The sequence below is a fragment of the Gemella bergeri ATCC 700627 genome (genome assembly GCF_000469465.1).
GTDB lineage: Bacteria > Bacillota > Bacilli > Staphylococcales > Gemellaceae > Gemella > Gemella bergeri.
The window spans coordinates 1-41,194 of sequence record NZ_KI271820.1 but is presented as its reverse complement, the minus strand read 5'-3'; the positions used below and the strand labels follow the sequence as shown (position 1 = coordinate 41,194).

Here is a 41,194-nt window from a genome sequence, read left to right as displayed (position 1 = left end):
TATTTTACAACTTATCTTTTTAAAAAATATGGAGAATTTGCAGAAATACTTGAAAATGAATTTAAAATGGAAGCAACTGGAGTTGTTGATTTACAGGTTCAGATTATGGAGCTTTTTGTATTTCATTCAAGTACATTATTTCTTATGGAAACGTTAGAGAAAAAATGTCCTGTATACGGATATAGAATGAATTATGTTCCTAATCTATATAATGGACTTCGCGGTTCCTATCATGGAGCAGAACTTGCATTTTTCTTTGGAACTATAGATAAGATGAATATACAAATTACCGATGAGAATAGAAGAGCAGTTATTTCAATTCAAAAGGATTGGATAGAATTTATAAAATCAGGAAAAATAGAGGGGCGTCCGCTTTTTAATGAAACGGATAAAATTATACTGTACGATAAAGAGATTAAAGCTGTACCATTTCCACATGCAGATCTTATCCATCGTACTCAAAATAGCGGTATTGCTGATAAACTGAGAAAAGAATATATAAGTAATCGCAGATAGTAAAAGGTGGTTATAAATAAGTAAATAACCGAATAAAAGTTTTAAAGTGTAATTTCAACGGATAATGAGAAAGGCTTAAAAATCACGACTTCGTAAGAAAGTGGTTTTATCAAATTTTTCTTGTACAGTTTATTAATTTTAAAATTTATTGATGTGATAAATTGAATAAAAGCTGACTACATAAATTCATAAATGTAGTCAGCAAATTTTTCATAATTTTCTCATACTGATTTTTAGTGAAGTGTTTTAAAACATCTATAGTGCAATTTTTTAGTAGGTACATTGCTGATATTATATAATCTTCATAAAATTATATTATTCTAGCTTTTATTTTAATTAGTACATTGTAAAATAATTTAACTTAAAGTTAACTTCAAGCAGTATAATGAACTATGATAATATATAGTTGATAAAATTTAGCGAAATTTAGTTTATAAGATTATAATGTGTATGTAAACAAAAAATGGTGTTAAGTGCAGTTTATTTAATATTTTTATAATTGAAGAAATTAATTACTAAATTATAATTAAGAAAGATATTATTATTATTATTATTCTGCAATATAAAAGTAAATTTATATACAGGAAAATATAGGTATTTTTATAGAGCTATTTAAAATAATATGTAAAGCATTATCTGTATAAAATTAGTAATAGTAGTTTTATTATTTTAACATAATTTTTAAGTATAAAAGGAGGTTGTATATGAGATTATCAGTATTAAATTTAGTACCATTACGTCAAGATGAAAGTTTTAAAGATGCTATGGATGCAATGGTCAGATTGGCAAAAAAAGTAGAAAAATTAGGATATACACGTTATTGGATAGCCGAACATCATAATATGAAAAATGTTGCAAGCAGTGCAACACAACTTTTAATTCAACATACATTAGCTAATACTGATAAAATTCGTGTTGGATCCGGTGGTGTTATGTTACCGAACCATAGCCCGTACATTGTTGCTGAACAATATGGAACTATTGATACACTATATCCTAAACGGGTAGATTTAGGGCTAGGTAGAGCTCCGGGAACGGATTATAATACGTCACGTGCTATCCGAAGGGTAAAAAGTGAAGAATTGGATTTCAAAAAGGAAGTAAATGAGTTGGCGGAATATTTTAAAGATGAACGACCTGTTCATGCTTATCCGGCGGCTGGACGTAATGTACCACTATATATATTAGGCTCAAGTACAGATAGTGCTTATTTAGCAGCAGAGTTAGGTTTACCATATTCATTTGCAGCACATTTTGCACCTAGTATGATGGAAAATGCGATAGCTATATATCGTCATTATTTTAAGCCGTCAAGTAATTTGAAACAACCATATGTAATTCTCGGCGCTAATGCGGTTGTAGCTGATACTGATGAAGAAGCCAAGAAATTATCAACAACTCAATTACAAGCGTTTGTTAACATAGTAACTAATAATCCCCAAGGGTTACAGCCACCTTTAAATTCAGAAGAATCTGTATGGAAAAATTATGCAATTGCAACAAAGGTACCGCATTTCGGTCCGATAGAATTTGATTACAATGAGATTGTAGATCACGAAAAGAGTATTGTTGAACACATGACAAAAATTTCTTTTATCGGCAGTAAAGATACTGTAAGAAAACAAATAGAAAATTTGAAACGTAGAGTGAACTTTGATGAATTGTTGATTAACTCATATATTTACGATGAACAGGCTCAACATTATTCATATCAACTGTTGGCAGAAGTTGTAAAAGAGATGTAATACAGCTTGGTTAGTATAATTCTAATTTGGAGAGATTAGTAAAGTTCGGGTATGTTAAAACAAAAGTATACTTATAAAAAATGATGTTGTTTGATAGATATGATAAGTTTATAATGTATTTAATAGTATAACTTAGTGAAAAATAGACTGGTACAATTAAACAAGGAGATATTGATTAATTACGAAATATTAAATAAGAAATATATATTATTTTATAATTTAATAAAATTGATTAAGAAAGAATTTCTACGATTTTCTCTTTACAATATATGTAACACATGTTATACTAGTAAAAAAATGAATGATTATTCATTTTAGAACTAAATTTTTTTGAATTAGTTAAAATGGTAGGTGAATTTAATGGAGAAAAATGATAAGCGTGAGCGAATACTTCGAGCTGCATTGGAAATGTTTTTACATAGAGGTTACGACGGGACAGCTATTCCACCGATAGCAAAAGCGGCAGGAGTTAGCGTTGGGACAATTTATCGTTATTTTGAAAGTAAGGAGAGTTTGGTAAATGAACTCTTTCAGGAAACGGTAAATAAATTAAGTCGTTTTATAATGAAAGACTATCCTGCGGGATATACAGCAAAAGAAAAATTTTATTATATTTTTGATAAATTATACGAATTTTGTAAAGAGAACAACAGAGCATTTTTGTTTATTAATGATAACTCGTATTCATATTATTTAACGAAAGAAAGTAATAATTGTTTGACAAATTTTTTTGAGTTTATTTTTAAAGATTTGGAAAATTTTAAACAGCAAGGAATTGTTAAAAATTTACCTAACAATGCATATATTGCACTTGTTTATGCGCCGATAGAGATGGCAATTTGTTTGCAACATAATAATATGCTTGATTTATCGGAAGATATATTGTTGGAATTAAGGGAAAGTTGTTGGCATGCGGTTAGAAATTAAATAACCGCAAAAAATTTTCCAACAAAATGAACGATTGTTCATTGTAGGCGAAAATTTTTAATTTCTAACAAAAATAAATTATTTATTAATAAAAAAAATGTAGAAATTATTTTGAAAGGATAATAAAGATAAATAGTAATGAGAAAAATATTAAAAAATAAATATACATCAATATTAATAGTGTGGTTAGGTATACTGATTATTTCTTTACTGACAATGCCAAGTATTTCAAAAGTTGTCGGAGAAAAAGGACAGATTAAATTACCTGAAAACTTACAAAGTCAGATAGCTAATAAATTGTCAATTGAATATAATAACAATGAAAATACCAGTCAAGTAATTGCCGTCTTTAATCGTAACGACGGATTAACGGATGATAATCGTAAAAATATTGTTGAAATTTTAAATCGTTTAAAAGATAAAAAGGATTATTATTCTATTAAAGGTATAACAAGTGCCTCAGATAGTAAAGAAGCCGAAAAACAACTTTTAAGTGAAGATAAAACGACAGAATTAGCACTTATTTCGGTTGATAAAGATAAAGTAAGAGAAATGAGTGAAAATATTAATACGGAATTAAAAACAGAAGGGTTAAATACCTATGTAACAGGTAGTGATGTTTTAACGCATGAATTTGCTAATGAAACGCAAAAAGGTATAAAAAAAACAGAAATTATTTCAATCGTGTTTATTTTAGCAGTGTTAATTATTGTTTTTCGTTCATGGGTTGCACCGCTTCTATCATTGATTACAGTTGGAATTTCGTTGATTGTATCGCTAAATATTACTATGAATTTAGCATGGCATTATGAGTTGCCGTTGTCTAATTTTACACAAGTATTTTTAGTTGTTGTATTACTCGGTATTGGAACGGATTATAACATCTTATTATATACAAAATTTAAAGAAGAGTTAACAAGCGGTATAGGAAAAATACAAGCGGCTAAGATAGCACTAAGAACAGCAGGGAAAACAATTATATACAGTGGTTCATCCGTATTCATAGGTTTTGCCGTATTGGGATTAGCAGATTTTATTATTTATCAATCTGCGGTTAGTGTAGCGATTGGGATAGCGGTGTTATTGCTTAATTTATTAACACTTAATATGTTTTTTATGACCGTACTTGGTGAAAAAATGTTTCTTCCAAATCGAAAAGCCGCCGGTCATAAGGAGAGTAAATTGTGGTCATTATTATCGGGTATAACATTAAAAAAACCCGTAGTAATGTTAGGGCTAATGCTAGTGTTAATAATACCGTTTTTAATGCAGTTATCAAGTCGTACATTAAATTATAATGATGCGGACGAATTACCGGAAACTAACTTTGCCAAACAAGGATATACAGTTGTAGAAAAACATTTTTCCAAAGGAATGATTGCTCCGGTATCAATATATATAGGAACAGATAGAGAACTTACTAATAAAGAAGATTTAAGTGAAATAAATAAAATTACGACATATTTAAAAAATAAAAATGAAGTAGATAAAGTGCGTTCTGTAACGGAGCCTACAGGTGAAAAAATTGACGCTTTATATTTAAAAAATCAATTTAATACATTGGTGCAAAGGGTTGGTGAGGCTCAAAATGGTATTAAAAAAATTAATAGTGGGTTGAGCACAGCTAAAACTAAAATAGAAGATCAAGATGTTGCTGGTAAATTAGGACAGGTAAATAAATTAGCAGATGGAGCTAATACATTGGCAGACGGAACAGACAAGTTTAATTCAGGATTAGGTACATATGTTAATGGGGTTGATACATTTAATAGTAATATAGAAAGTATAATGACCAATCCAAAAATAGCAATGCTGGGGGAACAAATGCAGCATTTATCAGATTTATCAAAAAAAATAGACAGTTTGGGAATTAAAGGTGAGGTAATTAGCAATAAATTAGCTAAATTGTCATTATTGATTGATAAAATCAATGCTAATATAAATGATCCGAGATTAACAAAATTAGAGGAAAAAGTAACAACTTTATCACAAATAACAGAGCAGTTGACCACATTGAAAGCTCAGAGTCGGGAATTAACCGGTGAAGTAACAGCACTTGTTCAACAAACAAAAACTTTAAATGAACCGATAACTAAAATAAGAGTGGGAGGGGATACCCTTCTTAGTGAAATGAATAAAATTCAAACAGGAAGTAAGCAACTAAGTGACGGAACAAACCAATTAAATAACGCATTGCAACAAATGGGTGGTAGTGTGGACCAACTGACAAACGGATTATCTAAAGCTAATACAGGATTATCAACAATTGACACAGGTATAACAGATGCTAACAGTTATTTAAAAGAATTAGGAGAATCATTTGTCGGAAATACATTCTATGTTCCTAATTCAGTATTAAATTCAGGACAACTTAATCGTAGTTTTGATCAATATTTATCAAAAGATAAAAAAGTAACAAAATTAACCGTAGTGTTGAAAGATAAGCCAAGTACCTTGGATTCAGCTAAGGTAATTAACAGTTTAGATGATGAGTTAAAAACTATTACGGCAGGAACATCATTGAAAGATGCTAAAATAGCTATTGGAGGGCAAACATCACAAATAAATGATTTGGAAAATTTAACCAATAAAGATTTTACCCGTTCGGCAACAATTATGTTAATTGGTATTGCCGTTATGCTTATAGCTATTACTCGTTCAATCGTTCAACCTATTGCCATAGTAGGAACATTAATCGGAACTTATTTTGCTTCATTAAGTGTAGCGGAGTGGTTATCTAAATTAATATTAGGCAAAGAACATTTAGCATGGAATGCACCATTCTTTATCTTTATTATGCTAATAGCACTAGGAGTGGACTATAGTATATTTTTAGCAATGCGTTATAAAGAAAATATAAATTTAGCTCATCTAACACCTAAGGACGCTATTTACCACGCTTCAGGAACAATCGGAGGTGTTGTTATTTCGGCTGCTATTATTCTTGGCGGAACATTCGCAGCACTTTATCCATCAGGCATTACTACACTTATTCACGTGGCACTTGGTGTAATAGTGGGTCTAGCTATACTTGCAGTTGTGTTGCCAATTATTATGTCGGCAGTTGTTAAATTGAGTTATGGTGAAAATATTGTAACTAAAAAATAATATAATATTTAAAAAGGAGTGACTGAAAAAATCATGATTTTATTGGAAATTGATTTTATTAAGTCGCTCCTATACAATTTATTTTAAATACAGCCCCTTTTTTCTTAATTGATAGTAATTATTATTGCCAATTAATAGCTGTAGTGATACAATAGTAATATAAATTTTTTATAAAATTGGTTAATATATAAAAAAATAAAATAGTGGTAGTTTTACCATAAAAAAATAAGGAGGAAATTTATGCTAAACGTTTATAAAAAAATATTATATTATGTACCAAAAGAACGTTATTTAGTTTATCTAGGGATATTGTTTTCTATATTTTCTGTTATTTCAACTATAAGTGCATATTATTATTTTAATGAATTTCTAAATAAATTGGTCATTGATAATAATATATCCGATTCTAAATACTATGCGTTTGTAATAGTAGGTTTCTTGGTTGGTAGTTCTATATTATATGGAATTTCAGGTATAATAACTCATGTTTTAGGATTTAGATTAGAAACAAATCTTAGAAAATATGGAATAAATGGATTATCAAATGCAAGTTTCAGTTTTTTTGATACCCATACTTCAGGGAAAACAAGAAAAATTATTGATGATAATGCAGAACAAACTCACATGATAGTGGCACATTTAATTCCGGATAATGCACGTGCGATATTAACGCCGATTTTAATTTTAATATTAGGGTTTGTAGTGAACTGGAAAGTAGGAGTATCACTGGTGGTTTTATGCTTAGTTAGCGGTTTGGCATTATCACTTATGATGGGTAAAAAGAACTTTATGGATATTTACCAAAAATCTTTAGAAAGACTTAGTAGTGAAACTGTTGAGTACGTAAGAGGTATACAGGTAATAAAAATTTTCGGTATTAACGTTTTATCATTTAAAGCCTTACACAATGCCATAAAAGATTATTCAAAATATGCTCTTGATTATTCTATGAGTTGTAAGAGAGGATATGTCGGTTTTCAACTGTTCTTTTACGGTTTTATAGCTATAATAATACCAATTGTTGTATTTTTTATTGATATGAGTAATCCACGACAATTAACCGTTGAATTAATAATGATACTGTTTTTAAGTGGAGTTTTATTTGTATCTATTATGGGAATAATGTATGTTTCGATGTACGCATACTTAGGAACTTCTGTGGTAGAAAAATTAGAAAATATTTTTGGTGAAATGCAGAGCAATAAATTAAGTTTTGGAGATAAAGAAGAATTTAAAAACTTTGATATAGAATTTGAAAATGTTAATTTTGGTTATAATGAAAAACTTATTTTAAACAATTTAAGTTTTAAACTTGAAGAAAATAAAAGTTATGCTTTTGTAGGTTCTTCAGGAAGTGGTAAATCAACTATAGCTAAACTTATTTCCGGTTTTTACAAAATCAGTTCAGGAGCTGTAAAAATTGGTGGTGAAAATATAGAATCATATAAAGAAGAAGCACTTATTAAAAATATTTCTTTTGTATTTCAAAGTGTAAAATTATTTAAAAATAGTATTTATGAAAATGTAAAATTAGGAAGAGATGATGCAACATATGAAGAAGTTATGGAGGCTCTTCATCTTGCAGGGTGTGATAGTATTTTAGATAAATTTAAAGATAGAGAAAATACCGTAATCGGAACTAAAGGAGTATATCTATCAGGCGGAGAAAAACAAAGAATAGCAATTGCCAGAGCTATTTTAAAAGATGCAAAAATAATAATTATGGACGAGGCAAGTGCAGCGGTGGATCCTGATAATGAGTATGAACTACAAAGAGCTTTTGCAAATCTTATTAAAGATAAAACGGTGATAATGATCGCCCATCGTTTATCAAGTATAAGAAATGTAGATGAGATACTTGTAGTTGATAATGGAAAAATTATCGAACGAGGTTCTGATGAAGAATTAATGTCTATAGATAGTTCATATAAAGAGTTTCAAAGGGTTTATGGACAGGCAAATGAATGGAGGGTTAGTCATGAAAAATAAGATTAAAAATTTATTTGCATTAACCGATCAAGGAGCCGAGGATTTAATGAGAGCCAGTACATACTCATTTTTAGTGTATTTTATAAATATGTTCCCGGCAATATTATTAATGTATTTTATAGATGGATTGTTGTTAGACCATATAAAAAATAAATATGAATATTTAGGTATATCTATAGTAGTTTTAATAGTTATGTATATATTATTAGACAAAGAGTATGATTCTCTGTTTAATTCTACGTATAGAGAAAGTGCAAATTTACGAATAGATATAGCAACAACAATTAGTAAGTTACCTCTGTCATATTTTTCAAAACACGATTTATCTGATATAAGTCAAACTGTAATGAAAGACGTCGAAGCAATAGAGCATGCTATGAGTCACGCTATGGCTAAAGTGATAGGATTTTTCATATTTTTCCCTATTATATCTATATTGTTATTACTCGGAAATGTTTGGCTTGGGCTTACCGTTATTGTATCGGTTGCTGTAAGTTATATGTTTATAGTAATCTCAAAAAAACTACAACTTTCTGCCAATAAGAAGCATTATGAAAAATTAAGAGCAAACTCAGAAAGTTTTCAAGAAGCAATTGAGTTACAACAAGATATAAAAAGTTTTGGATTATCTGAGAAAATTAGAAAAAGTTTAGATAAAAAAATGGAAGAAAGTGAGAAAATACATTTAAAAGCAGAAGTAGTTTTATTTGTACCTATGCTTTTCTCGTGGATAGTATCTCAATTATCTTTAGCGGGGGTAATAGTTGTAGGAACTATATTATACGCAAATGGAAGTATAAATCTTTTATACCTACTAGGTTATATTTTTGCTGCTACAAAAATAAAAGAAGCAGTAGATGGTTTAAGTGCTAATACTACAGAAATATTTTATCTTGACTCAAGAATAAAAAGAATAAAAGAAATAAAAGAATTTCCTTTACAAGAAGGGAAAAATGTAGAATTTAATAATTTTGATATAGAATTAAAAAATGTAGAGTTTGCATATGATAAAAATAGTAAGGTTCTAAAAGATGTAAGTTTTGTAGCTAAACAAAACGAAGTTACAGCTTTAGTGGGTGTATCCGGCTGTGGAAAAACCAGTGTTTTAAAATTAGTATCACGATTATATGATTACGATAAGGGGAGCATAACAATAGATAACCATGATATTAAAGGTATAGCGACAGATTCACTATTCAAATATATTTCAATAGTCTTTCAAGATGTTGTATTATTTAACACTTCAATATTAGAAAATATTCGTATTGGACGTAAGGATGCAACGGATGAAGAAGTAAAAGAGGCTGCCAAATTGGCATATTGTGATTTTATAGATAAATTGCCGGACGGTTACGATACCATTATCGGAGAAAACGGCGCTACCCTATCAGGTGGGGAACGTCAACGTTTATCAATAGCACGTGCATTTTTGAAAAATGCTCCAATAATTATTTTAGATGAAATTACAGCGGCTCTTGATGTAGAAACTGAGAAAAAAATTCAAGAAAGTTTAAATAAACTAACTGTTAATAAAACAGTGTTGGTTATTTCTCATAGATTAAAATCAATAGAAAATGCTGATAAAATAGTTGTTCTTAATGATGGTGTTGTAGAATGTCAAGGAACACATAAATATTTATTGGACAACTCAACTATTTATAAAAAATTAGTTGATAAAGCACATGCAGTAGAAAAATTTACTTATTAAAAGATTAAATAAAAATGAAGTCTAAAAATAATATTAGGCTTCATTTTTATAATATTTGAGGGTTATAAAATTTATAAATCAGTTGGACGCAGAGTTTTTAAAATATATTTTTAGATAAATAAAAATTAGTAATGGTTATTATTCGATTTTTATGTTAAACTGTTTTTAATATATACAGGAGGTTTAGAGAATGTTAAAAACTAATTTTTTAGGAGTAGAATTAGCCAGCCCGTTGATGAATGCTTCCGGTGTTCATTGTATGTCTATTGAAGAATTAGAAGAACTTGCAAATAGTCAAGCGGGAGCTTTTATTACAAAAACGGCGACACAACTTGAGCGAGAAGGTAATTCAAAACCTCGCTATTATGATACAAAATTAGGTAGTATTAATTCGATGGGATTACCAAATAAGGGACTTGATTATTATTTGAATTATGTGATTGAACGCCAACAACAAGGTACTCAGTTGCAATTTTTATCAGTAACAGAAATGAGTTATGAAGAGAATATAAATTTGCTTAGTAAAATTCAAAGAAGCGGTTATCAAGGAGTTACAGAATTTAATTTATCATGTCCGAATGTACCCGGTAAACCTCAAATTGCGTATGATTTTGAGCTAACAAAAAAACTTCTCAGTGAAGTTTTCACATTCTTTACAAAGCCGCTTGGTGTGAAACTGCCACCGTATTTTGATATAGCACATTTTGATGAAATGGCAACTATTTTAAATAAATTTCCTTTAACTTATGTAAATAGTGTCAATAGCATCGGAAATGGATTATGTATTAATATTGATAAAGAACAAGTTGTAATTAAGCCAAAAGGTGGTTTTGGCGGACTTGGCGGTGAGTATATTAAACCGACAGCATTGGCTAATGTGAGAGCATTTAGAGAAAGATTAAACCCTAATATTAAAATTATTGGGACCGGTGGAGTAATTAACGGTAAAGATGTCTTTGAACATATATTGTGCGGAGCGGACTTAGTTCAGGTCGGAACAACTTTGCATAAAGAAGGTGTAGATGTCTTTACCAGATTAAATGAAGAACTTAAAGTTATAATGAAAGAAAAAGGATATACAAGTTTAGAACAATTCAGAGGTAGGTTAAAAATAATAGAATAATGTTGTTAGAAAATTAAATAAATATTTTAATAATAAAATGATTAGATATAACTTAAAATTTATATTAAAGAGGTAATAGATGACAGGAAAGATATATATATTGCTACCGGTATGCAGTTTAACAGTTTTTATTATAGTAGTGTTGGGTTTTAATAATATGTTAATTCCATTAGATATGACAATTATAAAAATAGTGCAAAGTTTAGAAACACCAATTCTCACAAAAATATTGGCATTATTAACGAATGTATCAGATACAATTCAAAATATTATAATTACGATAATAATAGTTATCGTATTATATTTGAAAAAATATAAACAAGAAGCGTTGTATTTAACAATGAGTATGTTGACATGTAGTTTGTTGGTAACGGGTATTAAAAATTTTATCCAGCGTCCCAGACCACAAATTCATAGATTGGCGGAGATTTCGGGATATAGTTTTCCAAGCGGTCATACAGTGTCGGCGACAATACTATATTTTTCAATGGCATTAATTATTGTAAAAATATATCAACAATTAACGAAACAAGTTACATTAACTATAGCAACAGTTGGAATAGTGTTTATAATATTTACAAGAATATACTTAGGTGTACATTATCCTACTGATACGATAGCTGGAGCAGCACTTGGGATAACGGTAGTGGTGTTTTATTATTGGGTATTTTATAAAAGTCCATTATACAAGTACGGTAAAAAATAATGAAAAAAAGAATATTATTAATTACGGGTTCTTTCGGTAATGGTCATTTACAAGTCTCAGGCAATTTAAAAGAAATGTTTGAAAAAAAATATAAAGATAGGGTTATAGTAGATGAATGTGATCTGTTTTTACAAGCTCATCCATGCTTAACTTCAGTATTGAGAAAATTATATTTATATAGTTTTTCATATTTTAAAGATGTTTATGGCTACTTGTACTACATGGGTAAAAATAATAAACAAACATCTGTCTATAGATATTTCAGTTACCATTATTTATACAGTAAAATAGAGAAATTCAAACCTGATATAATAGTATCAACATTTCCAACGCCGGCATTAACACTTTTAAAAAATAGAAAAATACCTGTAGTTAATGTAGTGACAGATTATCATTTTCACAAAAGTTGGTTGACTGAAGATGCCTTAAAATATTTTGTTCCATGCGAAAATACAAAAATACAGTTTACAGAAGCAGGTGTAGAGGGAAAAAATATAAAGGTTTTGGGGTTACCGATTTCAGAAAAATTTGATATACAAATATCCCAAAAACAATGGTTAGCTAAAAACAATTTAGATATTAAGAAAGAAACCTTACTTTTGGTGGCAGGAGCATTTGGAGTATTAAAAAATTTTAATAAAATAGTAAATGCTATACTGATGAGAAATAAAAATGTACAGTTGGTGATAATCTGCGGAAAAAATATAAAATTGAAAAATTTATTGCAAAGATTATATAAAGAAAACTCTCATGTTAAAGTTTTAGGATACACTACTAATATGAGAGAGTGGATGCAAGTATCAACAATAATTGTGACGAAAGCTGGAGGCGTAACTATTACAGAAAGTTTAGCCAGTAATATTCCACTAGTTTTATTAAAACCTGTTCCGGGACAAGAAAAAGAGAATGCCTTATATTTTGAAAAAAATAATATGGCAAAAATAGCAGATAAAAATAGAAAACTAGTCGATATAATAAGTGAATTATTGGAAAATAAACAACAGTTAATCGAAATAAAAAATAATATGGCGCAAAATTATCTGACAAATGCAACGGAAAAAATCTGTGAAGATATAGTAAAAATAATTAAAGTATAAATTTTAAATTATTATTATAGATGAATAGGAAGATTATTTTTGCTCACCATATTATTTGACAATAAGAATATTATGGTATATACTAACGATAATTTGAATAACAATCTTTAATGTGATCCGGAGAGGTCAGCAAAGATACGTGATTAAAATAACCACATTTAATTAATCTAGGTGTATAGTATATTGTTGTCCTGCTCATACGAGTAGGATATTTTTTATGAGGTGAGAGATGAAAAAGAGGGTACTATTTGACGAAACGATGATAGCACGGATGATAACGCGTATAGCAAACGAAATTTTAGAGCGTAACGATATCAATGATGTTGTTCTTGTCGGCATAAAAACACGTGGTGTCTATTTGGCTAAACGTTTAAAAGAAAAAATTAAGATAATAGAAAACTTCAATGTTCCGGTAGAGGTATTGGACATTAAATTTTATCGTGACGATTTGGAAAAACAATCACAAGATCCGGAAATAAAGACGCCTAAGTTTAAAATGAATTTGAATAAAAAAACTGTAATTATAGTTGATGATGTATTGTATACCGGACGAACAGTTCGTGCAGCGATTGATGCAATTATGGACGTTAGTCGACCGCAAGCGATAAGACTTGCGATATTAGTAGATCGTGGGCATAGAGAATTACCGATACGTGCAGATTATATCGGAAAAAATATTCCAACTTCAAAAAAAGAAAATGTTAAAGTGCTTTTAAATGAAGTGGACAACAGTGAAGAAATATTACTAATATAGATAAAAAATCTTTTTAAGATAGTCCGGAGAGGCTAGCAAGGGATTGGTAAGAATATATATTTTTTATTGATAGAAATATATATTTATAAAATTAAGAAATATTATAACCAAAATACCTTGAAGCCTGTACTTCAAGGTATTTTATTCATAAACATTAAACTGGAGGTAGTAATGAAAAATATAGTATCAATGTTAGATTTAACAAATGAGGAGGTATATTCTCTTGTTAAACGTGCATTAGAATTGAAAAGAGGTAAAAAAGTAACACCGCGTGAAGATTTATATGTTGCAAATTTATTTTTTGAAAATTCAACAAGAACAAAACATAGTTTTGAAGTAGCTGAGCATAAACATAGACTTAATGTTATTAATTTTGATATAGCGACATCATCAGTTAATAAAGGCGAAACTTTCTATGATACATGTAAAACTCTTGAGATGATAGGTTGTAATATGTTGGTGATAAGACATAACCAAGAGAAATATTATAAAGAACTAAGAAGTTTAAATATACCGATACTTAATGCAGGAGATGGGAGTGGTGAACATCCAAGTCAGTGTTTACTCGATTTAATGACTATATACGAAAGATTTGGTAAATTTAATGATTTAAATATTGTTATTGTCGGAGATATTAAAAATTCTCGTGTTGCACGTAGTAATTATAATATGTTGACACGCCTTGGTGCAAAGGTTAGTTTTGTTTGTCCGGAGTGTTTTAAAGATGAATCACTTGGGAAAGTCGTAGATTTTGATGAAATAATTGAAAAAGTGGATATTTGTATGCTATTACGTGTACAGCACGAAAGACATAGTGAACATATGAGTTTAACAAAAGAGGAATATCACAAAAATTACGGTCTAACTCTTGAGCGGTATAAATACCTGAAAGATACGGCAATTGTTATGCATCCGGCACCGGTGAACCGTGGTATGGAGATTGCTGATGAGTTAGTTGAATCCTCAAAATCAGTTATTTTTGAACAGATGAAAAATGGTATGTTTATGCGTCAGGCAATGATAGAAAAAATAATTAAAGATAATAATTTATAATAAAAAGGAGTACAGTATGTTACTACTAAAAAATGGTCAAATATTAGAAAATGGAATATTGGTGAAAAAAGATATTTTAGTTGACGGTAAGAAAATCTTAAAGATAGCTGAAAACATTGAGGAAAAGGTGGACAGGGTGCTTGATTTAGCAGGAAAATTTGTTTCCCCCGGATTTATAGATGTTCATGTACATTGGAGAGAACCGGGCTTTGAATATAAAGAAAATATTTATCATGCTTCTCGTGCAGCGGCTCGTGGTGGTTTTACAACGGTTATGCCAATGCCTAATTTGAATCCTGTGCCGGATAATTACGAAAATTTAAAATTGCAATTAGATATTATTGAAAGAGATTCAGTTATTCGTGCTATTCCTTACGGTGCAATAACTAAGGGAGAGCAAGGTAGGGAATATGCAGAATTTAAAGAGTTGGCAAAATATGTTTTTGCATTCAGTGATGATGGTCGTGGGGTACAGAATGCAAATATGATGTATGAATCGATGAAAGTAGCAGCTAAATTAGGGAAGGCAATCGTAGCACATTGCGAAGATAATTCGTTAATACGAGGAGGTTGTATGCACTGTGGTCGTCGTAGTCGTGAACTTGGTTTGCCGGGGATACCGTCAATATGTGAATCAGTTCAAATAGCTCGTGATGTATTGTTGGCAGAAGCGAGCGGTTGTCACTATCACGTGTGTCACGTATCAACAAAAGAATCTGTGAGAATAGTAAAAGAGGCGAAAAAAGACGGTATAAAAGTAACGTGCGAAGTATGCCCGCATCATTTGATTAGTGATGAAATGGATATTCCGGATAATAACGGTATGTGGAAGATGAATCCACCATTACGTTCACGTGAGGACAGAAAAGCGTTAATAGCCGGGCTGTTAGATGGTACTATTGATATAATAGCAACAGATCATGCACCACATGCAACTTATGAAAAAGAGTTACCAATGCAAAAAGCAGCATTTGGTATTGTCGGCAGTGAAACAGCATTTAGTCAGCTATATACAAAATTTGTAAAAACAGGAATTTTCTCATTGGATTTTTTAGTAGAAGTTATGACAAAGCGTGTTGCAGATATTTTCGACTTACCTTTCGGTACATTGGAAGAAAATGGGTATGCTGATTTGGTAGTAATTGATTTAGAAAAAAGTTTAACAATTAATCCGGATAATTTTTTATCAAAAGGACGCAATACCCCTTATGTAGATGAAGAGATTTATGGGATACCTGTATTAACATTAAGTGAAGGCAAAATAGCATATAAAGATGAAGAAGTGTTTGATATAAAATATTTATAATGGTGAAAATATAATAGAAATGACAATATACAGGGAAATTTTTAAATTAAGATATGGTATTTGTACGCCATATATGAGTTAGGTAAGATACTTTATCATTATTAAATGTTGAAATAAATTTTGCAAAAAAATTAATGAAAGAGAGAAAAGTTATGTATAGTTATAATAAGCAGTTAATTTTGGAAGACGGTACGGTATATAAAGGTTACGGCTTTGGTGCCGATGTAGAAACAATAGGAGAAGTCGTCTTTAACACCGGAATGACAGGATACCAAGAAACATTGTCAGATCCCTCATATAATGGACAAATAGTAACATTTACCTACCCTTTAATAGGAAATTACGGAATTAACAGAGATGATTTTGAAACAATAACACCAAGTATTAAAGGGTTAATAGTAAGAGAAGTTTGTAAAAAACCATCAAATTTTAGAACAGAGTATACTCTTCATGATGTATTAAAAGATTTGAAAATTCCGGGAATTTCAGGGATTGATACTCGTAGTTTAACGAGAAAAATAAGGGAACATGGAACAATAAAGGGTGTAATTACCGATCTTCGTGCAGATAGTGATAAAGTGCTTAAAAAATTACAAATTTCAAATCTTCCAACGGATCAAATTTCTCAAGTATCAATCCAACGTGCTTATCAATCGTCTGGGAAAGGATATAGAGTAGTCTTAGTTGATTTAGGTATGAAATCAGGGATTTTACGCGAATTAAATGCACGTGGGTGTGATATTGTAGTTGTACCGTATAATATCACAGCTAAAGAACTGCTACACTTAAATCCGGATGGAGTTATGTTGAGTAATGGACCGGGAGATCCTGAAGACGTACCGGAAACAATCGCAATGATAAACGAGATAATGGATAAATTACCGATATTTGGAATATGTATGGGACATCAGTTAATCTCTCTTGCGGGCGGTGCAAAAACTTATAAATTAAAATTTGGTCATCGTGGAGCTAATCACCCAGTAAAAAATTTACTAACCGGAAAAGTTGATATAACATCGCAAAATCATGGATATAGTGTTGATATAAAATCTTTGGAGAATACCGACTTGGAATTAACGCATCTGTCAGTTAATGATAAAACTTGTGAAGGTGTAAGACATAGATATTATCCGGTATTCTCGGTACAATATCACCCGGAGGCATCACCGGGGCCACATGATCCAAACTATCTATTTGATCAATTTATAGAAAATATGAGTGAATATAAAGCGATTAAAAAGAAATAGCAAGAGAAAAGATGATACAAGGAGAACGACAATAATGCCAAAACGTAAAGATATTAAAACAATATTAGTAATCGGGTCAGGACCAATTATTATTGGACAAGCAGCAGAATTTGATTATGCGGGGACTCAAGCTTGCCTTTCACTAAAAGAAGAAGGATATGAAGTTATTTTAGTAAACTCGAATCCTGCAACGATTATGACAGATAAAGAAATTGCAGATAAAGTGTATATGGAACCATTAACGTTAGAGTTTGTCAGTAAAATAATTCGTAAAGAGCGTCCTGATGCTCTACTACCGACATTAGGAGGACAAGTGGGGTTAAATCTTGCTGTTGAATTACATAAGAGCGGCATATTAGAACGCTATGGAGTAGAGTTATTAGGTACGAAATTAAGTTCAATAGAACGAGCGGAAGATAGGGAGTTATTTAGAGATTTAATGAATAAATTAGACGAGCCCGTACCGGAGTCGGAAATTGTCACAACGTTAGATGAGGCATATATTTTTGTTGAGAAAATAGGGTTTCCTGTTATTGTTCGTCCGGCATTTACCATGGGTGGTACCGGAGGTGGAATTTGTTATAATGAAAATGATTTAAATGAAATTGTAAGTAGCGGATTACATTATTCACCGGTTACACAGTGTTTGTTGGAAAAATCAATTGCAGGATTTAAAGAAATAGAATATGAAGTGATGCGTGATAGTAATGATACGGCAATTGTAGTTTGTAATATGGAAAATATAGATCCGGTTGGTATTCATACCGGAGATTCTGTAGTGGTAGCACCGTCACAAACATTAACAGATAGAGAATATCATATGTTACGTGATGTATCATTGAAAATTATTAGAGCTTTAAAAATTGAGGGTGGGTGTAATGTGCAACTGGCATTAGATCCAAAATCATTTGAATACTATATTATAGAGGTAAATCCTCGGGTATCGCGTTCATCAGCACTTGCCTCAAAGGCGACCGGTTATCCGATAGCAAAAATAGCCGCAAAAATAGCCGTTGGATTAACATTAGATGAAATTATTAACCCTGTAACTAAAAATTCGTATGCTTGCTTTGAGCCAACGCTTGATTATGTTGTAAGTAAAATACCACGTTTTCCGTTTGATAAATTCGAAAATGCTGATAGAAAACTTGGAACACAGATGAAAGCAACCGGTGAGGTTATGGCAATAGGAAGAACGTATGAAGAAAGTTTATTAAAAGCAATACGCTCATTAGAATATGGAGTTCACCACTTAGGGTTACCGAATGGTGGAGATTTTACATTAGAAGAAATATTAGAAAAAGTAAGACAAGCAGGTGATGAGCGATTATTTTTTATTGGTGAGGCATTACGTCGTGGGCAAAGTACCCAAGATATACATGAAATTACCAAAATTGATATATTTTTCTTGGAAAAAATGAAAAATATAATTGATATTGAGCATGAATTAAAAGAAAATATCGGTAACTTAGCGTTATTAGAATATGCTAAAAAATATGGATTTTCCGATAGAGTAATTGCACATCGTTGGAATATGACAGAAAGTGATATATATAAATTACGTCAAAAAAATAATATTATTCCGGTGTTTAAAATGGTTGATACATGTGCAGCGGAATTTGTATCAGAAACACCGTATTTTTATTCAAGTTATGAGCAGGAACAGGAGTCAATCGTCAGTGATAAAGAAAAAATTATAGTTCTCGGTTCCGGTCCAATAAGAATAGGACAAGGTGTTGAGTTTGACTATGCGACGGTGCATGCTGTAATGGCGATAAAAGAAGCGGGATATGAAGCTATTATTATTAATAATAATCCGGAAACCGTATCAACGGATTTTACCATTTCAGATAAACTTTATTTTGAACCGCTAACTGAAGAAGATGTAATGGCAATTATTAATCACGAGAAACCGCTGGGAGTGGTAGTACAATTTGGTGGTCAAACGGCAATTAATTTAGCGGATAAATTAGAAAAACATGGGGTGAACATTTTAGGTACGGCACTTGAGGAAATAGATAATGCGGAAGATCGAGATAAGTTTGAAGCCTTACTTCATAAGTTAGCTATTCCACAACCGTTAGGAAAAACAGCATTTGATGTTGAAACGGCACTTAAAAATGCAAAAGAAATAGGATATCCGGTATTAGTAAGACCATCGTACGTATTAGGTGGTCGTGCTATGGAAATAGTTTATGAAGAATCAGAATTACGCCGTTATATGAAAACAGCGGTTAAATTAACGCCGGAACATCCGGTGTTAACGGATCGTTACCTAGTAGGGCGTGAAATAGAAGTTGATGCAATTAGTGACGGGGAAACTGTTGTAATACCGGGAATAATGGAACATATTGAACGTGCGGGTGTACATTCAGGTGATTCGATTTCGGTATATCCACCACAAACACTGTCATATTTTGAAAAAGAGAAATTGATAGAATATACAATAAAATTAGCGAAAGGTTTAAACATAGTAGGATTGTTAAATATCCAATATGTAATAAGCAAAGGAGAAGTATTTGTTCTTGAAGTAAATCCTCGTAGTTCACGTACAGTACCATTTTTAAGCAAAATTACAGGCGTACCTATGGCGAAACTTGCAGCTGGTACGATAATAGGAAAAACATTAAAATCACAAGGGTATGAAACAGGATTATTACCTGAAAGCAATAATTTTTATACAAAAGTACCGGTATTTAGTTTTCAAAAATTAAAAGACGTAGATACTACCCTTGGTCCGGAGATGAAATCAACAGGTGAAGTATTAGGTAGTGATACAACTTTGGAAAAATCATTATATAAAGGGTTGGTAGCTGCAGGAATTAGAGTTAGCGACCAAGGTAATATATTATTTACAATAAGCGATGATGATAAAGAAGAAGCACTGATGCTTGCAAAACGTTTCTCAGCTTTAGGATACAACTTATTAGCAACAGAAGGGACGGCAAAATTTTTACAACAACATGATTTGAGAGTAACAGCTGTCGGAAAAATTAATCAAAGTGAATACAGTGTGTTAGATGCAATATATAATGGAGATGTTGATATAGTTATTAATACAACATCAAAAGATAAAGATGTAACAAAAGACGGCTTTAAAATTCGTCGGGTAGCGAGTGAACAAGAGATTGTATGTATGACGTCACTTGATACGGCGAATGCTTTATTAAAAGTTCTTGAATCAATTTCATTTAGTATATTACCATCATAAGTAGGAGGATTTTAATGCAAGTACAATTAGTTAAAGTAGTAGAAAATAAGAAAATAGCAGATAAAATATATAAGTTAACCTTAGAAGGAAGTATAGTAAATGAGATGGACACAGCAGGGCAGTTTGTAAATATAAAAGTTGGTAAAGGAAGAGAGTTTTTATTACGTCGCCCAATATCAATTTGTGAAATAAATAAAGAAGAACAAACTTTTGTTATAGTATATCGGGTAAATGGAGAGGGGACAAAGTGTATTTCAAAACTTAATGTAGGGGACATGGTTGATGTCCTAGGTCCGTTAGGTAAGGGATATGACATTACTACTTTAATTAAAGGAGAAACAGCACTTTTAGTAGGAGGTGGAATAGGTGTTCCACCATTATACGAACTGGCAAAAAAATTCAATGAAAAAGGGGTAAACACTATTCATGTTTTAGGTTTTAATAATAAAAAAGATGTTTTTTACAAAGACAAATTTGAAAAATTAGGAACTACTTACGTCGCAACGGCAGATGGAACATATGGTGAAAAAGGATTCGTTACCGATATAATAAAAAAATACAATATTCAGTATGATAAATATTACAGCTGTGGTCCTTTAGCAATGTTAAAGGCATTAAAAAATATGGACAGTGAGCATATAGGTTATATTTCATTGGAAGAGAGAATGGCATGTGGTGTGGGAGCGTGTTACGCCTGTGTTTGTAATAAAATAGACGGTATGGTATCCCGAGTATGCTATGACGGTCCAGTGTATAAAGCGGATGAGATAGCGGTATAGGTGATTAACTATGAATGAGAGATTAAAAGTACAACTACCCGGTTTAAATTTAAAAAATCCTATAATGCCGGCTTCAGGATGTTTTGCGTTCGGATTGGAATATGCTCAGTTTTATGATTTATCAAAACTTGGTGCAATTATGATAAAAGCTGCAACAAAAGAGGAAAGGTTTGGGAATCCGACACCGAGAGTAGCAGAAACTTCTAGCGGAATGCTTAATGCAATAGGATTACAAAATCCGGGTGTACATACTATTATTAATACTAAGCTAAAAGAGCTTGAACAGTATGATGTGCCGATTATAGCCAATATCGCCGGCAGCACGGTAGATGATTATGTTTATGTTGCAGAACATATAAGTAAAGCACCCAATGTACATGCGTTAGAATTAAATATATCATGTCCTAATGTAAAAAGCGGCGGTATTCAATTCGGCACAGATCCAAGTACGGCACGTTATTTGACAGAACGGGTAAAAACAGTATCAAAAGTACCGGTTTATGTAAAATTATCACCTAACGTAACTGATATTGTAACAATGGCAAAAGCTGTTGAAAGTGGAGGTGCTGACGGTATAACAATGATTAATACATTGGTGGGAATAAGATTAGATAAAAAAACAGGAAAACCGATAATAGCAAATGTAACGGGAGGGTTATCAGGACCTGCAATAAAACCGGTAGCAATTCGTATGATTTATCAAACATCACAAGTTGTTGATATTCCGATAATTGGTATGGGTGGAATTATGGACGAATGGGATGTAATTGATTTTATTTCAGCCGGAGCAAGTGCCGTGGCAGTAGGAACGGCAAATTTTACAGATCCTTATGTTTGCCCAAAAATCATTGATAAACTAGAAAGTGTCTTAGATGAATTAGGAGTAAATCATATATTGGATTTAAAAGGACGTGCTTATAAAAATTAGAGATTGTTGTCTGTTAATAAATTATTATTAAGTATAACAAAAGGAGAAATATGTAATGCAAAAAGATGTTATTATAGCTTTAGATTTTCCGACAGTAGAAGAGACACTGGAATTTTTAGAAAAGTTTGGAGAAGAAAAACTATTCGTAAAAATTGGTATGGAATTATATTTACAAAATGGACCGATAATAATAGAAAAAATAAAAAATTTAGGGCATAAAATATTTTTAGATTTAAAACTTCATGATATACCCAACACAGTCTATGGTGCAACAAAAGGGTTAGCTAAATTTAATGTAGATATATTGACTGTACATGCGGCAGGTGGATTTGAAATGTTAAAAGCTGCTAAACAAGGTATGATAGATGGCGGTGGGAAAAATACAAAAGTAATAGCTATTACTCAACTTACATCAACGTCGGAAGAAAATATGAAAAAAGAGCAACTTGTGTCTGTGTCATTAGAAGAAAATGTGAGAAATTATGCACGTTTGACAAAAAAAGCGGGGCTTGACGGAGTTGTATCATCAGTATGGGAAGTTGGGTTGATTAATGAAGAGTGTGGAGAAAATTTTTTAAAAATAACTCCGGGGATAAGATTGAAAAACGATAGAACGGAAGATCAAAAACGTGTAGCTACACCTCGAATAGCAAACGAAAAAGGCAGTAACTATATTGTAGTCGGTCGTTCAATAACTAAAGTGAGTAATCCCCAAAAAATATATAAATTTATTAAAGAGCAATTTGCAAATAATAATGAGTAAAAAGGAGTAAACTATGAATACAGAAAACCAAATAGCAAAGCATTTACTGGATATCGGAGCGGTAACATTAAGACCCAACGATTATTTTACGTGGACGTCAGGAATTAAATCTCCTATATATTGTGATAATAGAATAACAATGTCATATCCAACAACAAGAAGAGAAATAGCTAACGGATTGTCAAAATTGATTGAAAAATTTTTCTCAGATGTAGAAGTAGTAGCAGGTACAGCTACAGCAGGTATTCCACATGCTGCATGGGTGAGTGAGATACTGGATTTACCTATGGTTTATGTGAGAGATTCAAAGAAAAAACACGGTAAGACCAATCAGATAGAAGGACATTTAGTAGCCGGACAAAAGGTTGTTGTTATCGAAGATTTAATTTCAACAGGATTGTCATCGTTAAAGGTAGTAAAAGCTCTGGAAGAAGCAGGGGCAGTAGTTTTGGGAGTTGTAGCAATATTTAGTTATGATTTATTAAAAGCAAAAGAAGCATTTGCTAAAGATAATGTGGTGTACCACACGCTGACAGATTATAATTATTTAATAGAAGAAGCCCTTAATAGCGGTTATATAAAAAAAGGAGATGTAGAAAAACTTCTTAAATGGAGAAATGATTTGTAATATATCTTTATAATTTCTCAAATGTAATGATATAAGTATATAGAAATCATCAAAATATATTGTTTCTTTAAAGTTAACTTAATGTTTAGAAACTATAATAGTACGACAAGACATTTTTGATTTTTGCCGAGAAGTGTGATAAAATTAGAAATCATAATAATATAAAAAAGAGGGATTGTGACAGTGAGATTTTTGAGAGAAATTTTGGAATGGATAGTTGTCGTTGTCGTATCTATATTTATTTATTTAGTATTGAGTACGTACGTAATTGCTCCGTTTACCGTAAAAGGTCATTCAATGGACTATACATTTGCAGATAATGATAAGGTGTTCGTTAATAAATTAAGTAAAAATTACAAACGTGGAGATGAAGTGGTTTTCCATGCTAATGAAACAGACGATTACATTAAGCGTATTATTGGTGTTCCGGGAGATACGATTGAATATAAAAATGATGTACTATATGTAAATGGTCAAAAAGTGGATGAACCATATCTTGAGCAGAAGATAAAAGAAGCGAAAACACAAGGCAATTCACCATTAACACCGGATTTTAATATAGAATATTTAAGCAGTACAAAATCAAAAACCGTTCCGGAAGGAACATATTTCGTAATGGGAGATAATAGACAGCATAGTACAGATAGTCGTGTTTTTGGTTTTGTAAAAAAAGAAGCTATGATAGGAAAAGTAAGTTTAAGATACTATCCGCTTAAGTCGTTTAAATTCTTTTAATTAGAAAAATATTAAAGGTTTTTAATTGCTTAAACTACTACATTGTGTTAGAATAATAGACGGGCACTCTGAAAGAGTGAATTAAGGAACAGTCCCCCTACTTAAAAATAGTAGGGGGCTTTATTATTTTTAAAGGAGAATACAATGACAAAATATATTTTCGTAACAGGTGGAGTAGTATCATCATTAGGAAAAGGTATAGTAGCTGCCTCAGTAGGTAGAGTATTAAAAAATAGAGGATTAAAAGTAACTTTGCAAAAATTTGATCCATATTTAAATGTTGATCCGGGAACAATGAGTCCATATCAACACGGAGAAGTATTTGTAACGGAAGACGGAGCGGAAACGGATTTAGATTTAGGACATTATGAACGTTTTATTGATGTAAATTTAGGACAATATTCAAACGTGACTGCGGGTCGTGTTTATTCATCAATTATTGAAAAAGAACGTCGTGGAGATTATTTAGGGGGAACAGTGCAGGTAATTCCTCATGTAACTAACGAAATAAAATCACGTGTTTTATTGGCAGGTGAATCAAGTGATGCTGATGTTGTTATTACAGAAATCGGCGGTACAACAGGGGATATAGAATCATTACCGTTTGTAGAAGCTATTCGTCAAATTCGAAGTGACTTAGGGCGTGAAAATGTTTGTTATATTCATTGTACTTTGTTACCGTATATTAAAGCCGCAGGAGAAATGAAAACAAAACCAACTCAACAATCAGTTAAAGAACTGCGTGGGTTAGGAATCCAACCAGACATTATTGTTGTTCGTAATGAACTTGCATTAACAGATGAGTTGCGTGCTAAAATCTCATTATTCTGTGATATTCCAAAACAACATGTTATAGAAAGTAGAGATGTTAGTAATTTATATGAACTACCGGTTAATTTAAAAAATCAAAAAATTGATGATATTGTTTTAAAACATTTCAATTTGACAGCACCGGAAGCGGATATGACAGAATGGTTATCATTAGTAAAACGTGTTGATAATTTAAAAGATACTGTTAAAATTGCTTTAGTCGGGAAATATGTTGAGTTACATGACGCATATATTTCAGTTGTAGAATCATTAAAACACGCAGGATATAAATATAATGCAAAAGTGGAAATTGATTGGATTCAATCAGAAGATATTACAGAAGAAAATGTATATGATTATTTAAAAGATGCAGACGGGATTTTGGTACCGGGGGGCTTTGGAGATAGAGGTGTTGAAGGGAAAATCACAACGATTAAATATGCACGTGAAAATAAAGTACCTTATTTCGGTATTTGTCTAGGAATGCAGCTTGCAGCGGTAGAATTTGCACGTAATGTTTGTGGACTTACCGGAGCACATTCATCAGAACTTGATCCGAATACTCCGTATCCAATTATTAACTTACTACCGGATCAAGAAAATGTGGTAGAAATGGGGGGGACTTTACGTTTAGGAAGTTATCCGTGCATTTTAACAGAGGGAACTAAAGCACATAAAGAATATAATACTCTGGAGATTACTGAACGTCATCGTCATCGTTATGAATTTAATAACTTTTATCGTGAACGTTTAATGGAAAAAGGATTAGTTTTATCAGGCGTAAGTCCTGACGGTCGTTTAGTAGAGGTTATTGAGTTACCGGAACATCCATGGTTTATCGCAGGGCAATTTCATCCGGAATTCAAATCACGCCCTGAAAAAGCACATCCATTATTTGCCGGTTTTATTAAAGCTAGTTTAGACAATAGAAGATAAAATTATGAATTTAGAAAATTTGATAAAAGAATTTGAACAAAATGCTAATCCAACCCAAGCAAAATTTATGGAAAAGTATATGAAAAATAAGTTTTTGTTTTTTGGTATCCAGGCTCCGAAAAGAAAAGAATTATGGGCACCGTATTTTAAAGAAGCGAAAAAAACTAAAAATATTGATTGGAATTTTATAAAATATTGTTGGGAACATGATAAACGAGAGTGCCAATATATAGCAGGATATTATTTAAAAACAATGCAGAAGTTTTTGGTAAAAGAAGATTTACCTAAATTAAAATCCCTTGTTGTTACAAAATCATGGTGGGATAGCGTTGATATTCTTGATAGGGTTATTGGTAGCCTGATTAGTCGGTATTCAGAATTGGAAAATGTAATTTTAGAGTGGAGTATGGATGATAATATTTGGCTTAGACGAGTCGCAATTGATCATCAATTATTAAGAAAAGAAAACACCAACGTAGATTTATTAGAGAAAATACTAATTAATAATTTAAACCATACGGAATTTTTTGTAAATAAAGCAATAGGATGGGCATTAAGGGATTACTCAAAAACAAATCCTAAGTGGGTAAAAAGTTTTATAGAAAAATATTATAAACAGATGTCTAATCTTAGTATAAAAGAAGCAGGTAAATATTTATAGATTGAAATAAAAAGTATATTATTAGAGATTTCTAAAATATACTTTTTATTGTATAATAAGTAAGAAAATTATTTTAGGAGGGACAATATGAGTAAAAAGATTTTATATTTTGTATATAGTGTTGTAGCATTGCTGCTGTTATTCTTAATAACCTCTTTAAATAATAAAACCAATACAGAATATATAGATTTTAAAGATACGGTGAATATTAATGAAAATTATTCAATACCTGAGGATATAGTAACAATAGGAATTATATCTGTAACCGGAGGAAATAAAGGTTACGTATCTGAAAAAGAATTGGTAAGTTATATCGGTAAAAAGTTAAACAAAAAAGTTAAATTGGTTCAGAAAAAAAGTTATAAAGAAATAAATACTTTATTAAAAAATAATCAAATAGATATAGCCTTTTTATCGACGGGTGCTTATTCTTTATATGAAGATAAAAAAGATTTAGAATTAATAGCCAGACCGAACAGAGGAAAAGCATATTATCATCCGATAATTATTACCAGAAAAGATTCCGAAATAGAAGATTTTGAAGAATTAAAAGATAAAAATTTTGCTTTTGTAGATAATTATAGTTATTCAGGTTATTTGGCAGTGAATAATTACTTTAAACAACAAAATACAACCATTAATAAATTTTTTAATAATAAATATTATTTTACATACAGTCATGAAGATTCTATAAAACAGGTGCTTAGCGGAGCGGTTTACGCAGCAAGTATAGATGACTGGGCATTGCAAAATTTAGCAAATGAAGATTCTAACATAAAAGATAATATAAAAGTAATAAAAATATTTCCGGAAGTTGCAACTGGACCGGTAGTAACGCACAAAAATTATAAGGATAAAGAAAAATTAAAGAATATTTTATTTAATATAGATAAAGATAGCACCATAAAAGCCGTATTAGAAAGATTGCAAATTAAAAATTTTGAAGATACAAAAATAGAAGACTATCCGACTCTATTAGAAGAGGTTAAAGATGTTAGGTAAATTAAAAATAAAAAATAAAATTATAATTTTTTTTATTGTTATCTATACTATATATACCAGTATAATTTTGTCCTATACATATAAAAATAATAAAATTATTTTAGAAGACGCTATGAAAAACAGGATAAACCAAGTATATTATCAATTATCAAGTATGCTGTCTGAAGATATACGAACGAATAATACATATGAAATTCATCAAAAAATTCAAAATCTCAGTTCTAATAAGGAGGTTTCCTATATTATTATTTATGACAATGAAAAAAATGTTTTAGGAAAAACCTTAAAAGAACTACCTAAGAAGCTATCAGAAGTGAAAGTGGAGAATGATAAATTTAAAATATATCGAAGTAATAATGGAGAAATTATGGACTTTACTTCCGGTATAGATGAAGTGAATATAGGGTATATAAGAATAGGGTTTTACACAAAAGAAATATACAATTTAACTTATCTTGAGTTTATAAAAATAATAGCATTAAACATTATAGTCTTTGTATTTTTGTTAATAATAGCGTATCGTATATCAAAAATGATAGAAAGACCGGTCGAAGATTTAACAAAAGTAACAAATGAAATAATAAATAAAGGTGATTATAAAAATAAAGTTAATAAATACAGCTATAGTAAAGACTTTTATGAGTTAGTAGACTCCATAAATGAAATGGTAGAGAGTAATAGAAGTAATAAAAAAATAAATAATCATTTATTAAATAAAGTTTTTAAAGTTCAAGAAAAAGAAAGAGCAATGCTTTCACGAGAGCTTCATGATGAAGTAAGTCAATCTTTAGCCAGTTTATTGTTTCTATTGAGTAATTTAATTGAAAAAGAAAAAGATGAAACAAAGAAAGAAAGGTTAAATTTGATAAAAAATGAGATAGAACAAAGTTTAACAAATATAAGAAATATTGCGGTGAATTTAAGACCTGCAAGCTTGGAAGAACATGGTCTAAAAGAAACAATTTTAAAATATATAGAAGATTACAAAGAACTCTACAATTTAGATGTTGCATTTGATACGAATTATATTGATTTAAAAAATAGCAATTTTGATATAACTATTTATAGAATTATTCAAGAAACCTTAACAAATATAAGAAAACATTCACAGGCTACAAAAGTTGATATAAAATTTTATATTAATTCGGACTATATATCGCTAGCGATTTCGGATAATGGAGTAGGATTAACTTTAGATAGAGTAGAAAAGGCAAGAAAAGAAGGTAGATTAGGAATTTATGGAATTCGAGAAAGAGTATTGGATTTTGACGGTCAATTTGAATTAGCTAATAATTTAGAATATACAACCATTTTAAAATGTAAATTTAGAAGAAATATGGTGGAGGGAAAAACTGATGAAAATATTACTTATAGATGATCATAAATTGATAAAAATAGGAATTAAAGTGTTATTGGAAGATCATTATAGTAAGGAAGTAGTAGAAGATTGTTCAACAGTAGAAGAATCAATAGAAAAGATAAAAAATATGAATTATGACTTAATAATTTGTGATATATCATTACCGGACGGAACAGGATATGACATATTAAAAAAAGTAACTGAATTGAATATTAATTCAAAAGTTTTGATTTTAAGTATGTATGAAGATAAGAACTATGTAAAAAAAGCTTTAAGATTAGGTGCTAGAGGCTATATAACAAAAAGTAATGCACATGAGGAAATATTAACAGCAATAGATAGGGTTATGAATAATGGTGAAATATATATAAATAAGAAATATGGCGGTATTTTTTATGAATTATATCAAGAAAAAGCAATATCTGAACTTAGTGAAAGGGAAAAAGAAGTGGCAAAATATATTTTAATGGGATATACTTTAACAGAAATAGGAGAGAAATTATTTTTAAGTGTAAAAACGATAGATACTTATAAAAAGCGTCTTATGGAAAAAACCAATACAAAGAAACGAAGTGAATTAGTGGAATATTTAAAACATAATATAATATTATAAATTATTTATAGATAAAATGGTTACTTTTACTAATAAAAAGAAAATTACAAAGTTTATTTAACAGTATAAAAAGATACAAAAGCTATAGATAATCGGACAAATACCGAACCTATAGCTTTTGTAATATTATTTTGTTTTAGTTTCTAACTGTTTAGAAGTTTTTTTGAATAGTGTTAAACCGATGAAGATAAATGCCAAAATACAAGAAAGAATTAACGCATAAAAACCACCGTTCCATCCGAACAGGTCAACAAGTTTACCCATTACATAGCCTGCACTGGCAGAACCCAGTAGATACCCAAATAGTCCGGTAAGCCCTGTTGCCGTTCCTGTAGCGACACGTGGGACAAGATCGGCAGCTTGTAAGCCGATCATCATAACAGGTCCGTAGATTAAAAATCCAATAGCTACAAGACAAGCATTGTCAATAAGCGGATTACCCGGAGGATTTTTCCAGTAAATAAACACAGCAATAAGTACACCAACTAAGAATAATAACATAGGTGGAGCACGGTGTCCTTTAAACACTTTATCGCTCAAATAACCGCTGGCTAACATTCCGAAAATACCGGCATATTCATATAAGAAATAAGCCCAACTTTGTTTATCAACTGAGAAGTGTTTAACTTCTTTTAAATATGTAGGTGCCCAGTCAATGATACCATAGCGTACAAAGTATACGAACACATTAGCGATAGCTATAGCCCATAAAAATTTATTATTAATAATGTATTTAAAGAAAATATCTTTAGCTGATAATGTGTGAGCAGATTCGATTTTTTCTATAATTTTTTCACCTTTCCATTCATCAACAGGAGGTAAACCTTCTGATTCCGGAGTATCTTTCATTAAATAGAACATAATAATTGCCAGAATGATTGCAATTATTGCAGGTAAGTAAAATAATGATTGCCAAGCACCGAATATAGATAATCCTAATAGTGCAAGAGGTCCGATTAGTCCTCCACCAAGATTATGAGAAATATTCCACCAACTCCACCAAGCTCCACGTTCTGAAGTTGAGAACCAGTTTGTCATTGTTTTAGCTCCCGGAGGATACCCCATACCTTGGAACCAACCGTTAAGTGCAGATAAAACAATCATAAATGTAAGCGATGAAAGTACAGCCGGCACCAGCCCGAATATTAAACTAACAAGTGCAGAAGCAACTAATCCGATAGTAATAAAATACTTGGGATTACTTCTATCCGATACGTTCCCCATAATAAATTTACTAAATCCGTATGCAAGAGATAAAGCAAGAGAAACTTTACCTAAATCAGCTTTAGTATAACCATATTGATCAATTAAATATGGAATAGCAAGAGAAAAATTCTTTCTTATTAAATAGTATGCTGCATAGCCTATAAATACACCGGAAAATACTTGCCATCGAAGTTTTTTATATTCAGCGTCCGTCCTAGAATTTTCAATTCTGGGTTTAGGGGCAGATGCTTTAAGAAATGAAAACATATTTTTGTTTCCTCCTTGGTTAAAATATTTTTAATTTGTAATTACAATTATAGAAAACTAGAAAACGATTGTAAAGTCTATAAATCAAAGTTTTTGAGAATTAGAAAAAGCCTTACATTGAATGTAAGAAAATTTCTTACATTAAAATTATTGACAAGTCAATAATTATGGATTATACTTATTAGAAGAACTATTGACTTATCAATAATCAAAAGGAGTAATTATGAAAGTAGAAGAATTTAGTGACTTACTATATAACTTAAAGATAATCGATCAACAACTGACGTATTTATTTGAAAATGAAATTGGTGTTAGCCTAACACGTTATCAAATCCTTATGTATTTAAGGAAAAATTCAGCGTGTATCCAACGAAAATTATGTGATGTATTGCAAATAGATGGTGCAGCTATAACAAGACATTTAAAAATTTTAGAACAAGGAGGGTACATTAAACGGTGTAGAAATGAACAAAATAATAGAGAAATGAATGTGGAGATAACAGAGTATGCTAAAGTGAAAATTGATAACTGTGAGAAAGAATATGATTTAAAAAATATATTAAATTCAGAGTTTACACATGATGATTTAAAGAATTTAGTATCATTATTAAATAAATTTAAAAAAATATGAAGTAAAGAGGTATTAAAAATGAATATTATATCAACGATTTTAACGGTATTGGTAGCACTATTGTTTTTTTATATTATGTATTTAGAAACATTTGCGACAGATTCTCAAAGTACAAGCAGGGTATTTAATATAAGTCAAGAAGAATTAAGAAAACCAGCTTTAAATGTATTATTTAAAAATCAAGGAATTTATAATGGTTTGCTGGGTATTGCTTTATTGTATGGAGCATTTATTTCAAATAATTCTAAAGAAGTTGTGGCTATGCTATTAATATATATTATTTTAGTGGCAATCTACGGTAGTTTAACAAGTGACAAAAAAATTATTTTAAAACAAGGCGGATTACCCATTTTAGCATTAATTTCACTGCTTTTTTAAAAGATAATAAGTAAAAAAATTAGTACATATTAGGTATTAATTTTTTTATTTTGTAGTAATAAACTTACTAATCGGGAATAATTATAATTCAAATAAGTAATAACATTAAGATATTTTATAAATGTTTTTAAACGGGCTGTTAGAGTTAATTATTACGAGATAAAAATATTAAAGGGAGTTTAACAATATTTACATAGGTGATACTACTATATATATTATTTATTACATCTAATTTTTTGTAAAACGCTATAAAAAACTGGCTTTATAAATTGATATGTTATAAAATAAAGGGTGATGATAATAATTTAATTAGGAGGTAAGTATTATGAAAAAAGAGCAAGGTCATCAGTTTTTAAAAAAACTCGGTAAAAGAAGACTAAGGCCCGGAGGAGTAACAGGAACAAATTTTTTATTAGCACATACTAATTTCAAACCGGGAGATAGTGTTCTTGAGGTAGCTTGCAATAGGGGAGTAAATCTCTTGGAATTAGCCGGTAAATACCCGGCAACTGCATTTATAGGGATAGATGTTGATAAAGCATCAATACAAGAAGCAACAGAACTGGCGGTTAAAAAAGGGTTTAAAAATATTAAATTTTTACGTGCAGATGCTTTTCATTTAGAATTTCCTGATAATAGTTTTGACTATGTAATTAATGAAGCGATGCTAACAATGTGCAGTAATAAAAGTAAAGAAAGAGCACTTAAACAATATTTTAGAGTATTAAAACCGGGAGGATTATTATTAACACACGATATAATATTGATAAATAATTATGAAGAAACGAGAAAAATATTATCAGATTCAATAAATATCAATGTTTTTCCACTTCCAAAAGATGAATGGAAGGAACTATTTGAAGAACACGGTTTTAAAATTGTAAATTCTCTTCAAGGTGAACTTACTTTAATGACTCCGGAAGGAATGATTAAAGATGAGGGCATAGTTAACGCATTACGAATTGTAAAAAATGGGCTAAAACCTGAGAACAGAGAACAATTTATTAAAATGAAAACGACATTTGGTAAGTTAAAAAACGACATGAACTACGTTTGTTTTATCAATAAAAAAACTAAAAATAACTAAAATAAAGGAGTATTTAAAATGCAAATAGGAACAGTTTTTAATGAAGCAGGATTATTAAAAACACATGATAGATTTAAATTAGTAAAAAAAGTTGGGAATAAGGGTGATAAAATACCTAAACATAATCATCCGGAAGCATTAGTAATATTTACAGTTGTTAAGGGAAAAGTTGAAGTGCATCTTAATGAAACTGAAATTCACATAGTAGAACCGGGAAAAGTTTTGCATTTTGATGGAGATAATTATATTAATGCAGAATTTTTAGAAGCGGGCGAAGTATTTGTTACATTAATTCATAAATAGTGATAAAAAATCTAATAAGAATTTTAATAATAAATAAAGGGAGAGTAATAATATGTTGAATCAAGTAATATTGATTGGAAGATTAGTGAAAAAACCGGAATTAAGAGAAAGTGAAAGCGGGAAAAATTATTTAAAAGCAACATTAGCAGTACAGTCTGATTATAAAAACAAAGATGGTGAATATGAAACAGAATTTCTAGAATTTACCACCTTTGGGAAAAATGCAGAAAATACGGTTAAGTATTGTGATAAAGGTAGTTTGTTGAATATAGTAGGCAGCCTTAGCAACAATGTTTATAAAGATAAGAATGGAGTAAATCATTATCAATTATCTATAATTGCTAATAAAGTTTCATTTTTAAGTAGGGGAAATAAAAAAGAAGAACAAGCTAGTGATGTTTTTGTGTTAGGGCAATAAAAAATTAAATTAATAAAAATCTTTGGTGTTATAATTGATAAAATACTAAAGATTTTTATTTGGTTTAACAATACAAAAAAGGAAAATATATAATTTATTGCATATAAAGTATGTTGTTAATATTCTGTATAAAGATGGCGGATATGGGTGGTTATGTATAGCAATATGAGTTCTAGCTTAGTGAACATTATTATTAAAAATAAATTTTCTCTATTGACAACCCCAAAAAACTATACTATAATTAGAACCATAAAATTAAATATATGCCTCACGAAATGAGTGAGGTAGAGGTCGCGATTTTTAATAGTATGATAATTGAAAGTATAGGGCTTTATGACATTATCAGAAAGGAAACGTCGCCGAAATGGTATTAATCCTATATTAATATTGTTGGGACTATACTTAATAGGTATAGGACTGTCATAGCCATGTTGTGCTATGTTGAGCTACTAGTATCTTGTTTTGGAGAGATAATTGTTGAAGTATGACTCCGTACAAATATGGTAGATGTTGTGCTTTTTTATTTTTATCTAAGGAGGTTTTATAATGACAAATAATAATAGCAATGCAACAGAAGTAAAAAGAAATCTTAGATCACGTCACATAAGTATGATCGCTATTGGTGGTTGTATCGGTAGTGGATTATTTATGACAAGTGGTCAAGCAATTCACAGTGCCGGGCCGGGAGGTGCGATTGTCGCATACCTTTGTATCGGTCTTATGGTATATTTTTTAATGACATCTTTGGGTGAGATGGCTACGTATTTACCGACTTCAGGGTCGTTTAGTACATATGCTTCACGATATGTGGATCCGTCATTGGGATTTGCCCTTGGGTGGAACTACTGGTTTAATTGGGTTATTACAGTAGCGGCGGACGTAGAATTATCGGCATTGGCAGTCAGTTATTGGGAACCGATGCGTATTTTACCAAGTTGGGCTTGGAGTTTAATTTTTCTAGCATTAATTATCTTGTTAAATTCTCTGAGTGTTAAAGTCTATGGTGAAAGTGAATATTGGTTTGCATTAATTAAAGTAGTAGTAGTTATAATATTTTTAGTAGTAGGTTGCTTAACAATTTTTGGAATCTTGGGCGGACCTTATATCGGATTTAAAAATTTGACTGTAGGAGATGCTCCGTTTATTGGAGAAAATAATTCATTATCAGGACAGATATTAGCAACACTCGGTGTATTTTTAATTGCCGGATATTCTTTCCAAGGTACAGAATTAATCGGTATTACAGCAGGAGAAAGTGAAAATCCGGAAAAAAGTATTCCAAAAGCTGTAAAACAAGTTTTTTGGAGAATATTAATTTTTTACGTGCTGGCTATTTTGGTAATAGGATTACTTATCCCATACACTTCACCGGACTTATTAGGTGCCGGCAGTACAGAAGAAATAGCAAAATCGCCATTTACTATAGTGTTTAAAAACGCCGGTTTTGCTTTGGCTGCCAGTGTAATGAATGCGGTTATACTAACCTCTATTTTATCAGCAGGTAATTCAGGATTGTATGCTTCAACAAGAATGCTTTATGCCATGAGTAAAGAGAAATTAGCTTATCCGATATTTAGTAGAGTAACTAAATACGGGACACCGGTTATTTCTTTGCTTACTACCGCTACAGTAGTGTTTGTAATTTTTCTAGTTCAACTTACTAATCAAAATGCGTATACTTACATTGTGGCAGCCAGTGGGCTTACTGGATTTATTGCTTGGTTAGGAATAGCAATTAGTCATTATCGTTTCAGAAAAGCATATACAGCCCAAGGTAAAAATTTAGAAGATCTGAAATATCGTGCAAAATGGTTTCCGATTGGTCCGATTATTGCTCTAGTACTTTGTATTATTGTAATTGTTGGACAGGATACAGAATTAATAACAAAAGGTATAGTAAATTGGAGTGGTATGCTAACCACATATATGGGAATTCCGATATTTTTATTCTTCTATATATATCATAAAGTAAAATATAAAACTAAAATTATTCCACTAAACGAGGTTGACTTATCTCAAGATGTGGAAACTAAATAATAAATAATAGACATCTTTGATTTTATATCAACCCCAAAAAGTTAAACAAAAATAATCTAATTTTTTGGGGTTAAATCATTTAATTCAAAGGTGTTTTAACTTAAAATTTAATAAAATACAACAAATTTGTTAGTTTTTGTGGTATGATAATAGGGATAAAGAAAATTTTAAAGAAGGAGGAATTTCTGTGAATCTTGAATACCCTTATGACTACAAAAATGTTGAAGATATGGCAAGAAAATATTTATCGCAAGAGCAGATAAATATTATAAAAAAATCATATGAATTTGCGAAAATTGCACATGAGAATCAATTTAGAAAATCAGGAGAACCTTATATCTTGCATCCTATTCAAGTTGCAGGGATTTTGACGGAACTTAAATTAGATTATGCCACTATATGTGCAGGTTTTTTACATGATGTAGTAGAAGATACTAAATTTACATTAGAAGATATTCAAAATGAGTTTGGTGAAGATATTTCCGTAATAGTGGACGGTGTTACAAAATTAGATAAGGTAAAATTTCGTTCTAAAAAACAATCTCAAGCGGAGAATCATCGTAAACTTTTTGTAGCAATTGCTAAAGATTTAAGAGTAATATTTGTAAAATTAGCTGATAGACTTCATAATATGAGAACTCTTAAATATATGAGAGAAGAAAAACAACGTGAAATAGCTAGTGAGACATTAGAAATTTATGCACCGCTTGCTCATAGATTAGGGATAAGTTCTATAAAATGGGAACTTGAGGATACATCATTAAGATACATGTATCCGGCGCAATATTTTTCTATTGTCGGTATGATGAAACAAAAACGTAGTGCAAGAGAAGAGAGCATAAGAGAGGCATGTTTTAGTATTACCGAATTACTAAGGGAGAATAATATTAAAGCTCAAGTAAATGGAAGACCGAAACATATTTACAGTATTTATAAAAAAATGATAAAACAAAATAAAACGTTTGATCAAATTTATGATTTATTAGCTGTACGTGTATTGGTAGATAGCATCGCTGATTGTTATGCAACTTTGGGGCTTGTAAATAACTTGTGGGTTCCTATCCCGGGGCGGATTAAAGATTATATAGCAATGCCTAAACCAAATATGTATCAGTCGTTACATACGACAGTAATAGCACCTGACGGACAAACACTTGAAGTGCAAATTAGAACCTACGAAATGCACGAAATAGCTGAAAAAGGTATTGCTGCTCACTGGGCGTATAAAGAAGGTAAAAAAGTCAATAAAAAAAATAATTTTTATGAAAAATTAAACTGGTTTCAACAAATGGCTGCTAACGATGAAACTGAAACTACAGCCGAAAGTTTTATGGAATCTCTAAAAGTAGATTTATTAAGTGATAAAATATATGTTTTTACACCGAATAGCGATATTATAGAATTACCTAAAGGTTCGTGTATTGTTGACTTTGCTTATGCTATTCATTCAGAAGTCGGAAATAAAATGATCGGAGCAACGGTAAATGATAAGATAGAACCGTTTGATTATAAATTATCTACAGGAGAAATTTGTGATATTAGAACGAGTAAAAATTCTACCGGTCCGAAACGTTCATGGCTTGATATAGCAACATCTTCTCAGACAAAATCAAAAATAAAATCGTTCTTTAAAAAGGCAGCTAGAGAAGAAAATCTAATAAAAGGTGAAATACTTCTTAAAGATGAAATTAAGGCGAATAATTTTGATATTGATGAAGTGTTAACACAAGAAAATATAGAAATTGCCTTATCACGTTATAAGTTTTCCAGTATAGAAGAACTTTATGCTGCGATTGGATATGGTGGTCTTACTGCCAATAAAGTTGTAACTCGTTTAACTGAAAAACTTCGAAAAGAAAGAATGGCACAAGCTAAACTGGAGAAATTGGTAAATGCTGAAGATGATAATAAAAATATTATTACGGAAACAGGTGTTTATGTAAAAGGTGTTGATAATATTTTAGTAAGACTATCTAAATGTTGTCAGCCAATTCCGGGGGATGAAATAGTCGGTTTCATAACAAAAGGACGTGGTGTTACAGTTCACAGAAGTAATTGTCCGAATCTTAGTGAAGAAGATAAGGATAGATTTTTAGATGTGGAATGGGTACAAAGTCTTAATCATAGACGTTATAGCGTTACATTACAAATTCATGCTTTTGACAGAGATTTATTATTACAGCAAGTATTGTTAACTTTAAATGAGAGCAGAGTAGAAATAAAAAAACTTAATTCGGAATCTAAACTTAATAAAACATGTGTGATTAATTTGGGAATCTACGTAAAAAATGTTGATGAATGTGATTTTATTATAAAAAAACTAAGACAATTAGCAGACGTTTATAATGTGGAAAGAATAGTAAAATAGGTGAAATATGAAAATAGTATTACAAAAAGTAAAAAAAGCAAGTGTCAGTGTTGATGAGAAAATTGTCGGTACCATAGGTAAAGGGTATTGTCTTTTAGTTGGAGTTCATAAAAGTTCAACGAAAGAAGATGCAAAGTATCTTGCGAAAAAAATAGCGGAAGCACGATTATTTGAAGATGAAAATGAAAAATTAAATTTGGGATTAAAAGATGTTGGAGGAAGCATCTTGTCGGTATCTCAATTTACCCTTTATGCTGATACTAAAAAAGGTAAAAGACCTAGTTTTACGAATGCAGCAACGGCAGAAAAAGCAAAAGAATTGTATGAAGTCTTTAATGGATATTTAAGGGAAGAAGGTATTGATGTAGAAACCGGGATATTTCAAACTATGATGGAAGTAAATATAGTAAATGACGGTCCGGTTACTATTATTTATGAAAAATTATCGGCAGGAAATTAATGTATGAAAATAAGAAAAACAAATAATTCAATTTTATTATTAATGTTAGGGTTAATTACCTTATTTTGTTTAGTTGGAGGAATGTATTATTTTTCAAAAAAAACAAATCCGCAAAACATGAATGAAGAAAACAATCTGGCTATATCTAAAGAAATAGAAGTTAGAACAGGACCGGATGACTCCTATCCATCGCTTAAAAAGATTTTTGCCGGTGATAATGTAAAAATGCTAAGCAAAATGGATGTTTGGTATGAAGTGGAAACTAACGATAAGTATGTAGGCTGGATACCGGGGTGGGCAATATTAGGAAGTGATATAAAAAGCCCGGAAGATAAAAATAAAGAAAAACTTGCTACATATACCGTAGTAATAAATCCGATAATAAAAAAAGAAGAACAGCCTGACTATAAAAATATTTATCCAAAAAATTATAATTTAGAAATAGCAAAAAATTTACAAAAAAAATTATCTAATGACGGTGTAAAGGTAATATTAACAAGAGAAAATAACGACGTTATTCCGACAAAAGATGAAATTAAGAAAATTTCAGTAGATAATAAAGCGGATGTATTACTTGAATTTGATGTAAATAATGCAACAAATAAAAACAGTGAAGGACTTAAAATACATTATTTAACAACAGAATCATCAAGGATAGCCCGTGCATTAGAAAAAAACTTAAAAACAAGATATATTTCTAAAATATCTTCAGCGGAAAAACAAAATAACTTTGATCAATTAAGCGAAAATTTACCACAAGTAAAAATTATGTCAGGTAATTTAGCTGATAAGGTTGATGTAGATATACTAAATGATAAAATATTTAATGAACAGTATATTACAGCATTAAAAGAAGGTGTTGAATCTTATTTATATTATCTTATTAATATTGATAATTACAACACCAAGAGAAAAGAACAGCTCCTAAATCTTCCACAAAAAGGGTTAAATATACCAATGTATTATACTAAACAGGATAATTATAGAAATATTTCATATGGTTTAGACGGTAAGAAAACAATAGAAGAAAATGGAGATGCGATTGTTTCTTTGGTAATGATAGCTAATTATTTAATTGGAGATAATTCGCCAAGTGTTGATGATATTGTGAATTGGGCAGGCAATAAGTATTATATTAAAAATCAAGGAACATATGGAAGTATTGTTTCGGCGTTTGCAGACAAGTATAATCTAAAAGCGGAAAAAGTCGATATTGGTAAAATAGAAGATATTGAGCAGGCATTAAAAGATAATAAACCTGTTTTAGTACGAATGAAGAGTGGATTGTTTGGAGATAAGGCAACATATAAAGTTATTCGTGGTTATGAAGATGAAAAATTTTATATTAACGATCCAAATGATGATGATGTTAAGCTGAATAGTTATAACGGATTTACTAAAAATGATGTGGAAAATAATTTATTACAAGCGTGGGCATTCAGCAAATAAAAAATAGTTGGAGCGGAAGTTTTTCTGTTCCAACTATTTTTTAAAAATTTTAAATATATTTAATAGATATGATGAATTGCAAATAAAAGTGTTTGATATATATATGGTGTATTTGTGGTGCAGGTGGGAGATAAACAACATTAAGGAGAAATTAAATATGAGTAAAATAATAAAGAAAATTTTAGTAATAGCAGTTTTGTTTGGAATGGCAGGAGCAACTCATTTACCAAATACTCAAGTGAGAAATATAGGAGAATAACATGAGCAAATATATTAAAATAAAAGAAATAATTTTTTATTCTATTTTTTTCTTGATATTGTATTTTGTACTAAGAGATTTAAAAGAATTAGTTGAATTTTATCAATTTGATACAAATGCACTGGATTTAACGGCTGATGGGGTGGCGCTGAGAAATAGATTTTTCTCCTCAAGTTATGATCCGGCTGTAATGTATAGAGCGATAATTGATTATACGATTTTATTATTACCTTTGATGATAGTAGTTGCTTTATATAAATATAATAAAATAAAAAATAAGAGTTTTAAATATTTAATTGGAAAAAGTAAGAGTATAAATAAATATCTGCTTACTTTAAAAATAAGAGTTTCATTGTTACCTGTTGTATTTTTTTATATTGTACTATTGATATACACCGTAGTAAGCTATATTCTAACAGGATTTAAAGTAAGGAAAGGTGCTAATTTTGATGATTTTGTACCGGAAAATAATATCTTTAGTTTTGTTAATGGTTCATTTTTTGGATATATTGTTCTATTGGTAGTATTTACCGGAATGTATATATTTTTTACAACAATGCTTTTAATAACATTGATAGATTATGGCTATAATTATATTTATTTGACGAATTGCAAATAAAAGTGCA

Annotated in this window: 35 protein-coding genes and 1 riboswitch; of the genes, 34 read left to right on the top strand and 1 reads right to left on the bottom strand. The window is 30.4% G+C overall.

Annotated features, from left to right (window positions below; genetic code table 11):
• The 24 genes from HMPREF1983_RS02615 to HMPREF1983_RS02500 all read left to right on the top strand — a co-directional run.
• Window positions 1-516: carboxylesterase family protein (locus HMPREF1983_RS02615; protein ID WP_021752737.1), on the top strand; the 516-nt coding region annotated here is incomplete at its 5' end.
• Between the two features lie 704 nt (window positions 517-1,220).
• Complete coding sequence (locus tag HMPREF1983_RS02610; RefSeq protein ID WP_021752736.1) at window positions 1,221-2,261, top strand: LLM class flavin-dependent oxidoreductase; 1,041 nt, start codon at window positions 1,221-1,223, stop codon at window positions 2,259-2,261.
• A gap of 360 nt (window positions 2,262-2,621) precedes the next feature.
• On the top strand, window positions 2,622-3,188 hold the full coding sequence (locus tag HMPREF1983_RS02605; RefSeq protein ID WP_021752735.1) for a TetR/AcrR family transcriptional regulator: 567 nt from the start codon (window positions 2,622-2,624) through the stop codon (window positions 3,186-3,188).
• Between the two features lie 138 nt (window positions 3,189-3,326).
• Window positions 3,327-6,296, top strand: coding sequence for an MMPL family transporter (locus HMPREF1983_RS02600; protein WP_021752734.1), 2,970 nt, complete (start codon window positions 3,327-3,329; stop codon window positions 6,294-6,296).
• 240 nt (window positions 6,297-6,536) lie between these two features.
• Entirely contained in the window at window positions 6,537-8,285 is a 1,749-nt protein-coding gene (locus HMPREF1983_RS02595; RefSeq protein WP_021752733.1) for an ABC transporter ATP-binding protein, read from the top strand.
• The gene (locus HMPREF1983_RS02590) at window positions 8,275-9,993 is read left to right on the top strand and encodes an ABC transporter ATP-binding protein (protein WP_021752732.1); all 1,719 of its coding nucleotides are present in this window, start codon (window positions 8,275-8,277) and stop codon (window positions 9,991-9,993) included. The genes HMPREF1983_RS02595 and HMPREF1983_RS02590 overlap by 11 nt, the downstream gene beginning before the upstream one ends.
• A 190-nt stretch (window positions 9,994-10,183) precedes the next feature.
• On the top strand, window positions 10,184-11,116 hold the full coding sequence (locus HMPREF1983_RS02585) for a dihydroorotate oxidase (protein WP_021752731.1): 933 nt from the start codon (window positions 10,184-10,186) through the stop codon (window positions 11,114-11,116).
• 79 nt (window positions 11,117-11,195) lie between these two features.
• Window positions 11,196-11,822: a phosphatase PAP2 family protein gene (locus HMPREF1983_RS02580; protein WP_021752730.1), complete on the top strand. Its 627-nt coding sequence runs from the start codon at window positions 11,196-11,198 to the stop codon at window positions 11,820-11,822.
• On the top strand, window positions 11,822-12,919 hold the full coding sequence (locus HMPREF1983_RS02575) for an MGDG synthase family glycosyltransferase (RefSeq protein ID WP_021752729.1): 1,098 nt from the start codon (window positions 11,822-11,824) through the stop codon (window positions 12,917-12,919). The genes HMPREF1983_RS02580 and HMPREF1983_RS02575 overlap by 1 nt, the downstream gene beginning before the upstream one ends.
• A gap of 229 nt (window positions 12,920-13,148) precedes the next feature.
• Window positions 13,149-13,673 (top strand): bifunctional pyr operon transcriptional regulator/uracil phosphoribosyltransferase PyrR, encoded by a 525-nt coding sequence (gene pyrR, locus HMPREF1983_RS02570; protein WP_021752728.1) that lies wholly within the window; start codon window positions 13,149-13,151, stop codon window positions 13,671-13,673.
• 171 nt (window positions 13,674-13,844) lie between these two features.
• Complete coding sequence (locus HMPREF1983_RS02565; RefSeq protein ID WP_040460861.1) at window positions 13,845-14,726, top strand: aspartate carbamoyltransferase catalytic subunit; 882 nt, start codon at window positions 13,845-13,847, stop codon at window positions 14,724-14,726.
• Between the two features lie 16 nt (window positions 14,727-14,742).
• Window positions 14,743-16,032 carry a dihydroorotase gene (locus tag HMPREF1983_RS02560; RefSeq protein WP_021752727.1) on the top strand — a complete coding sequence of 430 codons (1,290 nt, stop codon included), beginning with the start codon at window positions 14,743-14,745 and terminating at the stop codon, window positions 16,030-16,032.
• A 152-nt stretch (window positions 16,033-16,184) separates the two neighbouring features.
• Complete coding sequence (gene carA, locus HMPREF1983_RS02555; RefSeq protein WP_040460860.1) at window positions 16,185-17,279, top strand: glutamine-hydrolyzing carbamoyl-phosphate synthase small subunit; 1,095 nt, start codon at window positions 16,185-16,187, stop codon at window positions 17,277-17,279.
• 34 nt (window positions 17,280-17,313) lie between these two features.
• A complete protein-coding gene (gene carB, locus HMPREF1983_RS02550; protein WP_040460859.1) occupies window positions 17,314-20,490 on the top strand; it encodes a carbamoyl-phosphate synthase large subunit in 3,177 nt (1,058 codons plus the stop codon).
• 14 nt (window positions 20,491-20,504) lie between these two features.
• Window positions 20,505-21,269, top strand: coding sequence for a dihydroorotate dehydrogenase electron transfer subunit (locus HMPREF1983_RS02545; protein WP_021752724.1), 765 nt, complete (start codon window positions 20,505-20,507; stop codon window positions 21,267-21,269).
• Between the two features lie 10 nt (window positions 21,270-21,279).
• Complete coding sequence (locus HMPREF1983_RS02540; RefSeq protein ID WP_021752723.1) at window positions 21,280-22,197, top strand: dihydroorotate dehydrogenase; 918 nt, start codon at window positions 21,280-21,282, stop codon at window positions 22,195-22,197.
• A 55-nt stretch (window positions 22,198-22,252) separates the two neighbouring features.
• A complete protein-coding gene (gene pyrF, locus HMPREF1983_RS02535) occupies window positions 22,253-22,960 on the top strand; it encodes an orotidine-5'-phosphate decarboxylase (RefSeq protein ID WP_021752722.1) in 708 nt (235 codons plus the stop codon).
• A 13-nt stretch (window positions 22,961-22,973) separates the two neighbouring features.
• Entirely contained in the window at window positions 22,974-23,588 is a 615-nt protein-coding gene (pyrE, locus tag HMPREF1983_RS02530) for an orotate phosphoribosyltransferase (protein WP_021752721.1), read from the top strand.
• 183 nt (window positions 23,589-23,771) lie between these two features.
• On the top strand, window positions 23,772-24,323 hold the full coding sequence (gene lepB, locus HMPREF1983_RS02525; RefSeq protein ID WP_040460864.1) for a signal peptidase I: 552 nt from the start codon (window positions 23,772-23,774) through the stop codon (window positions 24,321-24,323).
• A 144-nt stretch (window positions 24,324-24,467) separates the two neighbouring features.
• The gene (locus HMPREF1983_RS02520) at window positions 24,468-26,069 is read left to right on the top strand and encodes a CTP synthase (RefSeq protein WP_021752719.1); all 1,602 of its coding nucleotides are present in this window, start codon (window positions 24,468-24,470) and stop codon (window positions 26,067-26,069) included.
• Window positions 26,070-26,073: 4 nt separating this feature from the next.
• Complete coding sequence (locus HMPREF1983_RS02515; protein WP_021752718.1) at window positions 26,074-26,730, top strand: DNA alkylation repair protein; 657 nt, start codon at window positions 26,074-26,076, stop codon at window positions 26,728-26,730.
• 87 nt (window positions 26,731-26,817) lie between these two features.
• Entirely contained in the window at window positions 26,818-27,732 is a 915-nt protein-coding gene (gene phnD, locus HMPREF1983_RS02510; protein WP_021752717.1) for a phosphate/phosphite/phosphonate ABC transporter substrate-binding protein, read from the top strand.
• A 112-nt stretch (window positions 27,733-27,844) separates the two neighbouring features.
• The gene (locus tag HMPREF1983_RS02505) at window positions 27,845-29,110 is read left to right on the top strand and encodes a sensor histidine kinase (RefSeq protein WP_245576420.1); all 1,266 of its coding nucleotides are present in this window, start codon (window positions 27,845-27,847) and stop codon (window positions 29,108-29,110) included.
• The gene (locus HMPREF1983_RS02500) at window positions 29,088-29,705 is read left to right on the top strand and encodes a response regulator transcription factor (RefSeq protein WP_021752715.1); all 618 of its coding nucleotides are present in this window, start codon (window positions 29,088-29,090) and stop codon (window positions 29,703-29,705) included. The genes HMPREF1983_RS02505 and HMPREF1983_RS02500 overlap by 23 nt, the downstream gene beginning before the upstream one ends.
• A 126-nt stretch (window positions 29,706-29,831) precedes the next feature.
• Here HMPREF1983_RS02500 and pgtP read toward each other — a convergent pair whose 3' ends face one another.
• Window positions 29,832-31,178, bottom strand: coding sequence for a phosphoglycerate transporter protein PgtP (gene pgtP, locus HMPREF1983_RS02495; protein WP_021752714.1), 1,347 nt, complete (start codon window positions 31,176-31,178; stop codon window positions 29,832-29,834).
• A gap of 223 nt (window positions 31,179-31,401) precedes the next feature.
• Here pgtP and HMPREF1983_RS02490 point away from each other — a divergent pair, with 223 nt between their 5' ends.
• The 10 genes from HMPREF1983_RS02490 to HMPREF1983_RS02445 all read left to right on the top strand — a co-directional run bounded on the left by HMPREF1983_RS02490 (window position 31,402) and on the right by HMPREF1983_RS02445 (window position 41,187).
• A complete protein-coding gene (locus tag HMPREF1983_RS02490; protein WP_021752713.1) occupies window positions 31,402-31,809 on the top strand; it encodes a MarR family winged helix-turn-helix transcriptional regulator in 408 nt (135 codons plus the stop codon).
• Between the two features lie 18 nt (window positions 31,810-31,827).
• Window positions 31,828-32,187, top strand: a complete 360-nt coding sequence (locus HMPREF1983_RS02485) for a DUF1304 domain-containing protein (protein ID WP_021752712.1) — start codon at window positions 31,828-31,830, stop codon at window positions 32,185-32,187.
• A 325-nt stretch (window positions 32,188-32,512) separates the two neighbouring features.
• Window positions 32,513-33,274: a class I SAM-dependent methyltransferase gene (locus HMPREF1983_RS02480; RefSeq protein WP_021752711.1), complete on the top strand. Its 762-nt coding sequence runs from the start codon at window positions 32,513-32,515 to the stop codon at window positions 33,272-33,274.
• 18 nt (window positions 33,275-33,292) lie between these two features.
• Window positions 33,293-33,577 carry a cupin domain-containing protein gene (locus HMPREF1983_RS02475; RefSeq protein ID WP_021752710.1) on the top strand — a complete coding sequence of 95 codons (285 nt, stop codon included), beginning with the start codon at window positions 33,293-33,295 and terminating at the stop codon, window positions 33,575-33,577.
• A 52-nt stretch (window positions 33,578-33,629) separates the two neighbouring features.
• A complete protein-coding gene (locus HMPREF1983_RS02470) occupies window positions 33,630-33,995 on the top strand; it encodes a single-stranded DNA-binding protein (RefSeq protein WP_021752709.1) in 366 nt (121 codons plus the stop codon).
• A gap of 277 nt (window positions 33,996-34,272) precedes the next feature.
• Window positions 34,273-34,452: riboswitch (Lysine riboswitch) on the top strand.
• A gap of 89 nt (window positions 34,453-34,541) precedes the next feature.
• On the top strand, window positions 34,542-36,032 hold the full coding sequence (locus tag HMPREF1983_RS02465; protein ID WP_021752708.1) for an amino acid permease: 1,491 nt from the start codon (window positions 34,542-34,544) through the stop codon (window positions 36,030-36,032).
• A gap of 187 nt (window positions 36,033-36,219) precedes the next feature.
• Window positions 36,220-38,400 carry a RelA/SpoT family protein gene (locus HMPREF1983_RS02460; protein WP_040460857.1) on the top strand — a complete coding sequence of 727 codons (2,181 nt, stop codon included), beginning with the start codon at window positions 36,220-36,222 and terminating at the stop codon, window positions 38,398-38,400.
• A 7-nt stretch (window positions 38,401-38,407) separates the two neighbouring features.
• Entirely contained in the window at window positions 38,408-38,860 is a 453-nt protein-coding gene (gene dtd / locus HMPREF1983_RS02455) for a D-aminoacyl-tRNA deacylase (RefSeq protein ID WP_021752706.1), read from the top strand.
• 3 nt (window positions 38,861-38,863) lie between these two features.
• Window positions 38,864-40,309 carry an N-acetylmuramoyl-L-alanine amidase gene (locus tag HMPREF1983_RS02450; protein ID WP_021752705.1) on the top strand — a complete coding sequence of 482 codons (1,446 nt, stop codon included), beginning with the start codon at window positions 38,864-38,866 and terminating at the stop codon, window positions 40,307-40,309.
• A 260-nt stretch (window positions 40,310-40,569) separates the two neighbouring features.
• Window positions 40,570-41,187: a hypothetical protein gene (locus tag HMPREF1983_RS02445; RefSeq protein ID WP_021752703.1), complete on the top strand. Its 618-nt coding sequence runs from the start codon at window positions 40,570-40,572 to the stop codon at window positions 41,185-41,187.
• The last annotated feature ends 7 nt before the right edge of the window (window positions 41,188-41,194 follow it).

Bases quoted from the DNA above. Each gene is read 5' to 3' on its own strand.
- HMPREF1983_RS02605 (WP_021752735.1), top strand. From the start codon at position 2,622: ATGGAGAAAAATGATAAGCGTGAGCGAATACTTCGAGCTGCATTGGAA.
- HMPREF1983_RS02595 (WP_021752733.1), top strand. From the start codon at position 6,537: ATGCTAAACGTTTATAAAAAAATATTATATTATGTACCAAAAGAACGT.
- HMPREF1983_RS02545 (WP_021752724.1), top strand. From the start codon at position 20,505: ATGCAAGTACAATTAGTTAAAGTAGTAGAAAATAAGAAAATAGCAGAT.
- HMPREF1983_RS02515 (WP_021752718.1), top strand. From the start codon at position 26,074: ATGAATTTAGAAAATTTGATAAAAGAATTTGAACAAAATGCTAATCCA.
- HMPREF1983_RS02600 (WP_021752734.1), top strand. From the start codon at position 3,327: ATGAGAAAAATATTAAAAAATAAATATACATCAATATTAATAGTGTGG.
- HMPREF1983_RS02580 (WP_021752730.1), top strand. From the start codon at position 11,196: ATGACAGGAAAGATATATATATTGCTACCGGTATGCAGTTTAACAGTT.
- carB (WP_040460859.1), top strand. From the start codon at position 17,314: ATGCCAAAACGTAAAGATATTAAAACAATATTAGTAATCGGGTCAGGA.
- carA (WP_040460860.1), top strand. From the start codon at position 16,185: ATGTATAGTTATAATAAGCAGTTAATTTTGGAAGACGGTACGGTATAT.
- HMPREF1983_RS02485 (WP_021752712.1), top strand. From the start codon at position 31,828: ATGAATATTATATCAACGATTTTAACGGTATTGGTAGCACTATTGTTT.
- HMPREF1983_RS02575 (WP_021752729.1), top strand. From the start codon at position 11,822: ATGAAAAAAAGAATATTATTAATTACGGGTTCTTTCGGTAATGGTCAT.
- HMPREF1983_RS02480 (WP_021752711.1), top strand. From the start codon at position 32,513: ATGAAAAAAGAGCAAGGTCATCAGTTTTTAAAAAAACTCGGTAAAAGA.
- pyrR (WP_021752728.1), top strand. From the start codon at position 13,149: ATGAAAAAGAGGGTACTATTTGACGAAACGATGATAGCACGGATGATA.
- HMPREF1983_RS02450 (WP_021752705.1), top strand. From the start codon at position 38,864: ATGAAAATAAGAAAAACAAATAATTCAATTTTATTATTAATGTTAGGG.
- HMPREF1983_RS02520 (WP_021752719.1), top strand. From the start codon at position 24,468: ATGACAAAATATATTTTCGTAACAGGTGGAGTAGTATCATCATTAGGA.
- HMPREF1983_RS02465 (WP_021752708.1), top strand. From the start codon at position 34,542: ATGACAAATAATAATAGCAATGCAACAGAAGTAAAAAGAAATCTTAGA.
- HMPREF1983_RS02490 (WP_021752713.1), top strand. From the start codon at position 31,402: ATGAAAGTAGAAGAATTTAGTGACTTACTATATAACTTAAAGATAATC.
- pgtP (WP_021752714.1), bottom strand. From the start codon at position 31,178: ATGTTTTCATTTCTTAAAGCATCTGCCCCTAAACCCAGAATTGAAAAT.
- pyrE (WP_021752721.1), top strand. From the start codon at position 22,974: ATGAATACAGAAAACCAAATAGCAAAGCATTTACTGGATATCGGAGCG.
- HMPREF1983_RS02540 (WP_021752723.1), top strand. From the start codon at position 21,280: ATGAATGAGAGATTAAAAGTACAACTACCCGGTTTAAATTTAAAAAAT.
- HMPREF1983_RS02500 (WP_021752715.1), top strand. From the start codon at position 29,088: ATGAAAATATTACTTATAGATGATCATAAATTGATAAAAATAGGAATT.
- HMPREF1983_RS02560 (WP_021752727.1), top strand. From the start codon at position 14,743: ATGTTACTACTAAAAAATGGTCAAATATTAGAAAATGGAATATTGGTG.
- HMPREF1983_RS02585 (WP_021752731.1), top strand. From the start codon at position 10,184: ATGTTAAAAACTAATTTTTTAGGAGTAGAATTAGCCAGCCCGTTGATG.
- HMPREF1983_RS02445 (WP_021752703.1), top strand. From the start codon at position 40,570: ATGAGCAAATATATTAAAATAAAAGAAATAATTTTTTATTCTATTTTT.
- HMPREF1983_RS02565 (WP_040460861.1), top strand. From the start codon at position 13,845: ATGAAAAATATAGTATCAATGTTAGATTTAACAAATGAGGAGGTATAT.
- dtd (WP_021752706.1), top strand. From the start codon at position 38,408: ATGAAAATAGTATTACAAAAAGTAAAAAAAGCAAGTGTCAGTGTTGAT.
- HMPREF1983_RS02470 (WP_021752709.1), top strand. From the start codon at position 33,630: ATGTTGAATCAAGTAATATTGATTGGAAGATTAGTGAAAAAACCGGAA.
- HMPREF1983_RS02590 (WP_021752732.1), top strand. From the start codon at position 8,275: ATGAAAAATAAGATTAAAAATTTATTTGCATTAACCGATCAAGGAGCC.
- phnD (WP_021752717.1), top strand. From the start codon at position 26,818: ATGAGTAAAAAGATTTTATATTTTGTATATAGTGTTGTAGCATTGCTG.
- pyrF (WP_021752722.1), top strand. From the start codon at position 22,253: ATGCAAAAAGATGTTATTATAGCTTTAGATTTTCCGACAGTAGAAGAG.
- HMPREF1983_RS02475 (WP_021752710.1), top strand. From the start codon at position 33,293: ATGCAAATAGGAACAGTTTTTAATGAAGCAGGATTATTAAAAACACAT.
- HMPREF1983_RS02505 (WP_245576420.1), top strand. From the start codon at position 27,845: ATGAAAAACAGGATAAACCAAGTATATTATCAATTATCAAGTATGCTG.
- HMPREF1983_RS02610 (WP_021752736.1), top strand. From the start codon at position 1,221: ATGAGATTATCAGTATTAAATTTAGTACCATTACGTCAAGATGAAAGT.